A 57,671-nucleotide genomic window follows, 5' to 3' on the forward strand; every position below is an offset into this window, starting at 1 on the left:
CGGAACGAAGACGGCAAGGGCCATCTGCGGCAAATAGCGCGCGTAGTAGTCGTGCATATCGTCAATCTGCTCAAGGATCAGCGTCGCCCAGCTTCCGGCAGGTTTGCCCTGGATCCACGCGGGCCCGGCTTCCTGAAGCCTGTCGAGCACCTGACGACGGATCTCGTAGCGGATATGCTGTCCGGCGTGAAAACCGACGCGCTCACGCAGCCATACCACCCAGGCGCGCAGGATAAAAATCAGGATCAGGACAATAAAGGGCAGCAGGAGCGCTTCGCGCGGGATGTTCTCCATGATCATGTGATTAAGAATGCGGGCCAGCAGCCATGCCTGGGCAACAATCAACAGACCGCTAACGAACCCCAGCAGACGGGAAATCATAAGCCAGCGGCGGGAAATAACGCTTTGCTGTTTCAGCCAGCGTGTTAACTCTTGTTGACGGGTTTTTTCCATTGCGTACTTTGCAGGTGACGTTATTAGAAATTGGGCAGCGCAATGTTACAACGGGGAGACAATAAAGGCGACTTATCGCCGCCTTTATTTACGTTTGTTACTGACTTGTAAAGATTATTTGCCTTGTTCAGCCAGCCCGTCGAGGTAGCGTTCAGCGTCCAGCGCGGCCATACAGCCGGTGCCCGCAGAGGTGATCGCCTGACGGTAGATATGGTCCATCACGTCGCCAGCCGCGAACACGCCCGGAATACTGGTCTGGGTCGCGTTACCGTGAATGCCGGACTGCACTTTGATGTAGCCGTTTTCCAGCTCCAGCTGGCCGTCGAAGATGGCAGTGTTCGGGCTGTGACCGATCGCCACAAACAGACCCGCTACTTCCAGCGTTTCGACCTTATCGGTGTTCTGGGTATCGCGGATACGCAGACCGGCAACGCCCATCTGGTCGCCCGTCACCTCTTCCAGGGTACGGTTGGTGTGCAGCACGATGTTGCCGCTTGCCACTTTATCCATCAGGCGCTTGATCAGGATCTTCTCCGCGCGGAAGGTCTCGCGACGGTGGATCAGGTGCACCTCAGAGGCAATGTTGGCCAGGTAGAGCGCTTCTTCCACCGCGGTGTTACCGCCGCCGATGACCGCGACCTTCTGATTGCGGTAGAAGAAACCGTCACAGGTGGCGCAGGCAGAGACGCCGCGGCCTTTGAACGCCTCTTCGGATGGCAGGCCGAGGTAGCGGGCAGAGGCACCGGTGGCGACGATCAGCGCGTCGCAGGTGTATTCGCCGCTGTCGCCCGTCAGGCGGAACGGACGGTTCTGCAGATCGACCTTGTTGATGTGGTCGAACAGAATTTCGGTTTCGAATTTCGCGGCATGCTCGTGCATACGTTCCATCAGCAGCGGCCCGGTCAGGTCGTTCGGGTCCCCTGGCCAGTTTTCCACTTCGGTGGTGGTGGTCAGCTGACCGCCTTTTTCCATACCGGTGATGAGTACCGGGTGCAGGTTAGCGCGTGCAGCATAGACCGCTGCGGTATATCCCGCAGGTCCAGAACCAAGGATTAGCAGCTTACTGTGTTTGGCCGTGCCCATGAGATCCCCATTGTTGTTGGCAGACATTTGGCTGGATTGTAGGGAATTTGTTGTCGTAAAAAAAGAGCACAGCAATTTTGATATCAATCTGTGTAATAGTCGCGGACGATGAATGATGCGCTATAACATCACGCTTTCTGCTGAAAATCGGTCGTTTGTAAGGCAATAAAATGAGGATTAATCCCCCGGCGTAATGAATATCCGGCATGTTGTACTAAAAAACGATGTTTTGCTTTGACAATCCCCTGCGCTTTTGCGAAAACATTCAAGGAAGAAAAAAAACTGCGTTAACCGTATGCCGCATAGGCATGCACGTAAATGCCATTTTTACCGGGTCAGTGAAATCTACGCATGGCGTGGACAGACGCCATACGTGATGTCGGTGACGGCCTTAGGGCAACGGTCTTCTTACCAACAGAACCCGAATCCGCATCGCGTCTAATACAAAATCAGGCGATGTGATGACTAACGGGTACAGGCTCTGAACAGTGATGTGCACAGGGTCCAGGCAGGAGTAGGGAAGGAATACAGAGAGACAATAATAATGGTAGATAGCAAGAAGCGCCCTGGCAAAGATCTCGACCGTATCGATCGTAACATTCTTAATGAATTGCAAAAGGATGGGCGTATTTCCAACGTCGAGCTTTCAAAACGTGTGGGACTTTCCCCGACGCCGTGCCTTGAGCGTGTGCGCCGACTGGAAAGACAGGGTTTCATTCAGGGCTATACTGCTCTGCTGAACCCGCATTATCTGGATGCCTCACTTCTGGTATTTGTTGAGATTACTCTGAATCGTGGTGCGCCGGATGTGTTTGAGCAATTTAACGCCGCTGTACAAAAACTTGAAGAAATTCAAGAGTGTCACCTGGTTTCCGGTGATTTCGACTACCTGTTGAAAACCCGTGTGCCTGATATGTCCGCCTACCGCAAGCTGCTGGGGGAAACCCTGCTGCGTCTGCCAGGCGTGAACGACACCCGTACTTATGTGGTGATGGAAGAGGTCAAACAGAGCAATCGTCTGGTTATTAAGACGCGCTAACACGGAACAGGTGCAAAATCAGCGTAGTTTGATTACACTCCTGTTAATCCATACAGCAACAGTGCCGGGGAGCCCCGGCGCTGTTGTCCGTTTTAGCAAACAGGCAGGATATGCCTGATACCTGGAGAGCCTTTCTTGAGCCAGGAATACACTGAAGACAAAGAAGTCACACTATCGAAGCTAAGCAGCGGACGTCGTCTCCTCGAGGCTTTGCTGATTGTTATTGCCCTTTTTGCCGTCTGGCTGATGGCAGCCTTACTCAGTTTCAACCCCTCAGATCCCAGCTGGTCACAAACTGCATGGCATGAACCTATCCATAATTTAGGCGGCGTCCCCGGTGCCTGGCTTGCGGACACGCTGTTTTTCATTTTCGGTGTAATGGCCTATACGCTTCCCGTGATTATCATTGGCGGATGCTGGTTTGCGTGGCGTCATCGTCAGAACGACGATTATATCGACTATTTCGCCGTGTCGCTGCGCCTGATTGGCGCGCTGGCGCTGATCCTCACCTCCTGCGGGCTGGCCGCAATCAATGCGGATGATATCTGGTACTTCGCCTCAGGCGGGGTCATCGGCAGCTTATTAAGTTCTGCACTGCAACCAATGCTGCACAGCAGCGGCGGTACGCTGGCGCTGCTCTGCATCTGGGCGGCCGGTCTGACGCTGTTTACCGGCTGGTCCTGGGTGAGCATTGCCGAGAAAATAGGCAGTTTTATCCTCACCATTCTGACCTTCGCCAGCAACCGTACCCGCCGCGACGATACGTGGGTTGATGAAGACGAGTACGAAGATGAAGAGGAAGATGACGCGCCTGTGCAGCGTCGCGAGTCTCGCCGTGCCCGTATTCTGCGCGGCGCGCTGGCGCGCCGTCAGCGCGTTGCGGAGAAATTTGCCAACCCGCTAGGGCGTAAAACCGATGCGGCGCTCTTCTCCGGTAAACGTATGGATGAAGACGAGCAGGTGGCGTATCGCGCTGCGGGTGTCGCCGTCGATCCTGACGATGTGCTCTTCTCCGGCAGCCGGGCCACGCCTGGCGATTTCGACGAATACGATCCGTTGTTAAACGGCCACTCGGTGACCGAACCGGTTGCCGCAGCCGCAGCCGCGACGACCGCTGCGCAGGCGTATGCCGCGCCTGTCGACGCCGTGACGCCATCCGCGCCGGTGTCGCCGCCGGAGTCCGTTATTCAGCAGCCTCAGGTTAACTGGCAAACTGCACCAGGCGTTCATACGCCGGAGCCGACTATCGCGCCTGAACCTGAAAGCTACATCCCAGTGCAACAGGAGCAGTGGCAGCAGCCTTATCAGCCGCCGCAGCCTGAGTATGAACCGCAGCCATATCAGCAGCCAGTGGCCCAGCCTTATCAGGAATATGCACCTGACCCGGTCGAGCCGGTGCAGCCTTATGCCGAGCCGCAGCCTGAACCTGAAATCGTGGAAGAGGTGAAGCCTGCGCGTCCACCGCTGTACTATTTTGAAGAAGTAGAAGAGCGCCGTGCGCGTGAACGCGAGCAACTGGCGGCCTGGTATCAGCCCGTGCCTGAACCGGTGCAGGAGCCGGTGACGAGAACGCCATCTGCTTCAGTGCCACCGGTCGACCCGACGCCTGCGGTTGCCCCCGTAGCGGAAAGCGTGAAGCAGGCTACGGCGGCCGCTGCCGTGGCTGCACCTGTTTTTAGCCTGGCAACGGGCGGTGCGCCGCGTCCTCAGGTGAAGGAGGGAATTGGTCCGCAGCTGCCTCGCCCTAACCGCGTCCGCGTGCCAACCCGCCGCGAGCTTGCTTCTTATGGCATCAAGCTGCCTTCCCAGCGTATGGCCGAAGAGAAAGCGCGCGAGCTCGAGTATGAAGACGACGGCGATGACATGCAGCAGGACGAGCTGGCCCGCCAGTTCGCTGCGCAGCAGAATCAACGCTACGGCGAAGAGTATCAGCACGATGAACCGGCGCTGGAAGATGAAGATGACGCGGCAGAGGCCGAATTAGCGCGCCAGTTTGCCGCCACCCAGCAGCAGCGCTATTCCGGTGAACAACCGGCTGGCGCAAATCCGTTCTCGCTGTCTGATTTCGAATTCTCACCGATGAAGGATCTGGTGGATGATGGCCCGAGCGAGCCGTTGTTTACCCCGAGCGTGATGCCGGAAGCAGAGCCGGTGCGCCAGCAGCCAGCGCCGCAGGCCTACGCGCAGCCGCAGCAGCCTGTTCAACAGCCGTATGCACAACCGCAGCAGCCGCATCAGCAGGCGCCGCAGTTCCAGCAGCCTGCGCCACAGCCGCAGGAGAGCCTGATTCACCCGCTGTTAATGCGTAACGGCGACAGCCGTCCGCTGCAGCGTCCCAGCACGCCGCTGCCGTCTCTGGATCTGTTAACGCCGCCGCCGTCAGAAGTGGAACCCGTTGATACCTTCGCGCTGGAGCAGATGGCGCGTCTGGTGGAAGCCCGTCTGGCTGACTTCCGCATTAAGGCAGATGTGGTGAACTACTCGCCGGGCCCCGTTATCACCCGTTTCGAACTGAACCTGGCGCCGGGCGTTAAGGCCGCGCGTATTTCCAACCTCTCTCGCGACCTGGCGCGTTCGCTGTCGACCGTTGCGGTGCGCGTGGTGGAAGTGATACCGGGTAAACCGTACGTGGGTCTGGAGCTGCCGAACAAGAAACGTCAGACCGTCTACCTGCGTGAAGTGCTGGATAACATCAAATTCCGCGATAACCCATCTCCGCTGACCGTGGTGCTGGGTAAAGATATCGCCGGCGATCCGGTGGTGGCCGATCTCGCGAAAATGCCTCACCTGCTGGTGGCGGGTACCACTGGTTCCGGTAAATCCGTCGGCGTGAACGCCATGATCCTCAGCATGCTCTATAAAGCGCAGCCGGAAGATGTGCGTTTCATCATGATCGACCCGAAAATGCTGGAACTGTCGGTCTACGAAGGCATTCCGCATCTGCTGACCGAAGTCGTGACCGACATGAAGGACGCCGCCAACGCGCTGCGCTGGAGCGTCAACGAGATGGAGCGCCGCTACAAGCTGATGTCTGCGCTGGGCGTGCGTAACCTGGCTGGCTATAACGAGAAAATCGCCCAGGCGATGCGTATGGGGCGTCCGATTCCGGATCCTTACTGGAAGCCGGGCGACAGCATGGATGCCCAGCATCCGGTGCTGGAAAAACTGCCTTATATCGTCGTGCTGGTCGATGAATTCGCTGACCTGATGATGACCGTCGGTAAGAAAGTGGAAGAGTTGATTGCCCGTCTGGCGCAGAAAGCGCGTGCGGCCGGTATTCACCTTGTGCTGGCGACCCAGCGTCCTTCCGTGGACGTGATTACCGGTCTTATCAAAGCGAACATTCCGACGCGTATCGCCTTTACCGTATCAAGTAAAATTGACTCCCGCACCATTCTTGACCAGGGCGGCGCTGAGTCCCTGCTGGGTATGGGTGACATGCTCTATTCCGGCCCGAACTCCACCTCTCCGGTGCGCGTCCACGGTGCGTTTGTCCGCGATGAGGAAGTTCACGCCGTCGTGCAGGACTGGAAAGCGCGCGGTCGTCCACAATACGTTGACGGCATTACCAGTGATTCGGAAAGCGAAGGCGGCGGCGGTGGCTTCGACGGCGGCGAAGAGCTGGATCCGTTATTCGATCAGGCGGTTAACTTCGTTACCGAAAAGCGCAAGGCGTCCATTTCCGGCGTACAGCGCCAGTTCCGCATCGGCTATAACCGCGCAGCGCGTATCATCGAGCAAATGGAAGCGCAGGGCATCGTGAGCGAGCAGGGGCACAACGGCAACCGCGAGGTGCTGGCACCGCCGCCGTTTGATTAACCTTCAGCGATTGCAAAGAAGGGTAAATCAGCCAAAATTAAGCATTTTCTTCTGTCGCCTGCCTCCGGGCAGGTCCAGAATAGAAGACGGAAACCCCATATCGGGAAGACGTATTTTAAGGAATAACAATGAAAAAAATCGCCATCGCCTGTGCATTACTCACCAGTTTTGTCGCCAGCAGCGTCTGGGCTGATGCAGCCAGCGACCTTAAAAGCCGACTGGATAAAGTAAGCAGCTTCCACGCCAGCTTCACGCAAAAAGTGACTGACGGCAGCGGCAACGCGGTGCAGGAAGGTCAGGGGGATTTGTGGGTAAAACGCCCAAATCTGTTTAACTGGCACATGACCCAGCCGGATGAAAGCATCCTGGTCTCTGACGGTAAAACACTGTGGTTCTTCAACCCGTTCGTTGAGCAGGCCACGGCGACCTGGCTGAAAGATGCCACCAGCAATACGCCATTTATGCTGATTGCCCGCAACCAGGCCAGCGACTGGCAGCAGTACAATATTAAACAGACGGGTGACGAGTTTGTCCTGACGCCGAAAGGCAGCAACGGCAACCTGAAGCAGTTCACCATTAACGTAAGCACCAACGGTACCATCAATCAGTTCGGCGCGGTTGAGCAAGACGATCAGCGCAGCAGTTACCAGCTCAAGTCTCAGCAGAACGGCGCCGTGGATGCATCGAAATTCACCTTTACCCCGCCGCAGGGCGTAACGGTGGACGATCAACGCAATAAGTAAGAGGCGTGAGTGAGCAACCTGTCGCTCGATTTTTCGGATAACGCGTTTCAACCTCTGGCCGCTCGTATGCGGCCAGAAAATTTAGCGCAGTACATCGGCCAGCAGCACCTGCTGGCTGCCGGTAAGCCTTTGCCCCGTGCCATTGAGGCCGGGCATCTTCACTCCATGATCCTCTGGGGGCCCCCGGGCACCGGCAAGACCACGCTTGCAGAAGTGATTGCCCGCTATGCCAACGCGGACGTCGAACGCATCTCGGCGGTGACCTCCGGCGTGAAGGAGATCCGTGAAGCGATCGAGCGTGCGCGGCAGAACCGTAATGCCGGGCGGCGCACCATCCTCTTCGTGGACGAAGTCCACCGCTTCAACAAGAGCCAGCAGGATGCCTTCCTGCCGCATATTGAAGACGGCACGATCTTCTTCATCGGCGCGACCACCGAAAACCCGTCTTTTGAACTGAACTCGGCGCTGCTTTCCCGCGCGCGCGTTTACCTGCTCAAATCGCTGACGACCGAGGATATCGAAAAGGTCCTCACCCAGGCGATGGACGACAACGCGCGCGGCTACGGCGGGCAGGATATCGTTCTGCCTGGGGACACCCGTCGTGCGATTGCCGAGCTGGTTAACGGCGATGCGCGTCGGGCGCTGAACACGCTGGAGATGATGGCCGATATGGCCGAGGTCGACGATGCCGGCAAGCGGGTGCTGAAACCGGAACTGCTCACCGAAATTGCCGGGGAGCGCAGCGCGCGTTTCGATAACAAAGGCGACCGTTTTTACGACCTGATCTCGGCGCTGCATAAGTCCGTGCGCGGCAGCGCGCCGGATGCGGCGCTCTACTGGTACGCGCGTATTATCACCGCGGGTGGCGATCCGCTCTACGTGGCCCGTCGCTGCCTGGCGATTGCGTCAGAAGATGTCGGCAATGCCGATCCTCGCGCCATGCAGGTCGCGCTGTCGGCCTGGGACTGCTTTACCCGCGTTGGACCCGCGGAAGGTGAACGCGCCATTGCGCAGGCGATTGTCTATCTGGCCTGTGCACCGAAAAGCAATGCGGTTTATACCGCATTCAAAGCCGCAATGTCCGATGCACGCGAACGGCCGGACTACGATGTGCCGGTTCACCTGCGTAACGCGCCGACCAAACTGATGAAAGAGATGGGGTATGGGCAGGAGTACCGTTACGCTCATGATGAACCCAATGCCTACGCCGCCGGGGAAGAATATTTCCCGCAGGAGATGGCACAAACGCGTTATTATCACCCCACAAACAGAGGTCTTGAAGGCAAGATTGGTGAAAAGCTCACCTGGCTCGCCGGACAGGATCAAAATAGCCCTATAAAACGCTACCGTTAGTTCAGTCGTTGCGGTAATGTTGGCAATTGTATCCTTGTGGCCGCAGGCTGTGGCCACATTTCCTATTTTAATTCGATAAGCACAGGATAAGCATGCTCGATCCCAATCTGCTGCGTAATGAGCCAGACGCAGTCGCTGAAAAACTGGCACGCCGGGGCTTTAAGCTGGATGTAGATAAGCTGCGCGCTCTCGAAGAGCGTCGTAAAGTTCTGCAGGTACAAACTGAAAATCTGCAGGCAGAGCGTAACTCTCGATCGAAATCCATCGGCCAGGCGAAAGCACGCGGGGAAGACATTGAGCCATTACGCCTGGAAGTGAATAAACTGGGTGAAGAGCTGGATCAGGCGAAAGCCGAGCTGGACGTTCTTCAGGCCGAGATTCGCGATATTGCCCTGGCTATCCCGAACATTCCTGACGACAGCGTGCCTGCCGGTAAAGATGAAAACGACAACGTTGAAGTGAAACGCTGGGGCACGCCTCGCGAGTTTGACTTCGAGGTGCGCGATCACGTGACGCTGGGCGAAATGCACGCGGGCCTGGACTTTGCGGCCGCGGTTAAGCTGACCGGCTCCCGCTTCGTGGTGATGAAGGGCCAGATTGCCCACCTGCACCGCGCGCTGGCGCAGTTCATGCTGGATCTGCACACCGAGCAGCACGGCTACAGCGAAACCTATGTGCCGTATCTGGTCAACCACGATACGCTGTACGGTACGGGCCAGCTGCCGAAATTTGCCGGCGATCTGTTCCACACTCGTCCGCTGGATGAAGAAGCAGACAGCAGCAACTACGCGCTGATCCCAACCGCGGAAGTGCCGCTGACTAACCTCGTGCGCGATGAGATCATCGACGAAGACGACCTGCCAATCAAGCTGACGGCGCACTCTCCGTGCTTCCGTTCTGAAGCAGGATCTTACGGTCGCGACACGCGCGGTCTGATCCGTATGCACCAGTTCGATAAAGTCGAGATGGTGCAGATCGTTCGTCCTGAAGAGTCTATGGACGCGCTGGAAGAGATGACCGGCCACGCTGAGAAAGTGCTTGAGCTGCTGGGTCTGCCGTACCGTCGTATGGCCCTTTGCACCGGAGATATGGGCTTTGGCGCCTGCAAAACCTTCGATCTGGAAGTGTGGGTGCCTGCGCAGAACACCTACCGTGAGATCTCCTCCTGCTCTAACGTCTGGGATTTCCAGGCACGCCGCATGCAGGCTCGCTGCCGCAGCAAATCTGACAAGAAAACCCGCCTGGTGCATACCCTGAACGGTTCGGGTCTGGCCGTGGGACGTACGCTGGTTGCCGTGCTGGAAAACTACCAGCAGGCAGATGGCCGTATCGAGATCCCTGAAGTGCTGCGCCCATACATGAAAGGCCAGCAGTACATCGGCTAAATATGTGCCTCGAAACAAAAAAAGCGCCTTCGGGCGCTTTTTTTATGCCCGTGAATTGATACGACGCAATACCCCCTGCCTCTAAAGTAGTAATACTCCTCCGAATGAAAGTCAGCAGAAAAAGCTGATAACGAATCGTTTCGTTATATATAAAACTACATAGCGGTGTGCGCCGCCTCTCTTTTCTTTGTGAGCAACCAAAGTGAGTCTCTATGAAAATCAACGCGCCTGAAGAATTACTGGCTGCCGAGGTCACTCGCCGTGGGTTGATGAAAACCACGGCAATTGGTGGTCTGGCCGTAGCCAGCAGCGCCTTCACGCTCCCTTTCACCCGACTGGCGTCAGCGGCGGATGCGTTATCCCCCGCCTCAGCACCGGAAAAAGTGGTCTGGAGTGCGTGTACGGTCAACTGCGGTAGCCGTTGCCCGCTGCGTATGCACGTGGTGGATGGCGAAATTAAATATGTCGAAACCGACAATACCGGGGACGATAATTACGAAGGGTTACACCAGGTCCGCGCCTGCCTGCGCGGACGCTCCATGCGTCGCCGCGTCTATAACCCGGATCGCCTGAAGTATCCGATGAAGCGCGTCGGTAAGCGTGGGGAAGGGAAGTTCGAGCGTATCAGCTGGGACGAAGCCTACGACATCATCGCGACCAACATGCAGCGTTTGATTAAAGAGTACGGCAACGAATCCATCTATCTGAACTACGGCACCGGGACGCTCGGCGGTACGCTGACCCGCTCCTGGCCACCGGGTAAAACGCTGGTAGCGCGCCTGATGAACTGCTGCGGCGGGTATCTTAATCATTACGGTGACTACTCCTCAGCGCAGATCGCTGCTGGCCTGAACTATACCTACGGCGGCTGGGCCGACGGCAACAGCCCGTCCGATATCGAAAACAGCAGGCTTGTCGTCCTGTTCGGGAACAACCCGGGTGAGACGCGCATGAGCGGTGGCGGGGTAACCTACTACCTCGAGCAGGCGCGCGCTAAATCCAATGCCCGTATGATCATTATCGATCCGCGCTATACCGATACCGGTGCAGGGCGCGAAGACGAGTGGATCCCCATCCGTCCCGGTACCGATGCGGCGCTGGTCTCCGCGCTGGCGTGGGTAATGATCACCGAAAACCTCGTCGATCAGCCCTTCCTGGATAAATACTGCGTCGGCTATGACGAGAAAACCCTTCCAGCCAGCGCGCCTGCGAATGGCCATTATAAGGCCTATATCCTTGGCCTGGGCAGCGACGGCGTGGCCAAAACGCCGGAGTGGGCGTCCACCATCACCGGGATCCCGGTCGAGCGTATCGTTCAACTGGCGCGTGAGATTGGCTCAGCCAAACCGGCCTACATCAGCCAGGGGTGGGGCCCGCAGCGTCATGCGAACGGTGAAATCGCGACCCGCGCCATCTCCATGCTCTCCATTCTGACCGGTAACGTCGGCATTCACGGCGGTAACACCGGCGCGCGCGAAGGCTCGTATGAAGTGCCGTTCGAACGTATGCCAACGCTGGATAACCCGGTTCAGACCAGCATCTCCATGTTTATGTGGACCGATGCGATTGAACGCGGGCCGGAAATGACCGCCCTGCGCGACGGCGTGCGCGGCAAGGACAAGCTGGACGTGCCGATCAAGATGATCTGGAACTATGCCGGTAACTGTCTGATCAATCAGCATTCGGAAATCAACCGTACCCATGAAATCCTGCAGGATGACAAGAAGTGCGAGATGATTGTGGTCATCGACTGCCACATGACCTCCTCGGCGAAATATGCCGATATCCTGCTGCCAGACTGTACTGCCTCTGAGCAGATGGACTTCGCGCTGGATGCCTCCTGCGGCAACATGTCCTACGTGATCTTTACCGACCAGGCGATCAAACCGCGCTTCGAGTGCAAAACCATCTATGAGATGACCTCCGAGCTTGCGAAACGTCTTGGCGTTGAGCAGCAGTTTACCGAGGGACGTACTCAGGAAGGGTGGATGCGCCATCTGCATGAACTTTCCCGCAAGGCCATCCCGGACCTGCCGGACTTCGATACCTTCCGCAAGCAGGGGATGTACAAACAGCGCGATCCGGAAGGGCATCACGTCGCCTACAAAGCGTTCCGTGAAGATCCGCAGGCGAACCCGCTGACCACGCCGTCGGGCAAAATTGAAATCTACTCCGAAGAACTTGCAAAAATCGCGTCGACCTGGGAGCTGCCGGAAGGGGACGTTATCGATCCGCTGCCGATCTACACGCCGGGTTTTGAAAACTATAACGATCCGCTGACGGCGAAATTCCCGCTGCAGTTGACCGGTTTCCACTACAAAGCCCGCGTTCACTCCACCTACGGTAACGTCGACGTGCTTAAAGCCGCCTGCCGTCAGGAGATGTGGATCAACCCGATGGATGCCAAAGCGCGCGGCATCAGCAATGGCGATCGCGTACGCATCTTTAACGGCCGCGGTGAGGTGCACATTGAAGCCAAAGTCACGCCGCGCATGATGCCGGGCGTCGTGGCGCTGGGAGAAGGGGCATGGTACAGCCCTGATGCCAACCGTATCGATCAGGCAGGCAGCATTAACGTGCTGACCACGCAGCGTCCATCGCCGTTGGCGAAGGGCAACCCGTCTCACACAAACCTTGTTCAGGTTGAAAAGGTTTAAGGAGTAACCGATGACAACCCAGTATGGATTTTTCATTGATTCCAGCCGTTGCACCGGGTGCAAAACCTGCGAGCTGGCCTGTAAAGATTACAAAGATCTCACGCCGGACGTGAGCTTCCGCCGCATCTACGAATACGCCGGGGGCGACTGGCAGGAAGATAACGGCGTCTGGCATCAGAACGTCTTTGCCTATTACCTGTCGATTGCCTGTAACCACTGCGAAGATCCGGCCTGTACCAAGGTCTGCCCGAGCGGGGCGATGCACAAGCGCGAAGACGGTTTTGTGGTGGTGGATGAAGATGTCTGCATTGGCTGCCGCTACTGCCATATGGCCTGCCCGTACGGCGCGCCGCAGTACAACGCTGCTAAAGGCCATATGACCAAGTGCGACGGTTGCCACACCCGCGTGGCGGACGGCAAAAAGCCGATCTGCGTCGAGTCCTGCCCGCTGCGCGCGCTGGACTTTGGTCCCATTGACGAGCTGCGCCAAAAACACGGTCAGCTTGCCGCAGTGGCACCGCTGCCGTCTGCGCACTTCACGAAGCCGAGTATTGTGATTAAACCTAACGCCAACAGCCGTCCTACAGGTGACACCACCGGCTACCTGGCAAACCCGAAGGAGGTGTGAGATGGGAAGTGGATGGCATGAATGGCCGCTGATGATCTTCACGGTCTTTGGTCAGTGCGTGGCGGGCGGCTTCATTGTGCTCGCGCTGGCGCTGTTGAAAGGTCGTCTTAATGCCGAGCAGCAGCAGCGTCTGGTGTTGAGCATGTTTGGCCTGTGGGTGCTGATGGGGATTGGCTTTATCGCCTCTACGCTGCACCTGGGTTCACCGATGCGCGCGTTTAACTCTCTGAACCGCGTGGGGGCATCGTCCCTCAGTAACGAGATTGCCAGCGGGGCAATTTTCTTTGCCGTCGGTGGGCTGGGCTGGCTGCTGGCCGCGTTGAAGAAGCTGCCAGCGGGCCTGCGCAGCCTGTGGCTGATCGTAACCATGCTACTGGGCGTGGTGTTCGTGTGGATGATGGTGCGCGTCTATAACACCATCGATACCGTTCCAACCTGGTACAGCGTCTGGACGCCGATGAGCTTCTTCCTGACGATGTTTATCGGCGGGCCGCTGCTCGGCTACCTGCTGCTGCGCGTGGCGGGCGTAGACGGCTGGGCAATGCGTTTGCTGCCCGCGGTTTCGCTGCTGGCGCTGGTGGTGAGTGCGATAGTCGCCCTGATGCAGGGGGCCGAGCTGGCAACCATTCACAGCTCTATCCAGCAGGCTTCTGCCCTGGTGCCGGACTACGGTTCTCTGATGGCCTGGCGCATCGTGCTGCTGGCCGCGGCATTGGTATTCTGGATCGCGCCTCAGCTTAAAGGCTATCAGCCCGCGCTGCCGCTGCTGTCACTGGCCTTTGTGCTGGTACTGGCGGGTGAACTGATTGGCCGCGGCGTGTTCTACGGGTTGCATATGACCGTGGGTATGGCTGTCGCCAGCTAACGCAGCTTTTGGTTATATCAAGCCGGGCCTCAGTGCCCGGCTTTTTCTTTTTTCGATCATGAAATTTTTCGACTGTCGTTTTGCTTTAATTTTGCCCCTTAATAAATGAAAACAGAGACATAATTAATATCTATAGCAGGCGTGGCATTAGCAGGATAAGTTTTTTAAATCGACAGGGAACATATTGTGCGAGGCGGCTAAATCAGTGGATTGACTTTGTTTTTGCCAGTGGCATGATGCGCACGAAATCTGAACTTCCTCACGGTTTTTAATCCATGACCACCTATACCCGGCCAGTGCTGCTGTTGCTCTGTGGCCTGCTTCTGTTGACCCTGGCGATCGCAGTGTTAAATACGCTCGTCCCGCTGTGGCTCGCCCATGAAAACTTACCGACCTGGCAGGTGGGTATGGTCAGCTCGTCCTTTTTTACCGGGAACCTGCTGGGCACGTTATTAACCGGTAGCCTGATTAAGCGCTTTGGCTTTAACCGCAGCTATTATCTGGCTTCGCTGATTTTTGCTGCAGGATGTGCGGGGCTGGGCCTGATGGTCGGCTTCTGGAGCTGGATGGCATGGCGCTTTATCGCCGGCGTAGGCTGCGCGATGATTTGGGTGGTGGTTGAGAGTGCGCTGATGTGCAGCGGTACCTCCCGCAACCGTGGACGCCTGCTGGCTGCTTATATGATGGTTTACTACGTCGGCACCGTGCTGGGTCAGCTGATGGTCAGCAAGCTGCCTACTGACCTGATGAGCGTTCTGCCGTGGGTGACGGGCATGGTGCTGGCCGCGATCCTGCCGCTGCTCTTCACGCGCATTGTGAACCAGAACAGCGAGCACCAGGAAGCAACCCACGTCTGGCCAATGCTGAGACTTCGTCAGGCGCGTCTGGGCGTGAACGGCTGCATTATCTCAGGTATTGTACTGGGCTCGCTCTATGGCCTGATGCCGCTCTACCTGAATCATCAGGGCGTCAGCGATTCCGGAATTGGCTTCTGGATGGCGGTCATGGTGAGTGCGGGCATTGTCGGGCAGTGGCCGATTGGCCGCCTGGCGGACCGCTTTGGACGTCTGCTGGTGCTTCGCGTTCAGGTTTTCGTGGTGATCATGGGCTGTCTTGCCATGCTCAGCAACGCCGCGATGGCACCTGCGCTGTTCATTCTCGGGGCGGCCGGCTTTACGCTCTATCCGGTAGCGATGGCCTGGGCCTGTGAGAAAGTCGAGCATCATCAGCTGGTGGCAATGAACCAGGCGCTGTTGCTGAGCTATACCATCGGCAGCTTATTAGGGCCGACGTTTACCGCGATGCTGATGCAGAATTATTCCGACAATTTGCTGTTTATCATGATCGCCAGCGTGTCGTTTATTTATCTCTTAATGCTGCTGCGTAAAGCAGGCGAGCATCCAACGCCTGTGGCGCACGCCTGATTAAATAAAAGCCTGTCAATGACAGGCTTTTTTGTCCCCGTCACATATAAGACTTTTACGTATTGTTTGTTTTCCCCGCCCGGCGATACTTCAAATGAGTTCTACCACTAAAAGGCAACAATCATGTCTAAACGTCGTTTCTCCACTACCGCACTTGCCGTAGTGTTGTCTTTTACGTTTGCAGCGGCTCCGGTCATGGCTAATCCTGGAAACGGGAATGGCAATGGCCACGGAAACGGTGGCGGACAAGGTAATGGCGGCAATCATGGTAACGGGAATTCTGGTAACCATGGTAATAAGCAAAATAGCGGTCAGGATAACCCTGGGAAATCAGATAAGAGCTTCAAAAACAGCAAGGATGTCGGCAACGATGTCGACGCTCGCGTGAGCTTCGATCATGCCCGTCACCTGGCACTGAATTACGGCTTAACGGGCTATGAGTCTCTGCCTCCGGGTATTGCGAAAAACCTGGCGCGCGGTAAGCCGTTGCCTCCGGGTATTGCGAAGAAAACCGTACCGGCTTCTATGCTGGATCAGCTTCCTTCCTACCTAGGTTATGAATGGCGCGTGGTGGGTGACGATCTGGTCTTAATTGCGCTGAGTACGGCGATTGTGACTTCCGTTATTAACGGCGTCTTTAAATAGGATATAAAAAGGCCCGGTTCTCACCGGGCCTTTCTTTAATACATGACCTTGTGGCCGTACTGCTCAAGAATACCTTTCACGCGTTCCATCGTCTCTTTTTTCGGCGGCTTCACGCCATCAAGCTTGTACTCTTCACCCATGGCCACCCATTTGTGTTTGCCCAGCTCGTGATAGGGCAGAAGCTCGATTTTCTCGACGTTGCCCATATCGCGGGTAAATTCACCCAGGCGGTGCGCGGAGTCATCATCATCTGACCAGCCGGGCACCACCACGTAGCGGATCCAGGTTTTGATGCCTTTATCGGCAATGTATTTGGCAAACTCCAGCGTGCGGTGGTTTGACACGCCGACCAGGTTTTGGTGGATCTCATCGTTCATCTGTTTGAGATCGAGCATCACCAGATCGGTCACTTCAAGCAGTTCATCAATAACCGGATCGTAGCGGCGCACGAAACCGTTGGTATCGAGGCAGGTGTGAATGCCTTCTTTGCGGCAGGCGCGGAACCAGTCGCGGACAAATTCAGCCTGAAGAATGGCTTCGCCGCCGGATGCGGTCACGCCGCCGCCGGACGCGTTCATAAAGTGGCGGTAGGTCACCACCTCTTTCATCAAGTCTTCAACGGTAACTTCTTTACCGCCGTGCGTATCCCATGTGTCGCGGTTGTGGCAGTACAGGCAGCGCATCAGGCAGCCCTGGAAGAAGGTGATAAAGCGGATACCCGGGCCATCGACGGTGCCACAGGATTCAAAGGAGTGAATGCGACCAATAATTGACATTGCGGTGATATCTCCGAATTTGGCCCATCCGGGGGCCTATGTAGATGCACAGCTCAAAGGCTATGTCGAGTCTGTTTTGGCTGTTATCCATTAAGTATAGATAGCGGACAAAAGAGACTGATAAAGCGAGGGTGTTAAAAAGGCCCCACTTGCGTGGAGCCTTTATTGTACGCCTTTTAACGCGTGATTTCAGTCAATTCCACTTACATGGACTGAGTGAAAGTACGGGTGATAACGTCCTGCTGCTGTTCTTTAGTCAGGGAGTTAAAACGTACTGCGTAGCCAGATACGCGGATAGTCAGCTGAGGATATTTCTCAGGGTGTTCCATCGCGTCGAGCAGCATTTCACGGTTCATCACGTTCACGTTCAGGTGCTGACCACCTTCGATGGACGCTTCGTGGTGGAAGTAACCATCCATCAGACCCGCGAGGTTAGTTTTACGCACTTCGTCGTCTTTACCCAGCGCGTTTGGCACGATAGAGAAGGTGTAAGAGATACCATCTTTCGCGTAAGCAAACGGCAGTTTAGCAACGGAGGTCAGAGAGGCAACAGCACCTTTCTGGTCACGACCGTGCATTGGGTTAGCACCTGGGCCGAATGGCGCGCCAGCGCGACGACCGTCTGGGGTGTTACCGGTTTTCTTACCATACACCACGTTAGAGGTGATGGTCAGAACAGACTGAGTCGGGATAGCGTTACGGTAGGTAGTGAGTTTCTGAATTTTCTTCATGAAACGTTCTACCAGGTCAACCGCCATGTCATCAACGCGAGAGTCGTTGTTACCAAACTGCGGGTATTCGCCTTCGATTTCGAAGTCTACGGCCAGGCCGTCTTCGTCACGAATTGGCTTCACTTTCGCATATTTGATTGCAGACAGGGAGTCAGCCGCAACGGACAGACCTGCGATACCACACGCCATGGTGCGGATAACGTCACGGTCGTGCAGCGCCATCAGAGAGGCTTCGTAGCTGTACTTGTCGTGCATGTAGTGGATAACGTTCAGCGCAGTGACGTACTGTTTCGCCAGCCAGTCCATGAAGTGATCCATACGTTCCATGACTTCGTCATAGTTCAGCACGTCGCCTTTGATTGGCTCAGACTTAGGACCAACCTGCATTTTCAGTTTTTCATCAACGCCGCCGTTGATAGCGTACAGCATGGTTTTCGCCAGGTTTGCACGCGCACCGAAGAACTGCATTTGTTTACCAACAACCATTGGGCTTACGCAGCAAGCGATAGCGTAATCGTCGTTGTTGAAGTCCGGACGCATCAGGTCATCGTTCTCGTACTGCAGAGAAGAGGTGTCGATGGACACTTTAGCGGCGAATTTCTTGAAGTTCAGAGGCAGTTTTTCAGACCACAGAACGGTGATGTTCGGCTCCGGAGAAGGACCCATGGTGTAAAGGGTATTCAGGAAGCGGAAGCTGTTTTTGGTTACCAGAGTACGGCCGTCAACGCCCATACCGCCGATAGATTCAGTTGCCCAGATTGGGTCACCGGAGAACAGCTCATCGTATTCTGGGGTACGCAGGAAGCGAACCATACGCAGTTTCATGACCAGGTGGTCAATCATTTCCTGAGCGTCTTGCTCGGTGATTTTGCCTGCTTTCAGGTCACGTTCGATGTAGGCATCCAGGAAGGTGGATACGCGACCGAAGGACATTGCTGCGCCGTTCTGAGACTTAACAGCGGCCAGGTAGCCGAAGTAGGTCCACTGGATAGCTTCCTGAGCGTTGGTAGCCGGACCAGAGATATCGCAGCCGTATTTCGCCGCCATCTCTTTGATCTGACCCAGCGCACGGTGCTGTTCAGCGATCTCTTCACGCAGACGGATAGTCGCTTCCAGGTTTACGCCGTTTTCCAGATCGGACTGCAGGGAAACAAACTGCGCGTACTTGTCTTTCATCAGGAAGTCGATACCGTACAGCGCAACGCGACGGTAGTCACCGATGATACGGCCACGGCCATACGCATCTGGCAGACCGGTCAGAACACCAGACTTACGGCAGTTCAGAATGTCTTTGGTGTAAACATCGAATACGCCCTGGTTGTGGGTTTTGCGGTATTCGGTGAAGATTTTTTTCAGCATTGGGTCCAGCTCGCGGTTATACGCTTTGCAGGAACCTTCAACCATTTTGATACCACCGAACGGGATGATTGCGCGTTTCAGTGGTGCTTCAGTCTGCAGACCAACGATTTTCTCAAGGGCTTTGTTGATGTAGCCAGCATCGTGAGAAGTGATGGTGGAAGCAACGGAGGTGTCAAAATCAACTGGCGCGTGAGTGCGGTTTTCCAGTTTAACGCCTTCCATTACTCTGTCCCACAGCTTGGTGGTCGCGTCAGTGGCGCCAGCCAGGAAGGATTCGTCACCTTCATACGGGGTATAGTTTTTCTGAATGAAGTCACGGACGTTGACTTCATTCTGCCAGTCACCTTTCGCAAAACCTTCCCAGGCTGTGGCTAACTTTTCATTAAGCTCGGACATGTAACACCTACCTTCTTAAGTGGATTTTTTATTTACTGCCTGAGAAAACCATCAATGATGATCGTCGCCACGCAGGTAAATGACCCAGTATGTCAACCCAACTAACAGACCCCCACCGATAATGTTCCCGATAGTGACAGGGATCAGGTTATCAGTAATGAAATTCATAATAGTCAGGTGAGAGAAACTTTCCGGGGATGAACCAACTGCGGTCCAGAACTCCGGGCTCGCAAAGTCGCGGATAACAATGCCCATTGGGATCATGAACATATTCGCGATACTGTGCTCAAAGCCGCTGGCAACAAACATCGCAACCGGCAGAACCATAATCAAGGCTTTGTCCATCAGGCTACGACCCGAGTAGCTCATCCATACAGCCAGGCAGACCATCAGGTTTGCGAGGATGCCAAGAGCAACGGCTTCGATAAATGTGTGGTGCATTTTGTGGTCGGCGGTTTGCAGGACGTTGAGGCCCCAGCCGCCGTTGGCGGTCATGTACTCGCCAGAAAGCCACATCAACAAAACAAAGAGCAGACAGCCAACCAGGTTACCCACGTAGACGTTAAGCCAGTTACGTGCCAGTTGACCCCAGGTAATTCTTCCGCTGGCCTTTGCCACGACAATCAGCACCGTTGAGGTGAAGAGGTCGGCGCCGCAGATGACGCAGAGAATCAGACCCAGTGAGAAGCAAATGCCGCCAATCAGTTTGGCCATGCCGAAAGGCATTCCGGCAGTACCGGTGGTGGCGGTGATGTAGAAGACGAAAGCGATAGAGATGAACACACCAGCCGTGATCGCCAGATAGAACGTCTTCATCGGGTGTTTCGTTGCTTTATAGACACCCGCTTCTTCGGCCACTTTGGCCATCGCGGCGGGGAGTAAAAGATCAAAAGGGTTGTCAGCTTTCACACTAACTCTCTCTTTATTAAGTCGGCGACGAGATACTAACAAAGCATTATAGAAGAGAAATTGATATAGATCATATCTCGCCTGGCTTATAGGCCCGCAGTGTGTGTGGTTTTACGACAAATGCGGGGTAAGTGTTTGATTATCCGTATAAAAATAAATTTTAAAAGTTATGAAAAGAGTTGAATTTTTTCGCTCGGCCACCTCTGAAACAGTTAATTAATATGGAGTATTTACCATAAAAAGTAACAGTAAAGCCAAGGTAAATATTATTATATTTACCCATGTTTAACTTTATTATTACAATCAACAGTCATTGCCGAAGAAAATAAAAAAAGGGGCAATGAAATTGCCCCGTAATATAGCTCAGACGATTGAATACGCCTACTGCCGGTAATGTTATGTGCGCTTATTTTGACCAGTAAGCGGCTTTTGCTTTCTGCAGCTTCTCATAGGCTTTCAGCAACGACTGATGCGCAGGGAAGGCGTGAAGATCGCTGTCGACAGCCTGCAAACCGTAGAATGGTTCTTCACCGCTCAGCGCCGCGCTGGCGGCTTCAACCGCCTCTGCGCCGTACATACGCACGAAGGCATTAAGATATTGCAGCGGCTCGCGGTCTTCTTCCTGAGAGAGCAGCAGCAGCGTCTGCAGGCAGCGGTAGTAGTTAGTGCGCTCGGCAGAGAAGACGGACTGGTTGAATTCCATCGTCCATTCCGTCCACGCAAGCGCCTGATCCAGATCGCCGCCCGCCAGCGCCAGCATGGCCTTCAGCTCGCCAATGCGCAGGGTATACCAGCCGTTATCTTTTCCGGTTGCCAGACCCAGCAGTTCACGCACGCGGGTGAAGTCATCGTGACCTTCTTCGTCCAGCTGGGCGATCAGGTTCAGATAATCTTCTTTCTCCCACTCGCTGCCCGGCAGGGACAGGAGCGTTTCGCGCAGGTGTGCGCCCATGCTGTTATTCGCCAGCCACAGATCTTCGGCCGGATAGATGTCGGACATGCCCGGAACAATAATGCGGCACGCGTAGACGCCCAGGTGTTCGTAATCGGCAATGTAAACTTCCTGGTCTTCCGCTTCAAAGATGGCCATTAAGGTGGCGAACTCTTCTTCCGTGGTACCCGCAAAGCTCCAGTCCACGAACGGATAGTCCGCGTCCTGCTTGAACATATCCCAGGAGATCAGGCCGCTGGAGTCGATGAAGTGTGTTTCGAGGTTAGTGTGCTCGGCCACTTCTTCGTCATCAAACGTTGGCGGGGTGAAGACGTCGAGATCTTTCAGGCTACGGCCCTGCAGCAGCTCGGTGACGGTACGCTCGAGCGCCACGCCGAAGTCCGGGTGCGCGCCAAAGGAGGCGAAGCAGGTGCCGTTTTCCGGGTTAAACAGCACTACGCAGATAACCGGGTACTTGCCGCCCAGCGAGCCATCGTAGGCAAAGATAGGGAAACCTTCCGCTTCAAGCTTGGCGATGGATTCCACCACGCCCGGGTAGCGCGCCAGCACGTCGGCCGGAATTTCAGGCAGGCTGATAGATTCGGCAATAATGCGGTTTTTAATATGACGCTCGAACACTTCAGACAAGCCCTGAACGCGCGCTTCGTTACGGGTGTTCCCGGCGGACATCCCGTTGGACACGTACAGGTTACCGACGATGTTCATCGGAATATAAACGGTCTGCTCGTCGGATTGACGCGTGAAGGGCAGAGCGCAAATACCACGATCTTCATTACCTGACTGGAGATCGATCAGCATGCTGGCGGTCAGCTCGTTTTCCGGATCGTAAAACGCGCGCAGGCGCGGATCCAGAATGCCATCCGGCAGTTCGTCGTCTTCGGTCAGTGGGAACCATTTTTCGTTCGGATAGTGCACGAACGGGCCGTTCGCGATAGTTTCGCCCAGCCAGAAGTCAGCGAAGAAATAGTTGGTGGACAGACGCTCAAAATACTCACCCAGCGCGGAGGCCAGTGCCGCTTTTTTTGTCGCGCCTTTACCGTTGGTAAAGCACAGGGCACAGTCTTTATCGCGAATATGCACGGACCAGACATGAGGTACCGGATTGAGCCAGGAGGCTTCTTCGATGTTAAAACCCAGGTCGGTCAGTTTCTGCTGGAAGCGAGCGATGGAATCTTCCAGAGCGGCGTCTTTGCCGGGGATAAACGTTTGAGTCATGGCGTTCACTTTTATCGTACGTAAAGCGCGCAATGATACGGGTTTTGCGTGACGGGTGCTATCTTCGGCGAAAATAAATGGCTGGGCTATGCTTAGTGGCAGTAACTGACTGTTAAGGCATAGAAAAATGAAAGCATTTGATCTCCATCGGATGGCGTTTGATAAAGTTCCTCCCGAGTTTTTAGGCGAAGTGGCGCTGCGCAGCCTGTATACCTTCGTGCTTGTGTTCCTGTTTCTTAAAATCACCGGCCGTCGCGGCGTACGGCAGATGTCGCTCTTTGAGGTGTTGATCATCCTGACGCTGGGGTCAGCGGCGGGAGATGTCGCTTTTTATGATGACGTGCCGATGGTGCCGGTGTTTATCGTTTTTGTCTCACTGGCGCTGCTTTACCGTCTCGTCATGTGGCTGATGTCGAAAAGCGAGAAGCTGGAAGATTTGCTTGAAGGGAAGCCGGTCGTGATCGTCGAGGACGGACAGCTGGCCTGGGATAATGTACGAAGCGCCAATATGACGGAGTTTGAGTTCTTTATGGAGCTCCGCCTGAATAGCGTTGAACAGCTCGGGCAGGTGCGTCTTGCGATCATGGAAACCAACGGGCAGATCAGCGTCTATTACTATTCTGACGATGAGGTGAAGCCGGGACTCTGTATCCTGCCGGATATGCTCATCGAACGTTTCAGAACCGTACCGGAATCAGGCGAGTATGCTTGTGTAAGATGCAGCCACGTTGTTGCGATGCAGCCGGGGGATCATCAATTATGTCCCCGCTGTGCAAATCCGGAATGGACGAAGGTTAGCCGGGCCAAACGTATCAACTGACAGCCATTTTGTCGGTTTTGTCTTAGCGAGGCGGCAGATTGTTTTGTGTGATGCGGGGCACATTTTCCCGGTCATAAGTTTTAGACATTGCGGCGCGTGTCACTGAATGATAAAACCGATATCCACAGTTATAACTTATGGCTTTTAGCGTGGTGAGGGGAAATGGCTCAGGTCTTTAATTTCAGTTCAGGTCCGGCAATGTTACCGGCAGACGTGCTCAAACAGGCTCAACAGGAACTTTGTGACTGGAACGGTCTCGGTACGTCGGTGATGGAAATCAGCCACCGGGGTAAAGAGTTTATTCAGGTGGCTGAAGAGGCAGAAAAGGATTTTCGCGATCTGCTGAATATCCCCTCTAACTACAAAGTTTTGTTCTGTCACGGCGGCGGGCGCGGCCAGTTTGCTGGCGTTCCGCTGAATATCCTCGGTGATAAAACAGCGGCTGACTACGTTGACGCGGGTTACTGGGCGGCAAGCGCCGTTAAAGAGGCGCATAAATACTGCACGCCGAACGTCATCGACGCCAAAGTGACCGTTGACGGTCTGCGCGCCGTGAAGCCAATGCGCGAGTGGCAGCTTTCTGATAACGCAGCGTATCTGCACTACTGCCCGAACGAAACCATTGACGGGATCGCCATCGACGAGACGCCGGACTTCGGCAGCGATGTCGTGGTTGCCGCCGACTTCTCCTCCACCATTCTTTCTTCGCCCATTGACGTCAGCCGCTATGGTGTGATCTATGCCGGCGCGCAGAAAAATATCGGCCCGGCCGGTTTGACTATTGTCGTCGTGCGTGAAGACCTGCTGGGTAAAGCGCATACATCCTGCCCGTCCATTCTCGATTACACCGTGCTGAACGATAACGACTCTATGTTCAACACCCCGCCGACGTTTGCGTGGTACCTCTCCGGCCTGGTCTTCAAATGGCTGAAGCAAAACGGCGGCGTGGCGCAGATGGACAAGGTGAATCAGCAGAAAGCCGAGCTGCTGTATGGCGTCATCGACAAAAGCGATTTCTACCGCAACGATGTGGCGAAAGCGAACCGTTCCCGCATGAACGTGCCGTTCCAGCTGGCGGACAGCAACCTGGATAAAGTGTTCCTGGAAGAGTCCTTCGCGGCAGGCCTGCACGCGCTTAAAGGTCACCGTGTTGTTGGCGGCATGCGCGCCTCCATCTATAACGCGATGCCGCTGGAAGGCGTTAAGGCCCTGACGGATTTCATGATCGACTTCGAACGTCGTCACGGTTAATGTGCTGTTTTTCACCCCCGCAGCATCCCTGCGGGGTTTTTATTATGTTGAGTTGAGAGTTTAGTTTTCATGGAATCCCTGACGTTACAACCTATCGCGCGGGTAGATGGCACCATTAATCTGCCTGGTTCAAAAAGTGTCTCGAACCGCGCTCTGCTGCTGGCAGCTCTGGCAAACGGCACCACCGTCCTTACAAACCTGCTGGACAGCGATGACGTGCGCCATATGCTCAATGCGCTGAAAGCGTTGGGCGTTCATTACACTCTCTCCGACGATCGTACCCGCTGTGAAGTGACCGGGAACGGCGGCGCGCTGCGCTCGGGTGAAGAGCTTGAGCTGTTTCTGGGGAATGCGGGTACCGCGATGCGTCCGCTGGCGGCAGCCCTGTGTCTGGGCAGCAACAACATCGTGCTGACCGGCGAGCCGCGCATGAAAGAGCGTCCGATTGGTCACCTGGTGGATGCCCTGCGTCAGGGCGGCGCGCAGATTGCGTATCTGGAGCAGGAAAACTATCCGCCACTGCGTCTGCGCGGGGGCTTTACCGGCGGTCACGTCGAGGTTGACGGCAGCGTCTCCAGCCAGTTCCTCACGGCGCTGCTGATGACCGCGCCGCTGGCGCCGCAGGACACGGTTATCACGATTAAAGGCGAGCTGGTCTCCAAACCGTACATTGATATCACGCTGCACCTGATGAAAACCTTCGGCGTTGAGGTGGAAAACCAGTCTTATCAGCGATTTATTGTGCGCGGGGCGCAGCGGTACCAGTCTCCGGGCAACTACCTTGTTGAAGGAGATGCCTCATCCGCGTCCTACTTCCTGGCCGCGGGGGCAATAAAAGGCGGCACGGTTAAAGTGACCGGTATTGGCCGTAACAGCGTGCAGGGCGACATTCGTTTTGCTGATGTGCTGGAAAAAATGGGCGCTAAAGTCACCTGGGGTGATGACTTTATCTCCTGTACCCACGGCGAGCTGAACGCCATCGACATGGACATGAACCATATCCCGGATGCGGCGATGACCATTGCCACGGCGGCGCTGTTTGCCAAAGGCACCACCACGCTGCGCAACATCTACAACTGGCGCGTCAAAGAGACGGACCGCCTGTTCGCGATGGCGACCGAACTGCGCAAAGTCGGTGCCGAGGTAGAGGAGGGCGAAGACTACATTCGCGTGACCCCTCCAGCAAAACTGCAGTTTGCGGAAATTGGCACCTACAACGATCACCGAATGGCGATGTGCTTCTCGCTGGTGGCGTTGTCCGACACGCCTGTAACGATTCTTGACCCGAAATGTACCGCGAAAACCTTCCCGGACTACTTCGAACAGCTGGCACGCATTAGCACGCCGGCCTGATAACGTATTGCCGCATCGCCCGATGCGGCATTTGCTTACGCTTCATTACGCACATCTCCGCTCATTTCTTCTACACTCTGCTTCAATCATTCCGTAATTTGCACGCAAAGGTAACAGTTGCGCACGTTGGCGCGTATAATGCGCGGCGTTCATGTAAACGGTATGCCTTATTTAAGGAGAAAAAGATGACGGCAGTTGCCCCGGTAATCACCATTGATGGGCCGAGTGGCGCAGGGAAAGGGACTCTGTGCAAAGCGATGGCGGAAGCATTGCAATGGCATCTTTTAGATTCGGGAGCAATCTATCGCGTGCTGGCGCTGGCCGCGCTGCATCATCATGTGGACGTGGCCTCTGAAGACGCGCTGGTTCCGCTGGCTGCGCATCTGGATGTGCGTTTCGTGTCGACCAATGGCAACCTGGAAGTCATCCTTGAAGGGGAAGACGTGAGTGGCGAAATTCGCACTCAGGAAGTGGCCAATGCGGCCTCTCAGGTGGCGGCCTTCCCGCGCGTACGTGAGGCGCTGCTGCGTCGTCAGCGCGCGTTCCGTGAAGCCCCGGGTTTGATTGCGGACGGACGCGATATGGGAACCGTGGTATTCCCTGATGCACCTGTGAAAATTTTCCTCGACGCCTCTTCGGAAGAACGTGCTCAACGCCGCATGCTTCAGTTGCAGGAAAAGGGGTTTAGTGTTAACTTTGATCGCCTTTTATCCGAGATAAAAGAGCGCGATGACCGCGATCGTAACCGCGCCGTCGCCCCACTTGTTCCCGCAGAAGATGCATTAGTTCTGGATTCAACCAGTTTAACTATTGAGCAAGTGATTGAAAAAGCGCTACAATATGCGCGCCAAAAACTGGCACTCGCGTAAACGCGACCGATTTAGCAGTACCCCCGCTGCAATGGATTGACGGCGGGTATGTGAAACAACCCCATCCGGCACGGAGCCAGGTGGACGTTAATATTAACCTGAAGATTAAACATGACTGAATCTTTTGCTCAACTGTTTGAAGAATCCTTAAAAGAAATCGAAACCCGCCCGGGTTCCATCGTTCGCGGTGTTGTTGTTGCTATCGACAAAGACGTAGTACTGGTTGACGCCGGTCTGAAATCTGAGTCCGCCATTCCGGCAGAGCAGTTCAAAAACGCCCAGGGCGAGCTGGAAATCCAGGTTGGTGACGAAGTTGACGTTGCGCTGGACGCAGTAGAAGACGGCTTCGGTGAAACCCTGCTTTCTCGTGAGAAAGCGAAACGTCACGAAGCATGGATCACCCTGGAAAAAGCTTACGAAGAAGCTGAAACTGTGGTCGGTGTTATCAACGGCAAAGTTAAAGGTGGCTTCACTGTTGAGCTGAATGGTATTCGTGCGTTCCTGCCAGGTTCACTGGTAGACGTTCGTCCAGTCCGTGACACTCTGCACCTGGAAGGCAAAGAGCTTGAGTTCAAAGTAATCAAGCTGGACCAGAAGCGTAACAACGTTGTTGTTTCCCGTCGTGCCGTTATCGAATCCGAAAACAGCGCAGAACGCGATCAGCTGCTGGAAAACCTGCAGGAAGGCATGGAAGTCAAAGGTATCGTTAAGAACCTCACTGACTACGGCGCATTCGTTGACCTGGGCGGCGTTGATGGCCTGCTGCACATCACCGACATGGCGTGGAAACGCGTTAAGCACCCAAGCGAAATCGTGAACGTGGGCGACGAAATCACTGTTAAAGTGCTGAAGTTCGACCGCGAGCGTACTCGTGTATCCCTCGGCCTGAAACAGCTGGGCGAAGATCCATGGGTAGCTATCGCTAAGCGTTACCCAGAAGGTACTAAACTGACTGGTCGCGTAACCAACCTGACTGACTACGGCTGCTTCGTTGAAATCGAAGAAGGCGTTGAAGGTCTGGTGCACGTTTCCGAAATGGACTGGACCAACAAAAACATCCACCCATCCAAAGTTGTTAACGTTGGTGATGTAGTGGAAGTGATGGTTCTGGATATCGACGAAGAACGTCGTCGTATCTCCCTGGGCCTGAAACAGTGCAAAAACAACCCATGGCAGCAGTTCGCGGAAACCCACAACAAGGGCGACCGTGTTGAAGGTAAAATCAAGTCTATCACTGACTTCGGTATCTTCATCGGCCTGGACGGCGGCATCGATGGCCTGGTTCACCTGTCTGACATCTCCTGGAACGTTGCAGGCGAAGAAGCAGTTCGTGAATACAAAAAAGGCGACGAAATCGCTGCAGTTGTTCTGCAGGTTGACGCAGAGCGTGAGCGTATCTCCCTGGGCGTTAAACAGCTCGCAGAAGATCCGTTCAACAACTGGGTTGCACTGAACAAGAAAGGCGCAATCGTAAACGGTAAAGTGACTGCAGTTGACGCTAAAGGCGCAACCGTAGAACTGGCTGACGGCGTTGAAGGTTACCTGCGCGCTTCTGAAGCTTCACGTGACCGCGTTGAAGATGCGACTCTGGTTCTGAACGTAGGCGACGATGTTGAAGCTAAGTTCACCGGCGTTGACCGTAAGAACCGTGCAATCAGCCTGTCTGTTCGTGCTAAAGACGAAGCTGATGAGAAAGATGCTATCGCAACTGTTAACAAACAGGAAGATGCAAACTTCTCTAACAACGCAATGGCTGAAGCTTTCAAAGCAGCTAAAGGCGAGTAATATCAGGTTCTCAGCATCATTTGCGCGGTAATGCATTTACAGCGTGAAGGATGAGGAGCAAACTTGACAGATTGCAGGATTCGTCCTGTAATCAATAACAAAGGGCGGCTACGGCCGCCCTTGTTTAATGAGCTGTTCAGCTAATTGGTTTGAAAGGAACCGGAGGAATCATGACCAAGTCAGAATTGATTGAAAGACTTGCCAGTCAGCAACCGCATATCCCTGCCAAGGCAGTGGAAGATGCCGTAAAAGAGATGCTGGAGCATATGGCTTCCACTCTTGCCCAGGGCGAGCGCATTGAAATCCGCGGTTTCGGTAGTTTTTCTCTGCACTATCGTGCTCCACGTACCGGGCGTAACCCGAAAACGGGTGATAAAGTCGAGCTGGAAGGTAAGTACGTTCCACACTTTAAACCGGGTAAAGAACTGCGCGATCGCGCCAATATTTACGGCAACTGAGTTTAGCCAATCGGTTAAACTGGGTTCGAAAGAAAGCACCTGCGGGTGCTTTTTTTGTGCCTGTTACTTTCATTCTGAAGATGCCCCGCATTTTTCGTTTCATTTTCTGCAAACCGATAAACACATCACAGCGCGCGCCGTAAAACACAATCTTCTCACCTGACAACCCGCTCTGCCTGCTTACATACTGCCTGCCTGAAACAGGGAGGTAGCAATGGGAATTCCCGCGCTGAGTGTCTGCGCCATTCTGGCGATAGCCCCGTTACTTTGGTTACCGGAACTGCCATCACGTCATGCCGTGTGGATAATGATTGTTGGCGGGATCGTGCTGGCCGCACGGCGAAACATGCGACTGAAGTATGTCGGTATCACGCTGTTATTTTGCGTGTGGGGCGTTCTGGCCGCGCAGGAAAGCGTCTGGCCGATGCGGCATCTCATCACCGGCGCCGTGCATGCTGAGGTAGCGATCGCTGCGACCGATGGCGCCACTCTGCATCAGGCGCGTATTCTTAGCGTCGATGGCAAGCGCTGGTGGGCATCTACCGGCGTCACGCTGTATGGCAATTATCTCCCACAGAAAGCGTGTGCCGGTCAACGCTGGAACATGACGCTCAGACTCCGGCCTGCCCACGGCGAACTGAACGACGGGGGTTATGATGCTCAGCGCAGCGCTTTTGCTCAGCATCAAACGCTGAGCGGGCGCTTCACCCGTGCTGAACTCGTCGACGGGCGCTGCAGTCTGCGCGCGCAATATCTCGCGTCATTGCAAACCCGCCTGTCTGCCTACCGTTGGGGGGCGGTTATCCTCGGGCTGGGAATGGGGGAACGTCTGGATGTGCCTCAGGATATAAAAGTCCTGATGCGTGAAACCGGGACGCTGCATTTGATGGCGATTTCGGGTCTGCATATCGCGCTGGCGGCCTCCCTTGTTTGGTTACTCGCGCGTGGGTTCCAGTTTTTCTTGCCCAGCCATCGTGTTCACTGGCAAATGCCTCTCCTGGCCGGGCTGTGCTTTGCCGCCTTCTACGCCTGGCTTACCGGTCTGCAACCTCCAGCGCTCCGAACGGTTATCGGGCTTGCAGTGCTTGCAACGTTGCGGCTCGCTGCCCGTCAATGGTCGCCCTGGCAGGTATGGGTTTGCTGTATCGCGGCGATCCTGATAAGCGATCCCCTGGCCGTACTCTCGCAGAGTCTGATCTTGTCTGCCTTTGCCGTCGCCGCGCTGATTTTCTGGTTTCAGTGGCTGCCGCTTCCTGACTGGCACCGGGCACGACGTATACGACCTCTGCTGAACCTGATTTATCTGCAGGTCGGCATGTTGCTGCTGCTCATGCCGTTACAGGTCCTGATTTTCCATGGCTTCAGCCTCTCTTCCCTGGTGGCGAATCTCTTTGCCGTTCCCCTGGTGACGTTTGTCTCCGTGCCGCTGATCCTGCTCGGTATGCTGCTCCATCTGCTACCGCTGGCGACGCTGGAGAGCATCATCTGGTTTGCCGCCGATCGATCGCTTGCGGGACTCTTCTGGTTACTGATGCGACTGCCCGATGGCTGGCAGAATGTCGATCAACGCTGGCAATACATGGCGTTGCTGCCGTGGATGAGCATCATTGCCTGGCGTTTTCGTGCCTGGAAAACCCTTCCAGCCGTTTGCCTTGCAGGCAGCGTCTTGCTGACATTTCCTCTCTGGCGCACGGCAAAAAGCGAGAGCTGGACTCTGCATATGCTGGATGTAGGACAGGGGCTGGCTATGGTCATTGAACGTCAGGGGAAAGCCATTCTCTATGATACCGGTCTTGCCTGGCCCGGCGGGGATAGCGCACAGCGGCTCATTATCCCGTGGCTTCGCTGGCATCATCTTCGCCCGGAAGGGGTGATACTCAGTCATGAGCATCTCGACCACGCGGGAGGCCTCGCATCGTTGCAAAAAGCATGGCCTGAGGTATGGGTAAGAAGCCCATTGCGCCTGACGGGGCATCGCCCCTGCTTTCGCGGGCAGAGATGGAAATGGCAGGGACTTACCTTCACCGTCCATTGGCCCCCTGAAAATTACCCGGCCCAGGGAAATAACCACTCCTGCGTGGTTAAAATTGATGACGGGGAGCAGAGTGTTCTGCTAACAGGGGACATTGAAGCGCAAGCGGAACAGGCTATGCTTAGCCATTACTGGCGTTATCTGACGTCCACGCTCATCCAGGTTCCCCATCACGGCAGCAATACCTCGTCTTCATTGCCGTTGGTACAGCGGGTGGAAGGTCAGATTGCCCTGGATTCAGCGGCCCGGTTTAACGCGTGGCGATTCCCGTCGGCAAAAGTTGTCCGACGCTATCGAAAAGAGGGATATATCTGGCACGATACCCCTCACTCTGGACAAATATCGGTGACATTCTCGCAACATCACTGGCAAATCCGGCGCTTGCGAGAGCAAATTTTATCCGTTTGGTACCATCAGTGGTTTGGCGCGCCCGTCGATAACGGGTAGAATATGCGGCTATTTCAACGAATGCTGGTTTTTTGAATGCATAACGACAAAGATCTCTCCACGTGGCAAACCTTCCGCCGACTCTGGCCGATGATTGCACCTTTTAAAGCAGGCTTGATCGTGGCGGGCGTAGCGTTAATCCTCAACGCAGCCAGCGATACTTTTATGTTATCGCTCCTCAAACCGTTACTGGATGACGGTTTTGGTAAAACGGATCGCTCAGTGCTGCTATGGATGCCGCTGGTGGTTATCGGGCTGATGATCTTACGCGGCATCACCAGCTATATTTCCAGCTACTGTATTTCCTGGGTATCCGGGAAAGTGGTGATGACCATGCGCCGTCGGCTGTTCAGCCACATGATGGGCATGCCGGTCTCATTCTTTGACAAGCAGTCTACCGGGACGCTGCTCTCCCGTATTACCTACGACTCCGAGCAGGTTGCCTCCTCGTCCTCAAGCGCGCTGATCACCGTTGTGCGTGAAGGTGCGTCAATCATCGGCCTGTTTGCGATGATGTTCTATTACAGCTGGCAGCTGTCGATCATCCTTATTGTTCTGGCACCGATCGTTTCTATTGCCATCCGTGTCGTCTCAAAGCGCTTCCGCAATATCAGTAAGAATATGCAGAACACGATGGGGCAGGTGACGACCAGCGCGGAACAGATGCTGAAAGGGCACAAGGAAGTGTTGATCTTCGGCGGCCAGGACGTCGAAACCAAACGCTTTGATAAAGTCAGCAACAAGATGCGTCTGCAGGGGATGAAAATGGTCTCGGCCTCGTCCATCTCTGACCCGATTATTCAGCTGATTGCGTCCCTGGCGCTGGCCTTCGTTCTCTATGCGGCAAGCTTCCCAAGCGTGATGGAGACCCTGACGGCGGGGACCATCACCGTGGTCTTCTCCTCGATGATCGCCCTGATGCGTCCGCTGAAATCCCTGACGAACGTGAACGCGCAGTTCCAGCGCGGGATGGCCGCCTGCCAGACCCTGTTCAGCATTCTGGATTCTGAGCAGGAAAAAGACGAAGGCAAACGCGTCATTGAGCGCGCGAACGGCGACGTTGAGTTCCGCAACGTGACCTTTACCTATCCTGGTCGCGAAACCCCCGCGCTGCGCAATATCAACCTGTCTATTCCGGCGGGGAAAACCGTTGCGCTGGTGGGCCGTTCCGGCTCAGGTAAGTCGACCATTGCCAGCCTGATCACCCGTTTCTACGATATTAACGAAGGTGAGATCCTGTTAGACGGTCACGATCTGCGGGAGTATACCCTGCAGTCGCTGCGTAACCAGGTGGCGCTGGTCTCCCAGAACGTGCACCTGTTCAACGATACGGTGGCAAACAACATTGCCTATGCGCGCACGGATGAGTACAGCCGCGAGCAGATTGAGAACGCGGCGCGTATGGCCTATGCAATGGACTTTATCAGCAAGATGGATAACGGTCTGGACACCATTATCGGTGAGAACGGGGTACTGCTCTCCGGTGGTCAGCGTCAGCGTATTGCCATAGCGCGCGCGCTGCTGCGCGACAGCCCGATTTTGATTCTGGACGAAGCGACCTCGGCGCTGGATACGGAATCTGAACGCGCCATTCAGTCTGCGCTGGATGAGCTGCAAAAGAACCGTACCTCGCTGGTAATTGCGCACCGCCTGTCGACTATCGAGCAGGCCGATGAAATCGTCGTGGTTGAGGATGGCATCATTGTTGAGCGCGGCAGCCATGCAGATCTGCTGGAACACCGCGGGGTTTATGCCCAGCTTCATAAGATGCAGTTCGGCCAATGATTGCACGCATCTGGTCCGGTGAATCCCCGCTGTGGCTGCTGCTTTTGCCGCTCTCCTGGCTCTACGGCCTGGTGAGCGGCATTATCCGCCTGCTTTACCGTCTGGGGATCAAGCGTGCCTGGCGCGCGCCGGTACCGGTTGTGGTTGTTGGTAATCTTACGGCGGGTGGCAACGGTAAAACGCCGGTCGTCATCTGGCTGGTGGAGCAGTTGCAAAAACGCGGTATTCGCCCCGGGGTGGTATCGCGCGGATATGGCGGTAAAGCGGCGCATTACCCGCTGCTGCTGACGGCGGAAACCACGACCGCCGAAGCGGGTGATGAACCGGTCCTGATTTTCCAGCGTACGAGTGCGCCAGTTGCTGTCTCCCCGGTGCGCAGTGATGCCGTGCAGGCGCTGCTTGCCGAACACGCGGTACAAATCATTATCACTGACGATGGCCTGCAGCATTACGCCCTGGCGCGTGATAAAGAGATTGTCGTCATCGACGGCGTTCGCCGCTTCGGTAACGGCTGGTGGCTGCCGGCTGGCCCCATGCGCGAACGCGCTTCGCGTCTTAAGTCCGTTGATGCGGTGATTGTGAACGGCAGTGAGGCAAGCGCGGGTGAAATCCCGATGCACCTGCGGCCGGGTCTGGCGATCAACCTGGTGACGGGCGAACGCCGGTCGGTTGCAGAGCTGCCTTCACGGGTGGCGATGGCGGGGATTGGTCATCCACCGCGCTTTTTCGCGACGCTGGAACAGTGTGGTGCCCGGCCAGAAAAATGCGTTCCGCTGGCCGACCACCAGGCGCTGATGGAAGAGCAGGTAGACGCTCTGACCCTACCCGGGCAGTCGCTGATCATGACCGAAAAAGATGCGGTGAAATGCCGCGCCTTTGCGAAAGATAACTGGTGGTATCTGCCGGTTGACGCTGAACTCAGCGGCGAGCAGCCGGAACACTTGCTCAAGGAACTGATTGCGTTGGTGCGCTAAAGGCTTACGCGGTTCTGGTGGCGCTTTGACTGACAGGAAAACGCATGTCTTTACCGCAACTCTCGCTAACAGCTGCACGTAATCTTCACCTTGCCGCGCAGGGGCTGCTCAAAAAGCCCCGCCGCCGCGCGCAGCCTGCCGATATTCTCTCCACCGTCCAGCGCATGTCGCTGCTTCAAATCGACACCATTAACATTGTGGCGCGCAGCCCTTACCTGGTGCTGTTCAGCCGTCTCGGGAATTATTCTTCGCAGTGGCTGGACGAGGCGCTCAGCAAGGGGGAATTGATGGAGTACTGGGCGCACGAAGCCTGTTTCCTGCCCCGCAGCGATTTTGCCCTGGTGCGTCACCGCATGCTTGCCCCGGAAAAGATGGGCTGGAAATACCGGCAGGGGTGGATGCTGGAACATGCGGCAGAAATTGAGCAGCTTATCGCGCATATTCAGGCTAACGGTCCCGTCCGCTCCGCCGATTTTGAACACCCGCGCAAAGGCACCAGCGGCTGGTGGGAGTGGAAGCCACATAAGCGTCATCTCGAAGGGCTGTTCACCTCAGGAAAGGTCATGGTGATTGAGCGGCGTAATTTTCAGCGCGTCTACGACCTGACGCATCGCGTGATGCCGCACTGGGACGACGCGCGTGACCTGCTTACCCAGGAGGCGGCCGAGGCCATCATGCTGGAGAACAGCGCCCGCAGCCTGGGGATTTTCCGCCCACAGTGGCTGGCTGATTATTATCGCCTTCGCCAGCCCGCGCTGAAACCGCTGCTGGAGATATGGCAACGTGAACAGCGCGTCATTCCCGTCACGGTAGAAACGCTGGGTGAAATGTGGCTGCATGCGGATCTCCTCCCGCTACTGCCTCTGGCTCTGGAGGGTAAACTTCAGGCGACCCACAGCGCGGTGTTGTCGCCTTTCGACCCGGTCGTCTGGGATAGAAAACGCGCCGAGCAGCTCTTTGATTTTAGCTACCGGCTGGAATGTTACACCCCGGCACCGAAGCGCCAGTATGGCTACTTTGTTTTACCTCTGCTGCATAAGGGGCAGCTGGTCGGGCGCATGGATGCCAAAATGCACCGCAAGACCGGCACGCTTGAAGTCATTGCGCTCTATCTGGAAGAGGGCGTCAGGGTGACGGCGGGCCTGGAAAAAGGGTTCACGACCGCCATTAGCGAATTCGCGCGCTGGCAGGGTGCTCGCGATGTAACGCTGGGTCGGGTGCCCGACGGACTGTTTACATCCTGTCGAAGTGGCTGGGAAACAGGCACGCCCTGAAAAGGGAATGTGTTAAGCTTTAGCGATTACCCATACGGAGGAACTATGGATCACCGTTTACTTGAAATTATTGCCTGCCCGGTATGCAACGGCAAACTCTACTACAGCCAGGACAAACAGGAGCTGATTTGCAAGCTGGACAGCCTCGCTTTCCCGCTGCGTGACGGCATTCCTGTACTGCTGGAAAATGAAGCGCGTTCCCTGGTGGCAGAAGAGAGCAAACCATGAGTTTTGTTGTCATTATTCCTGCGCGTTATGCCTCAACGCGCCTGCCGGGTAAACCGCTGGTGGATATCAACGGCAAGCCGATGATTGTGCACGTCCTTGAGCGTGCGCGTGAATCCGGTGCCGATCGCGTGATTGTCGCGACCGATCATCCTGACGTCGCCCGTGCGGTTGAGGCGGCAGGCGGTGAGGTATGCATGACCCGCGCCGATCACCAGTCCGGCACCGAGCGTCTGGCGGAAGTGGTTGAGAAATGTGGCTTCAGCGATGATACGGTCATCGTAAACGTGCAGGGTGACGAGCCGATGATCCCGGCGGTGATTATCCGTCAGGTAGCAGAAAACCTGGCTCAGCGTCAGGTCGGAATGGCGACGCTCGCGGTGCCCATTCACCACGCGGAAGAGGCATTCAACCCGAATGCGGTGAAGGTGGTCATGGATGCCGAAGGCTACGCGCTCTATTTCTCCCGCGCCACGATCCCGTGGGATCGCGATCGCTTTGCGCGCTCTAAAGAGACCATCGGTGATACCTTCCTGCGTCATATTGGTATCTACGGCTATCGGGCCGGTTTTATCCGTCGGTATGTGACCTGGGCGCCGAGTCCGCTTGAGCATATCGAAATGCTGGAGCAGCTTCGCGTGCTCTGGTATGGCGAAAAAATTCACGTTGCCGTTGCCAGCGAAGTCCCTGGAACGGGTGTTGATACGCCGGAAGATCTTGAGCGCGTCCGCGCCGAGCTGCGCTAATACCGCCTGCATCCCTCCTGTCGGAGGGATGTTCTCTGTCTCCTTCTCCTTTCTTTTCCCGAATTGATCGCTTCCGGGTGACATCTTCCTTCAGGACGCTCATTATAAAAGCAGTAGTCTTAATGGGGGTAATCTCATATGGAACAGTTGCGTGCCGAACTTAGCCATCTGCTGGGTGAGAAATTAAGCCGGGTCGAATGCGTGAGTGAAAAGGCCGATACCGCGCTTTGGTCGTTATATGACAGTCAGGGCAACCCGATGCCGCTGATGGCCAGAAGCTTCACCTCACCTGACGTTGCCAGGCAGCTAGCGTGGAAAATGTCGATGCTGGCGAGGGAGGGGACCGTCCGGATGCCGACGGTGTACGGCGTGATGACCCACGAGGAACACCCCGGTCCGGACGTGCTGCTGATTGAGCGCTTACGCGGCGTGCCCGTTGAAGCGCCCGCGCGCACGCCGGAACGCTGGGAGCAGCTGAAAGATCAGATTGTCGAGGCCCTGCTGGCCTGGCACCGTCAGGATAGCCGTGGGCTTGTCGGTCCGGTCGACAGCACCCAGGAAAACCTGTGGCCGCTGTGGTATCGCCAGCGGGTTGAGGTCCTGTGGGGAACGCTAAACCAGTTCAACAATACCGGTTTGACCATGCAGGACAAACGCATTCTGTTTCGCACCCGCGAGTGCTTGCCGGCGCTGTTCGAGGGTTTTAATGACAACTGCGTGCTGATCCACGGTAATTTCACCCTGCGCAGCATGCTCAAAGACTCCCGCAGCGATCAGCTTCTGGCAATGCTAGGGCCGGGCATCATGCTTTGGGCTCCGCGCGAATATGAGCTGTTCAGGCTCAGCGACAGCGGGGCGGCGGAGGGGCTGCTGTGGCATTACCTTCAACGCGCCCCCGTTGCAGAAGCGTTTCTCTGGCGGCGCTGGCTTTACCTGCTCTGGGACGAAGTCGCGCAGCTGGTGAACACCGGACGTTTTAATCGCGCAAACTTCGACCTGGCAGCAAAATCACTCCTGCCCTGGCTCGCCTGACGAGCCTTTGAGCCACTGCCAGAGGCGTCCGAGCGTCTCGTAGCCGACGCGATCGCTATGCATCAGCCACGCCGGGGAGGGGATCGCCCGCTCCCACGGGTTAAGCGGCGCGTCGATGGCCATCTGGTTTGCCGGTGCGGGGAGCGGGTGCAGGCCCTGCTTTTCAAAGAAAATCATCGCGCGCGGCAGGTGCGAGGCGGAGGTGACCAGCAAGAATGGAACATCGCCAATCGCCTGCTTCACTGCGGCCGCCTCTTCTTCGGTATCTTTTGGGCTGTCCAGCGTGATGATTGAGGAACGCGGAACCCCGAGGGATTCCGCGACCCTGGCGCCCGCTTCAGCCGTACTCACCGGGTTCGTTTTGGCCGCCGCGCCGGTGAAGATCATTTTTGATCCCGGGTTCGCCAGCCACAGGCGAATCCCTTCGTTTAGCCGCGGCAGGCTGTTGTTGATCAGGTTCGAACTGGGGGCCCAGTCAGGGTCCCAGGTATATCCGCCGCCCAGCACCACGATGTATGCCACTTTCTGATTTCCCTGCCATGTCGGGTACTTATTTTCGATGGGGCGTAACAGGCCATCCGCGACCGGTTGCAGGCTCAACAGCAGCAGCATAAGCCAGCCGAGCGTGATAAGCGTTTTGCCACCTCTCTGAAAGCGGCTGAACCACACCAGCACCAGCCCCAGCGCGATGATGATGAGCAGCAGCGGAAGGGGAAGCATCATCCCTCCAATGTATTTCTTAAGGGTAAAAAGCATCCTTTTTGGTTCCTTTTTTGACCATATAGCAGGTGATTACCCGTGATATTACACCAGAGAGGTTCATTCTCCGCGCGGGTGTGACAAAATAGCGGTTTTGCAGTTAGCGAGTGGAACTCTCCCAATGCGGGATCGCAATTTTGATGACATCGCGGAAAAGTTTTCGCGCAACATTTATGGCACTACGAAAGGGCAGCTTCGTCAGACGATCCTCTGGCAGGATCTGGACACCATTCTGGCCACCTTTGGCGGCCAGACGTTGCGCGTGCTGGATGCCGGTGGCGGTGAAGGGCAGACGGCGATAAAAATGGCCGAGCGCGGTCATCACGTCACGCTTTGCGATCTTTCGGCTGAAATGGTTGCCCGCGCGACGCGTGCTGCAGAAGAGAAAGGTGTGAGCGACAACATGCATTTTATACAATGCGCCGCTCAGGACATCGCCCAGCATTTGGAAACCCAGGTTGATCTGATATTGTTTCATGCGGTGCTGGAGTGGGTTGCCGATCCGCAAAGCGTGTTACAAACCCTGTGGTCGATGCTTCGCCCGGGCGGCACGCTGTCGCTGATGTTCTACAATGCTAACGGTTTCCTGATGCACAACATGGTTGCGGGAAACTTCGACTATGTTCAGGTCGGGATGCCCAAAAAGAAAAAGCGCACGCTTTCCCCGGACTATCCGCGCGATCCGCAGCAGGTTTACGGCTGGCTGGAAGCAATTGGCTGGCAGATTGTCGGGAAAACGGGCGTCAGGGTGTTTCATGATTATCTGCGTGAAAAACACAAACAGCGTGACTGTTTTGACACCTTAACAGAATTAGAAACGCGGTATTGCCGTCAGGAGCCTTTTATCCGCCTTGGCCGCTATATTCACGTCACCGCGCACAAGCCGCAGATGCAAGGATAACCTATGAGTGAATTTTCCCAGACAGTCCCCGAACTGGTTGCCTGGGCCAGGAAAAACGATTTCTCCATCTCGCTGCCGGTCGACAGACTCTCTTTCCTGCTGGCGGTTGCCACGCTGAACGGCGAACGGCTGGATGGTGAAATGAGCGAGGGTGAACTGGTGGATGCGTTCCGCCACGTCAGTGATGCGTTTGAGCAAACCAGCGAAACCATTAGCGTGCGTGCCAACAACGCGATCAACGATATGGTGCGTCAACGTCTGCTGAACCGCTTTACCAGCGAGCAGGCGGAAGGAAACGCCATCTATCGCCTGACGCCGCTGGGCATCGGCATCACCGATTACTATATTCGCCAGCGTGAATTTTCCACGCTGCGCCTTTCCATGCAGCTGTCGATCGTGGCGGGTGAGCTTAAGCGCGCCGCCGACGCGGCGGATGAAAACGGTGACGAATTCCACTGGCACCGTAACGTCTATGCCCCGCTGAAATACTCGGTGGCGGAAATCTTCGACAGCATCGATCTCACCCAGCGCCTGATGGACGAACAGCAGCAGCAGGTGAAAGACGATATCGCCCAGCTGCTGAACAAAGACTGGCGAGCGGCCATCTCCAGCTGTGAACTTCTGCTGTCAGAAACCTCCGGCACGCTGCGTGAGCTCCAGGATACGCTGGAAGCCGCAGGAGACAAGCTGCAGGCCAACCTGCTGCGCATCCAGGACGCGACGCTGGCGCATGACGATCTGCATTTTATCGACCGCCTGGTGTTCGATCTGCAGAGCAAGCTCGACCGCATCATCAGCTGGGGCCAGCAGTCGATCGACCTGTGGATCGGCTACGACCGACACGTGCATAAATTTATCCGTACCGCGATCGATATGGATAAAAACCGCGTGTTTGCCCAGCGCCTGCGCCAGTCGGTTCAAACCTATTTCGATGCGCCATGGGCGCTGACCTACGCCAACGCCGATCGTCTGCTGGATATGCGCGACGAAGAGATGGCGCTGCGCGATGAAGAGGTGACCGGTGAACTGCCGCCGGATCTGGAATATGAAGAATTTAACGAAATTCGCGAGCAGCTTGCGGCGATGATCGAAGAACAGCTCGCGGTCTACAAAACCAGACAAGCACCGCTGGATCTTGGGCTCGTGGTGCGCGACTATCTGGCGCAATATCCGCGCGCGCGCCACTTCGACGTTGCCCGCATCGTGGTAGACCAGGCGGTACGCCTGGGCGTCGCGCAAGCAGATTTCACCGGACTGCCGCCGAAGTGGCAGCCAATTAACGATTACGGAGCCAAGGTACAGGCGCATGTCATTGACAAATATTGAACAAGTGATGCCGGTTAAGCTGGCACAGGCGCTGGCGAATCCGTTATTTCCGGCGCTGGACAGCCAGCTGCGTGCCGGTCGTCACATTGGCTTAGACGAGCTGGATAATCACGCCTTTTTGATGGACTTCCAGGAGTACCTGGAAGAGTTTTACGCCCGCTACAACGTGGAGCTGATCCGCGCGCCGGAAGGCTTTTTCTACCTGCGCCCGCGTTCCACGACGCTGATCCCGCGTTCCGTGCTCTCCGAGCTGGATATGATGGTCGGCAAAATTCTTTGCTACCTCTACCTCAGCCCGGAACGTCTGGCGAATGAAGGCATCTTCACCCAGCAGGAACTTTACGACGAGCTGCTGACGCTGGCGGATGAGAGCAAGCTGCTCAAGCTGGTGAACAACCGCTCCACGGGCTCGGATCTTGACCGTCAGAAATTACAGGAAAAGGTGCGCTCTTCCCTGAACCGCCTGCGTCGCCTGGGGATGGTCTGGTTTATGGGCCACGACAGCAGCAAATTCCGCATCACGGAATCTGTCTTCCGCTTCGGCGCCGACGTGCGTGCGGGCGATGACGCGCGTGAAGCGCAGCTTCGCATGATCCGCGACGGTGAAGCGATGCCGGTGGAAAACCATTTGCAGCTCAATGATGAGCATGAAGAGAATCTGCCGGATAGCGGGGAGGAAGAGTAATGATTGAACGCGGTAAATTTCGCTCACTGACGCTGATTAACTGGAACGGCTTCTTCGCCCGAACGTTCGATCTGGACGAGCTGGTGACAACCCTCTCCGGCGGTAACGGTGCGGGTAAATCCACCACCATGGCGGCGTTTGTCACGGCGCTGATCCCCGACCTGACGCTGCTTCACTTCCGTAACACCACCGAAGCGGGCGCGACAAGCGGCTCTCGCGATAAGGGCCTGCACGGTAAGCTGAAAGCGGGCGTCTGTTATTCGGTTCTGGACGTCATTAACTCCCGTCATCAGCGCGTGGTAGTAGGCGTACGCCTGCAGCAGGTTGCCGGTCGCGACCGTAAAGTGGATATCAAACCGTTTGCCATTCAGGGGCTGCCAACGTCCGTGCAGCCGACGGCGCTGCTGACGGAAACCCTGAACGAACGTCAGGCGCGCGTGCTGACGCTGCAGGAGCTGAAAGATAAGCTTGAAGCGATCGAAGGCGTGCAGTTCAAGCAGTTTAACTCGATTACCGACTATCACTCGCTGATGTTCGATCTGGGCGTGGTGGCGCGTCGTCTGCGCAGTGCATCAGACCGTAGCAAATACTACCGCCTGATCGAAGCGTCCCTGTACGGCGGGATCTCCAGCGCCATTACCCGCTCCCTGCGCGACTACCTGCTGCCGGAAAACAGCGGCGTGCGTAAGGCCTTCCAGGATATGGAAGCGGCGCTGCGTGAAAACCGCATGACGCTGGAAGCGATCCGCGTGACCCAGTCGGACCGAGACCTGTTTAAACACCTGATCAGCGAAGCCACCAACTACGTGGCCGCAGACTACATGCGCCACGCCAACGAGCGCCGCGTGCATCTCGATCAGGCATTAGAATACCGTCGCGAGCTGTTTACCTCCCGCAAACAGCTGGTGGCAGAGCAGTACAAGCACGTCGAAATGGCGCGCGAGCTGGGCGAGCACAACGGTGCCGAGGGCGATCTGGAAGCCGACTACCAGGCAGCCAGCGATCACCTGAACCTGGTGCAGACCGCGCTGCGTCAGCAGGAAAAAATCGAGCGCTATGAAGCGGACCTCGACGAGCTGCAAATTCGTCTCGAAGAGCAGAATGAAGTGGTGGCCGAAGCCGCCGAGATGCAGGAAGAGAACGAAGCCCGCGCCGAAGCGGCCGAGCTGGAAGTGGATGAGCTGAAAAGCCAGCTTGCCGATTACCAGCAGGCGCTGGACGTGCAGCAGACGCGAGCGATTCAGTATAACCAGGCGCTGCAGGCGTTACAGCGCGCGAAAGAGCTGTGCCATCTGCCTGACCTGACGCCGGAAAGCGCCGACGAGTGGCTGGACACCTTCCAGGCCAAAGAGCAGGAAGCGACCGAGAAACTGCTTTCCCTCGAACAGAAAATGAGCGTTGCGCAAACGGCGCACAGCCAGTTTGAGCAGGCGTATCAGCTGGTGGTAGCGATTAACGGCCCGCTGGCGCGTAACGAAGCCTGGGACGTTGCCCGTGAACTGCTGCGCGACGGCGTTAACCAGCGCCATCTGGCCGAACAGGTTCAGCCGCTGCGCATGCGTCTGAACGAGCTGGAGCAGCGCCTGCGCGAGCAGCAGGAAGCCGAGCGTCTGCTGGCGGAATTCTGCAAGCGCCAGGGAAAACATTACGATTTCGACGAGCTCGAGGCCCTGCATCAGGAGCTGGAAGCGCGTATTGCGGCCCTGTCCGATACCGTATCAAACGCCAGCGAACAGCGCATGACGCTGCGTCAGGAGCTGGAGCAGATTCAGGCTCGTTCAAAGAGGCTCCTGGAGCGTGCGCCGGTCTGGCTGGCAGCGCAGAGCAGCCTGAACCAGCTTGGTGAACAGTGCGGCGAGCAGTTCGAATCCAGTCAGGAAGTGACCGAATACCTTCAGCAGCTGCTGGAGCGCGAGCGCGAAGCCATCGTTGAGCGTGACGAGGTGGGCGCCCGCAAGCGCGACGTCGACGACGAAATTGAGCGCTTAAGCCAGCCGGGCGGGTCAGAAGATCCGCGCCTGAATGCGCTGGCCGAGCGTTTCGGCGGCGTGCTGCTGTCCGAGATTTATGACGATGTTGGCCTCGACGATGCCCCGTACTTCTCCGCGCTGTACGGTCCATCCCGTAACGCGATTGTGGTCCCGGATCTGTCGCTGATTTCAGAGCAGCTAGCTGGTCTGGAAGATTGCCCGGAAGATCTCTACCTGATCGAAGGGGATCCGCAGTCGTTCGATGACAGCGTATTCAGCGTCGACGAGCTGGAAAAAGCGGTGGTGGTGAAGATCGCCGACCGCCAGTGGCGTTACTCCCGCTTCCCGGAACTGCCGCTGTTTGGCCGCGCCGCGCGCGAAAGCCGCATCGAAAGCCTGCACGCCGAGCGTGAAACGCTATCTGAACGTTTTGCGACCCTGTCGTTTGACGTGCAGAAAACACAGCGCCTGCACCAGGCGTTCAGCCGCTTTATCGGCAGCCATCTCGCCGTAGCGTTTGAAGCAGATCCGGAGGCCGAAATCCGCAAGCTCAACACCCGCCGTGGCGAGCTGGAGCGGGCCATTGCCAGCCATGAAAGTGATAACCAGCAGAGTCGCGTTCAGTTTGAACAGGCGAAAGAGGGCGTCGCTGCCCTTAACCGCATCCTGCCGCGCCTGAATCTGCTGGCGGATGACACGCTGGCCGATCGCGTGGATGAGATCCAGGAGCGTCTGGATGAAGCGCAGGAAGCCGCACGCTTCGTCCAGCAGCACGGCAATCAGCTGGCGAAGCTGGAGCCCGTCGTCTCTGTCCTGCAGAGCGATCCGGAACAGTTCGAGCAGTTAAAAGAAGATTATGCCTGGTCGCAGCAGGTGCAACGCGAAGCGCGTCAGCAGGCGTTTGCCCTGACGGAGGTGGTGCAGCGTCGCGCCCACTTTGGCTACTCCGATTCGGCTGAAATGCTGAGCGGTAACAGCGACCTGAACGAAAAGCTGCGTCAGCGCCTTGAGCAGGCGGAGGCGGAACGTACCCGCGCCCGCGAAGCAATGCGCAGCCACTCCGCTCAGCTGAACCAGTACAACCAGGTGCTGGCCTCGCTGAAAAGCTCCTTCGACACCAAGAAAGAGCTGTTAAACGACCTGCAGAAAGAGCTTCAGGACATTGGCGTTCGCGCCGATAGCGGGGCGGAAGAGCGCGCGCGTATCCGTCGTGACGAGCTGCATTCACAGCTCAGCAATAACCGCGCGCGTCGCAATCAGCTCGAAAAAGCGCTGACCTTCTGCGAAGCGGAAATGGATAACCTGACCCGTCGCCTGCGCAAGCTGGAGCGCGACTACTTTGAGATGCGCGAGCAGGTTGTGACGGCGAAGGCGGGCTGGTGCGCGGTGATGCGCATGGTGAAAGACAACAACGTTGAGCGTCGCCTGCACCGTCGCGAGCTGGCGTATCTCTCCGCCGATGAGCTGCGCTCCATGTCGGATAAGGCGTTGGGTTCCCTGCGTCTGGCGGTGGCGGATAACGAACACCTTCGCGATGTCCTGCGCATGTCCGAAGATCCGAAACGTCCTGAACGTAAAATCCAGTTCTTCGTGGCGGTTTACCAGCACCTGCGCGAGCGTATTCGTCAGGACATTATCCGTACCGACGATCCGGTTGAAGCCATCGAACAGATGGAAATCGAGCTGGGGCGTCTGACGGAAGAGCTGACCTCCCGCGAGCAGAAGCTGGCGATCAGCTCCCGCAGCGTGGCGAACATCATTCGCAAAACCATTCAGCGCGAGCAAAACCGTATCCGCCAGCTGAACCAGGGGCTGCAGAGCGTGTCGTTTGGCCAGGTGAACAGCGTGCGCCTTAACGTCAACGTGCGTGAAGCCCACGCGACGCTGCTCGACGTGCTCTCCGAGCAGCACGAGCAGCACCAGGATCTGTTCAACAGCAACCGTCTGACCTTCTCCGAAGCGCTGGCGAAGCTGTACCAGCGCCTGAACCCGCAGATTGATATGGGACAGCGCACGCCGCAAACCATCGGAGAAGAGCTGCTGGACTACCGTAACTACCTGGAAATGGAAGTTGAGGTAAACCGTGGCTCTGACGGCTGGCTGCGCGCGGAATCCGGAGCGCTCTCTACCGGTGAAGCGATTGGTACCGGGATGTCCATTCTGGTGATGGTGGTACAGAGCTGGGAAGATGAAGCGCGACGCCTGCGCGGAAAAGACATCTCCCCATGCCGACTGCTGTTCCTGGATGAAGCGGCGCGTCTTGACGCCCGCTCCATTGCCACGCTGTTCGAGCTGTGCGAACGACTGGATATGCAGCTCATTATCGCTGCGCCGGAAAACATCAGCCCCGAGAAGGGCACGACCTACAAGCTGGTGCGTAAAGTGTTCCAGAACAGCGAACACGTGCACGTTGTCGGGCTGCGTGGCTTTGCGCCGCAGCCGCCTGAGTCATTGCCGGAAACCACGGCGGACGCTTCCTGAAGCGTCTTCTGACTCGAAGCGGCGCCCTGGCGCCGCTTTTTTTTTAAACTTAACTTGTGCTTAGGGCTGCGTTATCTTTAAACTTCTTTACATAAGGTAAGGCAACAGCTTAGCCGTCTACCTATAATGAAAGAAAGCCCCAACGTGATGGGCATGTCGTGAAAACAGGGGGCAAGGGATGTTGCTTAAGAAAGAATGTGGTCGTCAGCTGTCTGCGCTGAGTTTATGCCTGGCAGTGATGTTTGCTCCACTGTTAACCGCCCAGGCCGACGAGCCTGAAATTGTGCCGACTGACAGTTCGGCAACGACAGGCGCGCAGCCAACGTCGTTGTCACAGCCGCTGGAGCAGTCTCCGGCGACGGCTATTATGGCCGGTATTAAGCCGCTGCCTGAAGGCATCGACGCTGAATCGCTCAGCCAGCAGCTGCAGTCGGGGCTGCCGTCAGGCTACGCGCCTGTCTATCTCAATCAGCTCACGCTCCTTTATGCTGCCCGCGATATGAAACCGATGTGGGAAAACCGCGATGCCGTGCGCGCCTTCCAGCAGCAGCTGGCGGAGGTCGCGATTGCAGGGTTTCAGCCGCAGTTTACAAAGTGGGTCGAGCTGTTAACCGATCCTGCCGTTACCGGGCAGGCGCGGGACGTGGTGCTTTCCGATGCCATGATGGGCTATCTGCAGTTCGTGGCGGGCATTCCGGTCAATGGCAACCGCTGGCTTTACAGCGATAAACCCTACAAGCTGGCGACCCCCGCGCTGTCGGTAATTAACCAGTGGCAGTTAGCCCTGGACAATGGCGATTTGCCGCGCTTTATTGCCAGCCTCGCACCGGCGCATCCACACTATGCCACCCTGCACCAGTCGCTCCTCGCGCTGGTGGGCGACTCGCGTCCGTGGCCGCAAATGCGCGGCACCGCGACGCTGCGTCCTGGACAGTGGAGCAGCGACGTGCCAGCCCTGCGCGAGATCCTGACGCGCTCCGGTCTTCTTGATGGTGGGCCACATATCGCCTTACCCGGCGACGATCCGCAAAACGCGGTGGTGAGTCCGTCAGCTCCCGTGAAAGAGAAAAAAGCGATTGCCGTCGGCAATAAACCCGCGGCATACGATCGCGAGCTGGTTGCGGCTGTTAAACAATTCCAGGCCGCTCAGGGGCTGGGAGCCGATGGCGTTATTGGACAGACGACGCGTGACTGGCTGAACGTATCCCCTGCGCAGCGGGCAGGGGTGCTGGCGCTCAATATCCAGCGTCTGCGCCTGCTGCCGGGAACGCTCTCGACCGGGATTATGGTCAACATTCCGGCATACTCGCTGGTCTATTATCAGGACGGTAGCGAAAAGCTGGCGTCGCGGGTGATTGTCGGGCGTCCGGATCGTAAAACGCCGATGATGAGCAGCGCGCTGAATAACGTGGTGGTTAATCCGCCGTGGAACGTGCCGCCGACGCTGGCGCGAAAAGATATTCTGCCGAAGGTCTGGAACGATCCGGGATACCTGGAGCGTCATGGCTATACGGTGATGCGCGGCTGGAACAGCAAAGAGGCCATCGATCCTTATATGGTCGACTGGTCAACGATAACGGCGTCGAATCTGCCGTTCCGCTTTCAGCAGGCTCCCGGGGCGCATAACTCTTTAGGGCGCTACAAATTCAATATGCCGAGTTCAGATGCTATCTATCTGCACGATACGCCGAACCACAACCTGTTCCAGAAAGATACGCGCGCGCTGAGCTCTGGCTGCGTGCGCGTGAACAAAGCCTCGGAGCTGGCCAATATGCTGTTGCAGGATGCGGGCTGGAACGATACGCGCATCTCGGATGCCCTGAAGCAGGGGGATACGCGTTACGTTAATATTCGCCACAATATTCCGGTCAATCTTTACTATCTGACGGCGTTTGTGGGTGAAGACGGGCGTACCCAGTATCGTACAGATATTTACAATTATGATCTCACCGCGCGATCCGGCGCACAAATTTTGCCAAAAGCGGAACAATTAATCAGGTAAATGAAGCAGTTCGGGAAAAATGATTGTCGTAAGTTAGGGTGAATAAGAGGCTATATCGCTGCAAGCCGCGTATTCACTGGGGTTGGGCGCCTTGACGTACCCGGTTTTGCCAGTTAAGGTGCCCTTCGTGCGCTAAGCATATTACGATTTCTTTTACCTGTAGACCTGATTATCATGGACAAATTTGACGCTAATCGCCGCAAACTGCTGGCGTTAGGTGGTGTTGCGCTTGGCGCAGCGGCCATCTTGCCGACGCCAGCATTTGCCACCCTCTCGACACCTCGTCCGCGCGTTTTAACGCTCAACAACCTGCATACCGGTGAGTCGCTAAAAGCGGAGTTTTTCGATGGCAGAGGCTATATTCAGGATGAATTAGCAAGACTTAACCATTTTTTCCGTGATTTCCGCGCGAATAAAATAAAAGCCATCGACCCAGGACTGTTTGATCAGCTTTTCCGCCTTCAGGGCCTGCTGGGTACCAGCAAGCCGGTGCAGCTCATTTCTGGCTATCGCTCGATTGATACCAATAATGAACTGCGCGCCCACAGCCGCGGGGTAGCGAAAAAAAGCTATCACACGAAGGGGCAGGCAATGGATTTCCATATTGAAGGCGTTTCGTTAGCCAATATTCGCAAAGCCGCGTTATCTATGCGCGCAGGTGGTGTAGGATATTACCCCAGCAGCAACTTTGTGCATATTGATACCGGTCCGGTTCGGCACTGGTAATAACGAAACACAGGAGCAGTATGAACTATCGTATTATTCCGGTTACCGCGTTCTCCCAGAATTGTTCACTCATCTGGTGCGAACAGACTAAACTGGCCGCGCTTGTCGATCCCGGCGGTGACGCTGAGAAAATCAAGCAGGAAGTCGCCGACAGCGGCGTGACGCTGATGCAGATTTTACTGACGCATGGTCATCTTGACCATGTGGGTGCGGCGGCTGAGCTGGCTAAACATTACGGTGTGCCAATTATCGGCCCGGAAAAAGAAGATGAGTTCTGGCTGCAGGGGTTACCCGCCCAAAGCCGCATGTTTGGCCTCGATGAGTGTCAGCCCCTGACGCCCGATCGCTGGCTGAACGAGGGAGAGCGCGTTAACGTAGGGAATGTGACTTTACAGGTGTTGCATTGTCCTGGGCATACGCCAGGCCATATCGTCTTCTTTGATGACCAGTCCCGTCTGCTGATTTCCGGCGATGTGATCTTCAAAGGTGGCGTAGGACGCAGCGATTTCCCGCGCGGCGATCACGGGCAGCTGATTCAGTCGATTAAACAGAAGTTATTGCCGCTGGGTGATGACGTGACGTTTATTCCTGGTCACGGTCCGATGTCGACGCTGGGCTATGAACGGCTCCATAATCCGTTCCTTCAGGATGAAATGCCTGTCTGGTAACCAGAATAAAAAAAGCCTGCATAATGCAGGCTTTTTTATGAGCGCAAATTACAGTACGGCGACAATCGCTTCGCACAGTGGCGCCATATTGTCAGGCGTCATGCCTGCCACGTTCACGCGACCAGACGCCACGGCGTACACGCCAAACTCTTCGCGCAGACGCAGTACCTGCTCTTTGGTCAGGCCGCTGAAAGAGAACATACCGTTCTGTTTGATGATAAAGCTGAAGTCGCGGTTCGCCCCTTTCTCAGCCAGGGTGTTCACAAACAGCAGGCGCATGCGCTGAATACGCTGACGCATATCGTTCAGCTCTTGTTCCCAGATCGCGCGCAGCGCATCGTTGCTCAGGATAGTAGCAACAACAGACGCACCGTGTGCCGGTGGGTTAGAGTAGTTCGCGCGGATAACCGATTTCATCTGGCTGAACGCGCGATCGACGGTCTCTTCGCTAGCGGCAACCAGCGTACAGGCACCTACACGCTCGTTGTACAGACCGAAGTTCTTGGAATAGGAGCTGGCAACGATCAGTTCCTGATGCACGGCTGCGAACGCGCGCAGGCCTTCGGCATCTTCTTCCAGACCGCGGGCGAAGCCCTGGTAGGCGAAGTCGAACAGCGGCAGCCAGCCTTTTTCTACGGACAGCTTCGCCAGGTGTTCCCACTGCTCAAGCGTAGGATCGATACCGGTTGGGTTGTGGCAGCAGCCGTGGAACAGCACCACGTCACCTGCCTGCGCTTCGCTCAGGCTCGCCAGCAGGCCGTCAAAGTCGAGGGAGTGGTTTGCCGCGTCGTAGTAGGCATATTCACGCACGTCCAGACCCGCAGAGTTGAACACGCTCTTGTGGTTCGGCCAGCTTGGGTTGCTTACCCAGACACGCTTAACAGAGGTGTTTTTCGCCAGGAAATCCGCCGCCACGCGCAGCGCACCGGTACCGCCTGGGGTCTGTGCTGTACGCGCACGTTTGTCATTCACAATTGCGCTGCCTTTACCGAACAGCAGCTCCTGGGTGCAGCGACCAAATTCAGGAATACCATCAATACCGAGGTAGTTTTTGGTGGTTTCGTTTTCCAGCAGATACTGCTCAGCTTTCTTAACGCTGGTCAGTACCGGAGTTTTGCCGGTTTCATCTTTATATACACCAATACCCAGGTTGATTTTGCCAGGGCGGTCGTCGGCACGAAACAGATCGGCCAGGCCCAGGATCGGGTCGGCAGGAGCGGCGGTAATGTTCTCAAACATGACGAAGTTCCATTGTGATTACAGAAGTGAAATCCGCTATCAGGTTAACGGTAGATTTACAAAATGCCAACCGTTTGCGACGAAAAGCGTGCGGCTTTTCAAAAGTCGCCATTATTTTCTGTCGCGCATAAAAAAACAGGGCCGAAGCCCTGTTCATTAAGCATATAACAACGTGGTCTACTGATTAGAACTGGTAGGTTACGCCCACAGCAGCCATATCGTCGTTGCCGTTCAGACCGCCAACGGCTTTCGCGTAGTCGGTGTCTTTGTCCAGCAGGTTGATGTAGTAGTCAGCCCACACGTTGAAGTTCTTGTTGAAGTAGTAAGTGGTACCAACCTGGATGAATTTAGCCAGATCTGCATCGCCACCGCTGAAGCCGCCGACGGCAGCCAGGTCTTTACCTTTGGTCTGCACGTAGGAGATCGCTGGACGCAGGCCGAAGTCGAACTGGTACTGAGCAACCACTTCGAAGTTCTGCGTTTTGTTAGCAAAACCAGCATCACCGCTAGAACCGGTACGGGTGGTGTTACGCGTTTCAGCATAGGTGGTTGCCAGGTACAGGTTGTTAGCGTCGTATTTCAGACCAACACCCCATGCTTCAGCTTTATCACCCTGACCATCAGCTTTCTGATTCAGAGTACGGTTTGCGTTGCTGTAAGATGCGATTGCACCGAAGCCTTCGCCGAAATCGTAGCCCAGGGAGTAGCCTACGCCGTCACCGTTAGAGGTTTTAACGTCAGAGCGGTCGTTTTTGCCCTGGTACTGAACGCCCATGCTCAGGCCGTCCACCAGACCGAAGAAGTTGCTGTTACGGTAGGTCAGCAGGCCGGTGCTGCGGCTGGTCATAAAGTTATCAACGTAGTTGCCGCCCCAGGTCATACCGGAGAAGGATGGCGCCATATCGGTGTAAGATTCTACGTCGTAAACGATACCGTAGTTACGACCGTAGTCGATGCTGCCAGCCTCGCCCGCTTTCAGGCCAGCAAATGCCAGACGGTTTTTGTTAGTCTGTGCGCCGCCTTCGGCCTGGTTAGCCGCGAAACGGTATTCCCACTGGCCATAACCGGTCAGCTGGTCGTTGATCTGGGTTTCGCCTTTGAAACCGATCTGCGCGTAGGTCGCGTCGTTATTGTTGGTGTTATCACCGGAGGTCACGAAATCGTGCTCGGCGTTAACTTTCCCGTAGAAGTCCAGTTTGTTGCCGTTCTTGTTATAGATTTCTGCAGCGTTCGCTGCACCGGCTACCAGCAGGGCAGGGATTACCACTGCCAGAATATTGCGCTTCATCATTATTTATTACCCTCATTGGTTTTTTTATGACACTCGCCACTGCCGTCAATAAATTCTGTCAATAAATATTTCCGGAACTATTGATGAGAGTTTGGTGTCTTTATGTATCTGACAGGCATCTTTCCATTCGGCGAAGCGTTTCGCTAGCCTGAAAGTGCTACAATTCTCAAGATTAAGTAACATAAAGAAAATATGTGTAACTAAATGTGTATTTTTGGGAACTTTGTGAAGCACCTCAAACTTCAGAACGACCTGGCGAATTAAACGCCAGGATCTATTCTATATATATGAATTGCTTATGATTAATTGAGATAAAGGCGATTCGTATAAACAGACAGTAAACGACTCTGTTTTTCTTATGACCCCGAAAAGACTTCTGGATGGCTGTAAAAGTGGTTGAAATTTGTGCTATCGCTTGAGGATGTAATAATCGCAATAAGAATAGGGTTTATTTTTTGTCTCTGGATATTTCGCGGAAACAAAACGTAACAGGTAGTGGTTGTGACGGGGTGATGGTTTAAAGACGCTGACTTTACGCTGACGAAAACTGACAATACAGAATAAAATAATGGCCAGCATGTGCTGGCCATTTTGGTGTTTTAACGATTAGAAGCTGGCGTTACGTGGCGTACGTGGGAAAGGAATCACGTCGCGTACGTTCTGGACACCGGTCACGTAGGCGATCAAACGCTCGAAGCCCAGACCAAAACCGGCGTGCGGCACGGTACCGTAACGACGCAGATCGCGGTACCAGCTGTAGTCGGCAGGGTTGAGCCCCATCTCTTCCATACGTGCGTCCAGCACGTCAAGACGCTCTTCACGCTGAGAACCCCCGATGATTTCACCGATGCCCGGCGCCAGGACGTCCATCGCTGCCACGGTTTTACCGTCTTCGTTAAGGCGCATATAGAAGGCCTTAATGTCTTTCGGGTAGTTTTTCACGACAACCGGCGCTTTGAAGTGCTTCTCAGCCAGGTAACGCTCATGCTCGGAAGAGAGATCCACGCCCCAGTAAACCGGGTTCTCAAACTTCTCACCGCATTTCTCGAGGATAGCTACCGCATCGGTATAGTCCACCTGGGCAAAGTCAGAGGACACAAAGCGCTCCAGACGTGCAATCGCTTCGTTATCGACACGCTCGGCGAAGAATTTCATGTCGTCAGGACGCTCTTCCAGCACCGCTTTGAAGACATACTTCAGCATCGCTTCCGCCAGACCCGCAACGTCGTCGAGGTCGGCAAACGCCACTTCAGGTTCCAGCATCCAGAATTCCGCCAGATGACGGCTGGTGTTGGAGTTTTCGGCGCGGAAGGTTGGGCCAAAGGTGTAGATCTTAGACAGCGCGCAGGCGTACGTTTCGCCGTTGAGCTGGCCGGATACGGTCAGGAAGGCTTCTTTACCAAAGAAGTCTTTGTCGTAGTCCACTTTACCTTCCGGCGTGCGCGGCAGGTTTTCCATGTCCAGCGTGGAAACGCGGAACATCTCACCCGCACCTTCCGTATCGGACGCGGTGATAAGCGGAGTAGACACCCAGAAGTAACCCTGCTCATCGAAGAAACGATGCAGCGCCTGCGCCAGCGTGTGACGCACGCGCGCCACCGCACCAATCAGGTTGGTACGCGGACGCAGGTGGGCAACTTCACGCAGATATTCGATGCTGTGACGTTTTGCCGCCATCGGGTAGGTGTCCGGATCTTCAACCCAGCCGGTGACTTCAACGGCTGTGGCCTGAATTTCGAAACTCTGGCCCTGGCCCGGGGATGCCACGACCACGCCGGTGACAATAACGGAACAGCCCGTCGTCAGGTGCAGAACGTCATCATTGTAATTGGGCAGAGAATTATTAATGACGGCCTGTACAGGATCAAAGCAGGAACCGTCATAGACGGCGAGGAAGGAGATGCCAGCTTTAGAATCTCGGCGGGTACGCACCCATCCGCGCACGGTGACTTGTTGGTCAACGGCGACACGGCCCTGGAGTACGTCGGCTACAGGCACAACGCTCATAATATTCTCTCTGTTAATAGTCGGAAAAAATAAACACTTGTCCACCCTTATGGGGGATATCTATGTTACCTGCCATCCGCCATCAGACAAGTAAATTTCGCAGTCAAAAGAGAAGAATTGAGAAATTAATAAGAAGAGGGGAGCCATCAAGGCTCCCGTAAGCGCTTAACTGGCTTTTTTAATCTGCGGGAGATCGAACGCTTTGCGCAGCGCGCGGACAAACGCTTTGTCATGGCAGATGGTTTTGCCCGGGCTGTCGGAGAGTTTTGCTACCGGCTTGCCGTTACATTCCACCAGCTTTATCACGATGTTCAGTGGTTTCACCTGTGGAATATCGCAGGTCAAACGGGTACCAATCCCGAAGCTCAGGTTCACCCGGCTGTTGAAATGGCGATAGAGGTCGACCGCTTTCGCCAGGTCGAGATTGTCCGAGAAGACCAGCACCTTGCTCATCGGGTCGATGCCGAGCTTCTCGTAATGGGCAATCGCCTTCTCGCCCCACTCAACCGGATCCCCGGAGTCGTGGCGTAACCCCTGGTAACGTTCCGCGAACTCAGGACCAAAGTCGCGCAGGAAGGCATCCATCGTAATACAGTCCGTAAGGGCGATCCCGAGTTGGTTCGGGTACTCATTAAGCCATGCGGCCAGCGCCGCGCGCTGGCTGTTGGCCAGATCGGGGCTGATCTGCTGATGCGCCTGGAACCACTCGTGCGCCTGGGTGCCCATTGGCGTCAGGCCGAGGCGGCGGGCCAGATCGTAGTTACTGGTGCCCACGAACCACGGCTCCTGCTGCAGTCGTTTAACGATGGCCTCCTGAACGTCGCGCGAGAAGCGGCGACGGGTGCCAAAGTCCATCAGGCGGAAGCGGGACATGTCCAGCCCTGCGGTCAGCGTGGAGAAGTCAGCGAGTTTATTTTCCAGCGCGGCAACCGCCTGCGCGACGCCCGTTTCCGGTGAACGGTAGCGGTGAGCCAGTTCGCTGATGACCGCCAGAAGCGGCACTTCCCACATGATCACTTCCCGCCACGGACCTTCAAGGCGAATATCCAGCTTGCCGTTATCGTTAACCACGGTGACCTGCTCCGGCTTATAGCGGAAGTCGCGCAGCCAGTTCAGGTAGTCGGCTTTGAAGAAAGGCAGGCCAGAAAGCCACTGATATTCCTCGTCCTGCAGCGTTAGATGCTGCATAGCATCGACCTGTTCACGAATGGTGTCTGCGTAGATACCGAGCAGGTCGTCGCCACGACAGCGGAATTCCGCCGCGACATGCACGTCATAGTAGTGGTGGAAAACGGCTTGCTGCATATGCAGTTTATACGCGTCGGTATCCAGCAACGTATGCAGAACTGGAGAAGCGAATTGAGTCATAGGTGCGCAGTAGCATCCTCTCACAGGAGCGTTTAGTACAATAAACAACTCCGGAGTATACCTTGTTTAGTGATTTATTGAACCCCGATCACAACATAAGCGCGTTTTTGGGTCGAGGGCATTTTGTGCCCCGTGTTATACAAATGTAGCAAAAAAGGGTTTTGCCCCTGAAAAGATGAACATTCTGCATAGCGCGATTTGTGCAACAGGAATATATTGAAACGTTACTCGACAAACGATGCATAAGGTTTTCTATGACACAACAGCCACAAGCCAAATACCGCCACGACTACCGTGCGCCGGATTACCTGATTAGCGAAATCGATCTGACTTTTGACCTGGATGCCACTAAAACCGTTGTGACGGCGGTGAGCCAGGTGACGCGCCACGGCGCAACTGCGGTGCCGCTGCGTCTGGACGGTGAAGACCTGACGCTGGTCTCCCTGCATATTAATGATGAAGCCTGGTCGGACTATAAAGAAGAAAATAACCAGCTGGTCATCGACAACCTGCCGGAGCAGTTTACGCTGCGCATCGTCAATGAAATCAGCCCGGCCGCCAACACCGCGCTGGAAGGGCTTTACCAGTCCGGCGTGGCGCTGTGTACCCAGTGTGAAGCGGAAGGGTTCCGCCATATTACCTGGTATCTTGACCGCCCGGACGTCCTGGCGCGCTTCACCACCAAAATCATCGCCGATAAAACCCTGTATCCCTTCCTGCTCTCCAACGGTAACCGCGTAGGCGAAGGCGAGCTGGAGAATGGCCGTCACTGGGTGCAGTGGCAGGATCCGTTCCCGAAACCGTGCTACCTGTTCGCGCTGGTGGCAGGGGACTTCGACGTGCTGCGCGACACCTTCAAAACCCGCTCAGGCCGCGACGTGGCGCTGGAGCTGTTTGTCGATCGCGGCAACCTCGACCGCGCGCCGTGGGCGATGACTTCGCTGATCAACTCCATGAAGTGGGACGAAGAGCGCTTCGGCCTCGAATACGATCTCGACATCTATATGATCGTCGCCGTCGATTTCTTCAACATGGGCGCCATGGAGAATAAAGGCCTGAACGTCTTTAACTCCAAATACGTGCTGGCGCGCACCGATACCGCAACGGACAAAGACTATCTCGATATTGAACGCGTCATCGGCCACGAGTATTTCCACAACTGGACCGGTAACCGCGTCACCTGCCGCGACTGGTTCCAGCTGAGCCTGAAAGAGGGCCTGACCGTCTTCCGCGATCAGGAGTTCAGCTCCGATCTGGGTTCACGCGCGGTGAACCGCATCAATAACGTGCGCACCATGCGCGGCCTGCAGTTTGCGGAAGATGCCAGCCCGATGGCGCACCCGATCCGTCCGGATAAAGTCATCGAGATGAACAACTTTTACACCCTGACGGTGTATGAGAAGGGCGCTGAAATTATCCGCATGATCCACACCCTGCTGGGTGAAGAGAACTTCCAGAAAGGGATGCAGCTCTACTTCGAGCGTCACGACGGCAGCGCGGCCACCTGCGACGATTTTGTCCAGGCGATGGAAGATGCCTCTAACGTGGATCTCTCCCACTTCCGCCGCTGGTACAGCCAGGCCGGTACGCCGGTTGTCACCGTCAAAGACGACTACAATCCGGAAACCGAGCAGTACACGCTGACCATCAGCCAGCGCACGCCGCCGACGGCAGAGCAGGAAGAGAAATACCCGCTGCATATTCCGTTCAGCATTGAGCTGTACGATAACGAAGGCAACGTCATCCCGCTGCAGAAGGGCGGCCACCCGGTACACCACGTGCTGAACGTGACCCAGGCCGAGCAGACCTTTATCTTCGATAACGTCTACTTCCAGCCGGTGCCTGCGCTGCTGTGTGAATTCTCCGCGCCGGTGAAGCTGGAGTACAAGTGGAGCGATCAGCAACTGACGTTACTGATGCGCCACGCGCGTAACGACTTCTCCCGCTGGGATGCGGCGCAGAGCCTGCTGGCGACCTACATCAAGCTTAACGTAAACCGTCATCAGCAGGGCCAGCCGCTGTCGCTGCCCGTTCACGTAGCTGACGCGTTCCGCGCGATCCTGCTGGATGAGAAGATTGACCCGGCGCTGGCCGCTGAAATTCTGACCCTGCCGTCAGCGACTGAAATCGCCGAGTTGTTCGAAATTATCGATCCGATTGCGATCGCGGCGGTGCGTGAAGCGCTGACCCGCACGCTGGCTGCTGAACTGGCGGACGAGTTCCTCGCCATCTATAACGCCAACAAGCTTGACGCCTATCGCGTTGAGCACGCGGACATTGGTAAACGTTCTCTGCGCAACAACTGCCTGCGCTATCTGGCGTTCGGTGAAACCGAGCTGGCGAATAACCTGGTGAGCAAGCAATATCACGACGCGGATAACATGACCGACGCGCTGGCGGCGCTGGGCGCAAGCGTTGCTGCCGAACTGCCGTGCCGCGATGCGCTAATGCAGGAGTACGACGACAAGTGGCATCAGGATGGCCTGGTGATGGACAAGTGGTTCATCCTGCAGGCGACCAGCCCGGCGGCCGATGCGCTCAGCAAGGTGCGCAGCCTGCTGAAGCATCGTTCGTTCACCATGAGTAACCCGAACCGCGTGCGTTCCCTGATTGGCGCGTTTGCCAGCAGCAACCCGGCGGCGTTCCACGCCGAAGACGGCAGCGGTTATCAGTTCATGGTGGAAATGCTGACCGAGCTGAACAGCCGTAACCCGCAGGTGGCGTCGCGCCTGATTGAGCCGCTGATCCGTCTGAAACGCTACGAT

42 protein-coding genes (2 of these 42 only partly in view) are annotated in these 57,671 nt (G+C 56.0%); 31 read left to right on the forward strand and 11 right to left on the reverse strand.

Annotated features, from left to right (window positions below):
* Positions 1-453 carry the beginning of a heme ABC transporter permease/ATP-binding protein CydD gene (gene cydD / locus FY206_RS08705; protein ID WP_077064060.1) on the reverse strand. It extends 1,314 nt beyond the left edge of the window, so only the first 453 of its 1,767 coding nucleotides appear in the window; the start codon lies at positions 451-453; the stop codon falls past the left edge of the window.
* A gap of 114 nt (positions 454-567) precedes the next feature.
* Positions 568-1,536 carry a thioredoxin-disulfide reductase gene (trxB, locus tag FY206_RS08710; RefSeq protein WP_032639235.1) on the reverse strand — a complete coding sequence of 323 codons (969 nt, stop codon included), beginning with the start codon at positions 1,534-1,536 and terminating at the stop codon, positions 568-570.
* Positions 1,537-2,080: 544 nt separating this feature from the next.
* Between trxB and lrp the strand changes: the two genes are divergently transcribed.
* The 10 genes from lrp (at position 2,081) to FY206_RS08765 (ending at position 16,094) form a co-directional block, all read left to right on the forward strand.
* Complete coding sequence (gene lrp, locus FY206_RS08720) at positions 2,081-2,575, forward strand: leucine-responsive transcriptional regulator Lrp (RefSeq protein ID WP_000228469.1); 495 nt, start codon at positions 2,081-2,083, stop codon at positions 2,573-2,575.
* Positions 2,576-2,710: 135 nt separating this feature from the next.
* On the forward strand, positions 2,711-6,394 hold the full coding sequence (locus tag FY206_RS08725; protein ID WP_032639237.1) for a DNA translocase FtsK 4TM domain-containing protein: 3,684 nt from the start codon (positions 2,711-2,713) through the stop codon (positions 6,392-6,394).
* 128 nt (positions 6,395-6,522) lie between these two features.
* Entirely contained in the window at positions 6,523-7,137 is a 615-nt protein-coding gene (gene lolA, locus FY206_RS08730; RefSeq protein ID WP_032639238.1) for an outer membrane lipoprotein periplasmic chaperone LolA, read from the forward strand.
* 9 nt (positions 7,138-7,146) lie between these two features.
* Positions 7,147-8,490: a replication-associated recombination protein RarA gene (gene rarA / locus FY206_RS08735; protein WP_032639240.1), complete on the forward strand. Its 1,344-nt coding sequence runs from the start codon at positions 7,147-7,149 to the stop codon at positions 8,488-8,490.
* A 92-nt stretch (positions 8,491-8,582) separates the two neighbouring features.
* Entirely contained in the window at positions 8,583-9,875 is a 1,293-nt protein-coding gene (gene serS / locus FY206_RS08740) for a serine--tRNA ligase (protein WP_032639242.1), read from the forward strand.
* A 212-nt stretch (positions 9,876-10,087) separates the two neighbouring features.
* Positions 10,088-12,532 (forward strand): dimethylsulfoxide reductase subunit A, encoded by a 2,445-nt coding sequence (dmsA, locus tag FY206_RS08745; protein WP_032639244.1) that lies wholly within the window; start codon positions 10,088-10,090, stop codon positions 12,530-12,532.
* Positions 12,533-12,542: 10 nt separating this feature from the next.
* Positions 12,543-13,160: a DMSO/selenate family reductase complex B subunit gene (locus FY206_RS08750; protein ID WP_032639247.1), complete on the forward strand. Its 618-nt coding sequence runs from the start codon at positions 12,543-12,545 to the stop codon at positions 13,158-13,160.
* A 1-nt stretch (position 13,161) separates the two neighbouring features.
* Entirely contained in the window at positions 13,162-14,025 is an 864-nt protein-coding gene (locus FY206_RS08755) for a dimethyl sulfoxide reductase anchor subunit family protein (RefSeq protein WP_032639249.1), read from the forward strand.
* A 275-nt stretch (positions 14,026-14,300) separates the two neighbouring features.
* A complete protein-coding gene (locus tag FY206_RS08760) occupies positions 14,301-15,449 on the forward strand; it encodes an MFS transporter (RefSeq protein ID WP_045261768.1) in 1,149 nt (382 codons plus the stop codon).
* A 123-nt stretch (positions 15,450-15,572) separates the two neighbouring features.
* Positions 15,573-16,094: an anti-virulence regulator CigR family protein gene (locus FY206_RS08765; RefSeq protein ID WP_032639253.1), complete on the forward strand. Its 522-nt coding sequence runs from the start codon at positions 15,573-15,575 to the stop codon at positions 16,092-16,094.
* Positions 16,095-16,129: 35 nt separating this feature from the next.
* Here the strand turns inward: FY206_RS08765 and pflA are convergent, their stop codons facing one another.
* From pflA to ycaO, 4 genes are all read right to left on the reverse strand, one after another.
* Positions 16,130-16,870: a pyruvate formate lyase 1-activating protein gene (gene pflA / locus FY206_RS08770; protein ID WP_010429226.1), complete on the reverse strand. Its 741-nt coding sequence runs from the start codon at positions 16,868-16,870 to the stop codon at positions 16,130-16,132.
* A gap of 203 nt (positions 16,871-17,073) precedes the next feature.
* Positions 17,074-19,356 carry a formate C-acetyltransferase gene (gene pflB, locus FY206_RS08775; protein ID WP_032639255.1) on the reverse strand — a complete coding sequence of 761 codons (2,283 nt, stop codon included), beginning with the start codon at positions 19,354-19,356 and terminating at the stop codon, positions 17,074-17,076.
* A 51-nt stretch (positions 19,357-19,407) separates the two neighbouring features.
* The gene (gene focA, locus FY206_RS08780) at positions 19,408-20,265 is read right to left on the reverse strand and encodes a formate transporter FocA (protein WP_008499974.1); all 858 of its coding nucleotides are present in this window, start codon (positions 20,263-20,265) and stop codon (positions 19,408-19,410) included.
* A gap of 406 nt (positions 20,266-20,671) precedes the next feature.
* Positions 20,672-22,432, reverse strand: coding sequence for a 30S ribosomal protein S12 methylthiotransferase accessory factor YcaO (gene ycaO, locus FY206_RS08785; RefSeq protein ID WP_032639257.1), 1,761 nt, complete (start codon positions 22,430-22,432; stop codon positions 20,672-20,674).
* 127 nt (positions 22,433-22,559) lie between these two features.
* Between ycaO and FY206_RS08790 the strand changes: the two genes are divergently transcribed.
* The 13 genes from FY206_RS08790 (at position 22,560) to FY206_RS08850 (ending at position 37,483) form a co-directional block, all read left to right on the forward strand.
* Complete coding sequence (locus FY206_RS08790; protein WP_032639259.1) at positions 22,560-23,252, forward strand: DUF421 domain-containing protein; 693 nt, start codon at positions 22,560-22,562, stop codon at positions 23,250-23,252.
* 162 nt (positions 23,253-23,414) lie between these two features.
* On the forward strand, positions 23,415-24,503 hold the full coding sequence (serC, locus tag FY206_RS08795) for a 3-phosphoserine/phosphohydroxythreonine transaminase (protein WP_032639261.1): 1,089 nt from the start codon (positions 23,415-23,417) through the stop codon (positions 24,501-24,503).
* Positions 24,504-24,572: 69 nt separating this feature from the next.
* Positions 24,573-25,856, forward strand: coding sequence for a 3-phosphoshikimate 1-carboxyvinyltransferase (gene aroA / locus FY206_RS08800; RefSeq protein WP_032639263.1), 1,284 nt, complete (start codon positions 24,573-24,575; stop codon positions 25,854-25,856).
* Between the two features lie 185 nt (positions 25,857-26,041).
* Complete coding sequence (gene cmk / locus FY206_RS08805) at positions 26,042-26,725, forward strand: (d)CMP kinase (protein ID WP_032639265.1); 684 nt, start codon at positions 26,042-26,044, stop codon at positions 26,723-26,725.
* 111 nt (positions 26,726-26,836) lie between these two features.
* Positions 26,837-28,510 carry a 30S ribosomal protein S1 gene (gene rpsA, locus FY206_RS08810; protein WP_008499966.1) on the forward strand — a complete coding sequence of 558 codons (1,674 nt, stop codon included), beginning with the start codon at positions 26,837-26,839 and terminating at the stop codon, positions 28,508-28,510.
* A 170-nt stretch (positions 28,511-28,680) separates the two neighbouring features.
* Complete coding sequence (gene ihfB / locus FY206_RS08815) at positions 28,681-28,968, forward strand: integration host factor subunit beta (RefSeq protein WP_008499965.1); 288 nt, start codon at positions 28,681-28,683, stop codon at positions 28,966-28,968.
* Between the two features lie 214 nt (positions 28,969-29,182).
* Entirely contained in the window at positions 29,183-31,447 is a 2,265-nt protein-coding gene (locus FY206_RS08820; RefSeq protein ID WP_032639267.1) for a ComEC family protein, read from the forward strand.
* A gap of 36 nt (positions 31,448-31,483) precedes the next feature.
* Positions 31,484-33,232: a lipid A ABC transporter ATP-binding protein/permease MsbA gene (msbA, locus tag FY206_RS08825; RefSeq protein WP_032639269.1), complete on the forward strand. Its 1,749-nt coding sequence runs from the start codon at positions 31,484-31,486 to the stop codon at positions 33,230-33,232.
* The gene (gene lpxK / locus FY206_RS08830) at positions 33,229-34,206 is read left to right on the forward strand and encodes a tetraacyldisaccharide 4'-kinase (RefSeq protein ID WP_032639270.1); all 978 of its coding nucleotides are present in this window, start codon (positions 33,229-33,231) and stop codon (positions 34,204-34,206) included. The genes msbA and lpxK overlap by 4 nt, the downstream gene beginning before the upstream one ends.
* 44 nt (positions 34,207-34,250) lie before the next feature.
* On the forward strand, positions 34,251-35,480 hold the full coding sequence (locus FY206_RS08835; protein WP_032639273.1) for a winged helix-turn-helix domain-containing protein: 1,230 nt from the start codon (positions 34,251-34,253) through the stop codon (positions 35,478-35,480).
* 45 nt (positions 35,481-35,525) lie between these two features.
* A complete protein-coding gene (gene ycaR, locus FY206_RS08840; protein ID WP_006174474.1) occupies positions 35,526-35,708 on the forward strand; it encodes a protein YcaR in 183 nt (60 codons plus the stop codon).
* On the forward strand, positions 35,705-36,451 hold the full coding sequence (gene kdsB / locus FY206_RS08845; protein WP_045890566.1) for a 3-deoxy-manno-octulosonate cytidylyltransferase: 747 nt from the start codon (positions 35,705-35,707) through the stop codon (positions 36,449-36,451). The genes ycaR and kdsB overlap by 4 nt, the downstream gene beginning before the upstream one ends.
* 138 nt (positions 36,452-36,589) lie before the next feature.
* A complete protein-coding gene (locus tag FY206_RS08850; protein ID WP_032639279.1) occupies positions 36,590-37,483 on the forward strand; it encodes a YcbJ family phosphotransferase in 894 nt (297 codons plus the stop codon).
* Here FY206_RS08850 and elyC read toward each other — a convergent pair.
* Positions 37,460-38,239: an envelope biogenesis factor ElyC gene (gene elyC, locus FY206_RS08855; protein WP_032639281.1), complete on the reverse strand. Its 780-nt coding sequence runs from the start codon at positions 38,237-38,239 to the stop codon at positions 37,460-37,462. The two genes, FY206_RS08850 and elyC, sit on opposite strands and share 24 nt — an antisense overlap.
* Before the next feature lie 124 nt (positions 38,240-38,363).
* Between elyC and cmoM the strand changes: the two genes are divergently transcribed.
* From cmoM to FY206_RS08890, 7 genes are all read left to right on the forward strand, one after another.
* A complete protein-coding gene (cmoM, locus tag FY206_RS08860) occupies positions 38,364-39,143 on the forward strand; it encodes a tRNA uridine 5-oxyacetic acid(34) methyltransferase CmoM (RefSeq protein ID WP_077064059.1) in 780 nt (259 codons plus the stop codon).
* A 3-nt stretch (positions 39,144-39,146) separates the two neighbouring features.
* Positions 39,147-40,469 (forward strand): chromosome partition protein MukF, encoded by a 1,323-nt coding sequence (gene mukF, locus FY206_RS08865; protein ID WP_032639283.1) that lies wholly within the window; start codon positions 39,147-39,149, stop codon positions 40,467-40,469.
* Positions 40,450-41,154, forward strand: coding sequence for a chromosome partition protein MukE (gene mukE / locus FY206_RS08870; protein ID WP_008499954.1), 705 nt, complete (start codon positions 40,450-40,452; stop codon positions 41,152-41,154). The genes mukF and mukE overlap by 20 nt, the downstream gene beginning before the upstream one ends.
* Positions 41,154-45,605, forward strand: coding sequence for a chromosome partition protein MukB (mukB, locus tag FY206_RS08875; protein ID WP_032639285.1), 4,452 nt, complete (start codon positions 41,154-41,156; stop codon positions 45,603-45,605). Before mukE ends, mukB begins: the two co-directional genes overlap by 1 nt.
* A 178-nt stretch (positions 45,606-45,783) precedes the next feature.
* Positions 45,784-47,607: a L,D-transpeptidase gene (ldtD, locus tag FY206_RS08880; RefSeq protein ID WP_032639287.1), complete on the forward strand. Its 1,824-nt coding sequence runs from the start codon at positions 45,784-45,786 to the stop codon at positions 47,605-47,607.
* Positions 47,608-47,781: 174 nt separating this feature from the next.
* Positions 47,782-48,333 (forward strand): peptidoglycan L,D-endopeptidase MepK, encoded by a 552-nt coding sequence (gene mepK / locus FY206_RS08885; protein WP_032639289.1) that lies wholly within the window; start codon positions 47,782-47,784, stop codon positions 48,331-48,333.
* Between the two features lie 20 nt (positions 48,334-48,353).
* Positions 48,354-49,001 (forward strand): MBL fold metallo-hydrolase, encoded by a 648-nt coding sequence (locus FY206_RS08890; RefSeq protein WP_032639291.1) that lies wholly within the window; start codon positions 48,354-48,356, stop codon positions 48,999-49,001.
* Between the two features lie 48 nt (positions 49,002-49,049).
* On the opposite strand, the gene aspC is transcribed toward FY206_RS08890, so the two are convergent.
* From aspC to pncB, 4 genes are all read right to left on the reverse strand, one after another.
* Positions 49,050-50,240, reverse strand: coding sequence for an aspartate transaminase (aspC, locus tag FY206_RS08895; RefSeq protein WP_032639293.1), 1,191 nt, complete (start codon positions 50,238-50,240; stop codon positions 49,050-49,052).
* 184 nt (positions 50,241-50,424) lie between these two features.
* Entirely contained in the window at positions 50,425-51,531 is a 1,107-nt protein-coding gene (locus FY206_RS08900) for a porin (RefSeq protein ID WP_032639295.1), read from the reverse strand.
* A gap of 606 nt (positions 51,532-52,137) precedes the next feature.
* Positions 52,138-53,538 carry an asparagine--tRNA ligase gene (gene asnS / locus FY206_RS08905; protein WP_032639297.1) on the reverse strand — a complete coding sequence of 467 codons (1,401 nt, stop codon included), beginning with the start codon at positions 53,536-53,538 and terminating at the stop codon, positions 52,138-52,140.
* Between the two features lie 165 nt (positions 53,539-53,703).
* Complete coding sequence (gene pncB, locus FY206_RS08910; protein WP_032639299.1) at positions 53,704-54,906, reverse strand: nicotinate phosphoribosyltransferase; 1,203 nt, start codon at positions 54,904-54,906, stop codon at positions 53,704-53,706.
* A 254-nt stretch (positions 54,907-55,160) separates the two neighbouring features.
* Here pncB and pepN point away from each other — a divergent pair, with 254 nt between their 5' ends.
* Positions 55,161-57,671, forward strand: partial view of an aminopeptidase N gene (gene pepN / locus FY206_RS08915; RefSeq protein WP_032639301.1) — the 5' portion only. It continues 102 nt past the right edge of the window; only the first 2,511 of its 2,613 coding nucleotides appear in the window; its start codon is at positions 55,161-55,163; its stop codon lies off the right edge, out of view.

This window comes from Enterobacter chengduensis (assembly GCF_001984825.2).
Lineage (GTDB): Bacteria > Pseudomonadota > Gammaproteobacteria > Enterobacterales > Enterobacteriaceae > Enterobacter > Enterobacter chengduensis.

Bases quoted from the DNA above. Each gene is read 5' to 3' on its own strand.
- trxB (WP_032639235.1), bottom strand. From the start codon at position 1,536: ATGGGCACGGCCAAACACAGTAAGCTGCTAATCCTTGGTTCTGGACCT.
- lrp (WP_000228469.1), top strand. From the start codon at position 2,081: ATGGTAGATAGCAAGAAGCGCCCTGGCAAAGATCTCGACCGTATCGAT.
- lolA (WP_032639238.1), top strand. From the start codon at position 6,523: ATGAAAAAAATCGCCATCGCCTGTGCATTACTCACCAGTTTTGTCGCC.
- serS (WP_032639242.1), top strand. From the start codon at position 8,583: ATGCTCGATCCCAATCTGCTGCGTAATGAGCCAGACGCAGTCGCTGAA.
- dmsA (WP_032639244.1), top strand. From the start codon at position 10,088: ATGAAAATCAACGCGCCTGAAGAATTACTGGCTGCCGAGGTCACTCGC.
- FY206_RS08750 (WP_032639247.1), top strand. From the start codon at position 12,543: ATGACAACCCAGTATGGATTTTTCATTGATTCCAGCCGTTGCACCGGG.
- FY206_RS08755 (WP_032639249.1), top strand. From the start codon at position 13,162: ATGGGAAGTGGATGGCATGAATGGCCGCTGATGATCTTCACGGTCTTT.
- FY206_RS08760 (WP_045261768.1), top strand. From the start codon at position 14,301: ATGACCACCTATACCCGGCCAGTGCTGCTGTTGCTCTGTGGCCTGCTT.
- FY206_RS08765 (WP_032639253.1), top strand. From the start codon at position 15,573: ATGTCTAAACGTCGTTTCTCCACTACCGCACTTGCCGTAGTGTTGTCT.
- pflA (WP_010429226.1), bottom strand. From the start codon at position 16,870: ATGTCAATTATTGGTCGCATTCACTCCTTTGAATCCTGTGGCACCGTC.
- pflB (WP_032639255.1), bottom strand. From the start codon at position 19,356: ATGTCCGAGCTTAATGAAAAGTTAGCCACAGCCTGGGAAGGTTTTGCG.
- ycaO (WP_032639257.1), bottom strand. From the start codon at position 22,432: ATGACTCAAACGTTTATCCCCGGCAAAGACGCCGCTCTGGAAGATTCC.
- FY206_RS08790 (WP_032639259.1), top strand. From the start codon at position 22,560: ATGAAAGCATTTGATCTCCATCGGATGGCGTTTGATAAAGTTCCTCCC.
- serC (WP_032639261.1), top strand. From the start codon at position 23,415: ATGGCTCAGGTCTTTAATTTCAGTTCAGGTCCGGCAATGTTACCGGCA.
- aroA (WP_032639263.1), top strand. From the start codon at position 24,573: ATGGAATCCCTGACGTTACAACCTATCGCGCGGGTAGATGGCACCATT.
- cmk (WP_032639265.1), top strand. From the start codon at position 26,042: ATGACGGCAGTTGCCCCGGTAATCACCATTGATGGGCCGAGTGGCGCA.
- rpsA (WP_008499966.1), top strand. From the start codon at position 26,837: ATGACTGAATCTTTTGCTCAACTGTTTGAAGAATCCTTAAAAGAAATC.
- ihfB (WP_008499965.1), top strand. From the start codon at position 28,681: ATGACCAAGTCAGAATTGATTGAAAGACTTGCCAGTCAGCAACCGCAT.
- FY206_RS08820 (WP_032639267.1), top strand. From the start codon at position 29,183: ATGGGAATTCCCGCGCTGAGTGTCTGCGCCATTCTGGCGATAGCCCCG.
- msbA (WP_032639269.1), top strand. From the start codon at position 31,484: ATGCATAACGACAAAGATCTCTCCACGTGGCAAACCTTCCGCCGACTC.
- lpxK (WP_032639270.1), top strand. From the start codon at position 33,229: ATGATTGCACGCATCTGGTCCGGTGAATCCCCGCTGTGGCTGCTGCTT.
- FY206_RS08835 (WP_032639273.1), top strand. From the start codon at position 34,251: ATGTCTTTACCGCAACTCTCGCTAACAGCTGCACGTAATCTTCACCTT.
- ycaR (WP_006174474.1), top strand. From the start codon at position 35,526: ATGGATCACCGTTTACTTGAAATTATTGCCTGCCCGGTATGCAACGGC.
- kdsB (WP_045890566.1), top strand. From the start codon at position 35,705: ATGAGTTTTGTTGTCATTATTCCTGCGCGTTATGCCTCAACGCGCCTG.
- FY206_RS08850 (WP_032639279.1), top strand. From the start codon at position 36,590: ATGGAACAGTTGCGTGCCGAACTTAGCCATCTGCTGGGTGAGAAATTA.
- elyC (WP_032639281.1), bottom strand. From the start codon at position 38,239: ATGCTTTTTACCCTTAAGAAATACATTGGAGGGATGATGCTTCCCCTT.
- cmoM (WP_077064059.1), top strand. From the start codon at position 38,364: ATGCGGGATCGCAATTTTGATGACATCGCGGAAAAGTTTTCGCGCAAC.
- mukF (WP_032639283.1), top strand. From the start codon at position 39,147: ATGAGTGAATTTTCCCAGACAGTCCCCGAACTGGTTGCCTGGGCCAGG.
- mukE (WP_008499954.1), top strand. From the start codon at position 40,450: ATGTCATTGACAAATATTGAACAAGTGATGCCGGTTAAGCTGGCACAG.
- mukB (WP_032639285.1), top strand. From the start codon at position 41,154: ATGATTGAACGCGGTAAATTTCGCTCACTGACGCTGATTAACTGGAAC.
- ldtD (WP_032639287.1), top strand. From the start codon at position 45,784: ATGTTGCTTAAGAAAGAATGTGGTCGTCAGCTGTCTGCGCTGAGTTTA.
- mepK (WP_032639289.1), top strand. From the start codon at position 47,782: ATGGACAAATTTGACGCTAATCGCCGCAAACTGCTGGCGTTAGGTGGT.
- FY206_RS08890 (WP_032639291.1), top strand. From the start codon at position 48,354: ATGAACTATCGTATTATTCCGGTTACCGCGTTCTCCCAGAATTGTTCA.
- aspC (WP_032639293.1), bottom strand. From the start codon at position 50,240: ATGTTTGAGAACATTACCGCCGCTCCTGCCGACCCGATCCTGGGCCTG.
- FY206_RS08900 (WP_032639295.1), bottom strand. From the start codon at position 51,531: ATGATGAAGCGCAATATTCTGGCAGTGGTAATCCCTGCCCTGCTGGTA.
- asnS (WP_032639297.1), bottom strand. From the start codon at position 53,538: ATGAGCGTTGTGCCTGTAGCCGACGTACTCCAGGGCCGTGTCGCCGTT.
- pncB (WP_032639299.1), bottom strand. From the start codon at position 54,906: ATGACTCAATTCGCTTCTCCAGTTCTGCATACGTTGCTGGATACCGAC.